Source organism: Dyella marensis (assembly GCF_049532885.1).
GTDB classification, from domain to species: Bacteria; Pseudomonadota; Gammaproteobacteria; order Xanthomonadales; family Rhodanobacteraceae; genus Dyella_D; species Dyella_D marensis.
The window spans coordinates 2848034-2903902 of sequence record NZ_CP064029.1 but is presented as its reverse complement, the minus strand read 5'-3'; the positions used below and the strand labels follow the sequence as shown (position 1 = coordinate 2903902).

The 55869-nt window shown below is 68.3% G+C and carries 51 protein-coding genes (2 of these 51 only partly in view); 32 read left to right on the top strand and 19 right to left on the bottom strand.

Annotated features, from left to right (window positions below; all coding sequences use genetic code 11):
• The 11 genes from smc to ISN75_RS12400 all read left to right on the top strand — a co-directional run.
• Positions 1 to 1682, top strand: the final stretch of a protein-coding gene (gene smc, locus ISN75_RS12450) for a chromosome segregation protein SMC (RefSeq protein WP_168647273.1). Its footprint begins 1828 nt before the window's first position; only the last 1682 of its 3510 coding nucleotides appear in the window; its start codon lies off the left edge, out of view; it ends in the stop codon at positions 1680 to 1682.
• Positions 1683 to 1692: 10 nt separating this feature from the next.
• The gene (gene zipA, locus ISN75_RS12445) at positions 1693 to 2766 is read left to right on the top strand and encodes a cell division protein ZipA (protein WP_343819938.1); all 1074 of its coding nucleotides are present in this window, start codon (positions 1693 to 1695) and stop codon (positions 2764 to 2766) included.
• 329 nt (positions 2767 to 3095) lie between these two features.
• Entirely contained in the window at positions 3096 to 3473 is a 378-nt protein-coding gene (locus ISN75_RS12440; RefSeq protein WP_167256962.1) for an HU family DNA-binding protein, read from the top strand.
• Positions 3474 to 3707: 234 nt separating this feature from the next.
• Positions 3708 to 4469, top strand: coding sequence for a response regulator transcription factor (locus ISN75_RS12435; RefSeq protein ID WP_343819937.1), 762 nt, complete (start codon positions 3708 to 3710; stop codon positions 4467 to 4469).
• 262 nt (positions 4470 to 4731) lie between these two features.
• Positions 4732 to 4938, top strand: a complete 207-nt coding sequence (locus ISN75_RS12430) for a hypothetical protein (RefSeq protein WP_343819936.1) — start codon at positions 4732 to 4734, stop codon at positions 4936 to 4938.
• A 127-nt stretch (positions 4939 to 5065) separates the two neighbouring features.
• Positions 5066 to 6943 (top strand): S8 family serine peptidase, encoded by a 1878-nt coding sequence (locus ISN75_RS12425; RefSeq protein ID WP_343819934.1) that lies wholly within the window; start codon positions 5066 to 5068, stop codon positions 6941 to 6943.
• Positions 6944 to 7214: 271 nt separating this feature from the next.
• Entirely contained in the window at positions 7215 to 8222 is a 1008-nt protein-coding gene (locus tag ISN75_RS12420; RefSeq protein WP_423385066.1) for a sulfate ABC transporter substrate-binding protein, read from the top strand.
• 4 nt (positions 8223 to 8226) lie between these two features.
• Positions 8227 to 9051, top strand: a complete 825-nt coding sequence (gene cysT / locus ISN75_RS12415) for a sulfate ABC transporter permease subunit CysT (protein ID WP_167256966.1) — start codon at positions 8227 to 8229, stop codon at positions 9049 to 9051.
• The gene (gene cysW / locus ISN75_RS12410) at positions 9051 to 9947 is read left to right on the top strand and encodes a sulfate ABC transporter permease subunit CysW (RefSeq protein WP_343819931.1); all 897 of its coding nucleotides are present in this window, start codon (positions 9051 to 9053) and stop codon (positions 9945 to 9947) included. Before cysT ends, cysW begins: the two co-directional genes overlap by 1 nt.
• A complete protein-coding gene (locus ISN75_RS12405; RefSeq protein WP_167256968.1) occupies positions 9944 to 11098 on the top strand; it encodes a sulfate/molybdate ABC transporter ATP-binding protein in 1155 nt (384 codons plus the stop codon). Before cysW ends, ISN75_RS12405 begins: the two co-directional genes overlap by 4 nt.
• Positions 11099 to 11750: 652 nt before the next feature.
• Positions 11751 to 13406, top strand: coding sequence for an MASE1 domain-containing protein (locus ISN75_RS12400; RefSeq protein ID WP_343819929.1), 1656 nt, complete (start codon positions 11751 to 11753; stop codon positions 13404 to 13406).
• Between the two features lie 646 nt (positions 13407 to 14052).
• On the opposite strand, the gene ISN75_RS12395 is transcribed toward ISN75_RS12400, so the two are convergent.
• From ISN75_RS12395 to ISN75_RS12380, 4 genes are all read right to left on the bottom strand, one after another.
• Complete coding sequence (locus tag ISN75_RS12395) at positions 14053 to 14511, bottom strand: hypothetical protein (protein WP_167256970.1); 459 nt, start codon at positions 14509 to 14511, stop codon at positions 14053 to 14055.
• A gap of 399 nt (positions 14512 to 14910) precedes the next feature.
• A complete protein-coding gene (locus ISN75_RS12390; RefSeq protein ID WP_343819927.1) occupies positions 14911 to 15783 on the bottom strand; it encodes a DUF72 domain-containing protein in 873 nt (290 codons plus the stop codon).
• A gap of 12 nt (positions 15784 to 15795) precedes the next feature.
• Complete coding sequence (locus ISN75_RS12385; RefSeq protein WP_167256972.1) at positions 15796 to 15957, bottom strand: hypothetical protein; 162 nt, start codon at positions 15955 to 15957, stop codon at positions 15796 to 15798.
• A 15-nt stretch (positions 15958 to 15972) separates the two neighbouring features.
• Positions 15973 to 17757, bottom strand: a complete 1785-nt coding sequence (locus ISN75_RS12380) for a thiamine pyrophosphate-requiring protein (protein ID WP_168647279.1) — start codon at positions 17755 to 17757, stop codon at positions 15973 to 15975.
• 209 nt (positions 17758 to 17966) lie between these two features.
• On the opposite strand from ISN75_RS12380, the gene ISN75_RS12375 reads away from it, so the two are divergent.
• Positions 17967 to 18809, top strand: coding sequence for an outer membrane beta-barrel protein (locus tag ISN75_RS12375; RefSeq protein ID WP_343819924.1), 843 nt, complete (start codon positions 17967 to 17969; stop codon positions 18807 to 18809).
• A 124-nt stretch (positions 18810 to 18933) separates the two neighbouring features.
• On the opposite strand, the gene ISN75_RS12370 is transcribed toward ISN75_RS12375, so the two are convergent.
• Entirely contained in the window at positions 18934 to 19839 is a 906-nt protein-coding gene (locus ISN75_RS12370) for a Ku protein (protein WP_343819922.1), read from the bottom strand.
• 173 nt (positions 19840 to 20012) lie between these two features.
• On the opposite strand from ISN75_RS12370, the gene ligD reads away from it, so the two are divergent.
• Positions 20013 to 22595 carry a DNA ligase D gene (gene ligD, locus ISN75_RS12365; RefSeq protein ID WP_343819920.1) on the top strand — a complete coding sequence of 861 codons (2583 nt, stop codon included), beginning with the start codon at positions 20013 to 20015 and terminating at the stop codon, positions 22593 to 22595.
• A 122-nt stretch (positions 22596 to 22717) separates the two neighbouring features.
• Here ligD and ISN75_RS12360 read toward each other — a convergent pair whose 3' ends face one another.
• Positions 22718 to 23170, bottom strand: coding sequence for a PA2169 family four-helix-bundle protein (locus tag ISN75_RS12360; protein WP_167256977.1), 453 nt, complete (start codon positions 23168 to 23170; stop codon positions 22718 to 22720).
• Between the two features lie 108 nt (positions 23171 to 23278).
• On the opposite strand from ISN75_RS12360, the gene ISN75_RS12355 reads away from it, so the two are divergent.
• Entirely contained in the window at positions 23279 to 23431 is a 153-nt protein-coding gene (locus ISN75_RS12355) for a DUF3309 family protein (protein ID WP_343820154.1), read from the top strand.
• Positions 23432 to 23697: 266 nt separating this feature from the next.
• On the opposite strand, the gene ISN75_RS12350 is transcribed toward ISN75_RS12355, so the two are convergent.
• Positions 23698 to 25032, bottom strand: a complete 1335-nt coding sequence (locus ISN75_RS12350; protein WP_168647282.1) for a sigma-54-dependent transcriptional regulator — start codon at positions 25030 to 25032, stop codon at positions 23698 to 23700.
• 258 nt (positions 25033 to 25290) lie between these two features.
• Here ISN75_RS12350 and ISN75_RS12345 point away from each other — a divergent pair, with 258 nt between their 5' ends.
• Positions 25291 to 25674: a hypothetical protein gene (locus ISN75_RS12345; protein ID WP_343819917.1), complete on the top strand. Its 384-nt coding sequence runs from the start codon at positions 25291 to 25293 to the stop codon at positions 25672 to 25674.
• 3 nt (positions 25675 to 25677) lie between these two features.
• On the opposite strand, the gene ISN75_RS12340 is transcribed toward ISN75_RS12345, so the two are convergent.
• Positions 25678 to 25992, bottom strand: coding sequence for a BON domain-containing protein (locus ISN75_RS12340; protein ID WP_168647284.1), 315 nt, complete (start codon positions 25990 to 25992; stop codon positions 25678 to 25680).
• A gap of 150 nt (positions 25993 to 26142) precedes the next feature.
• Between ISN75_RS12340 and ISN75_RS12335 the strand changes: the two genes are divergently transcribed.
• The gene (locus ISN75_RS12335) at positions 26143 to 26337 is read left to right on the top strand and encodes a hypothetical protein (protein ID WP_167256982.1); all 195 of its coding nucleotides are present in this window, start codon (positions 26143 to 26145) and stop codon (positions 26335 to 26337) included.
• A gap of 115 nt (positions 26338 to 26452) precedes the next feature.
• Here ISN75_RS12335 and ISN75_RS12330 read toward each other — a convergent pair whose 3' ends face one another.
• From ISN75_RS12330 to ISN75_RS12320, 3 genes are all read right to left on the bottom strand, one after another.
• Complete coding sequence (locus ISN75_RS12330; RefSeq protein ID WP_343819914.1) at positions 26453 to 28387, bottom strand: PAS domain S-box protein; 1935 nt, start codon at positions 28385 to 28387, stop codon at positions 26453 to 26455.
• Between the two features lie 134 nt (positions 28388 to 28521).
• Complete coding sequence (locus ISN75_RS12325) at positions 28522 to 28917, bottom strand: response regulator (protein WP_167256984.1); 396 nt, start codon at positions 28915 to 28917, stop codon at positions 28522 to 28524.
• Between the two features lie 158 nt (positions 28918 to 29075).
• Positions 29076 to 29573: a hypothetical protein gene (locus tag ISN75_RS12320; protein WP_167256985.1), complete on the bottom strand. Its 498-nt coding sequence runs from the start codon at positions 29571 to 29573 to the stop codon at positions 29076 to 29078.
• Between the two features lie 138 nt (positions 29574 to 29711).
• Here ISN75_RS12320 and ISN75_RS12315 point away from each other — a divergent pair, with 138 nt between their 5' ends.
• From ISN75_RS12315 to ISN75_RS12295, 5 genes are all read left to right on the top strand, one after another.
• Positions 29712 to 30842: a DUF3182 family protein gene (locus tag ISN75_RS12315; protein ID WP_168647286.1), complete on the top strand. Its 1131-nt coding sequence runs from the start codon at positions 29712 to 29714 to the stop codon at positions 30840 to 30842.
• Positions 30829 to 31650, top strand: coding sequence for an alpha/beta hydrolase family protein (locus ISN75_RS12310; RefSeq protein ID WP_343819910.1), 822 nt, complete (start codon positions 30829 to 30831; stop codon positions 31648 to 31650). Before ISN75_RS12315 ends, ISN75_RS12310 begins: the two co-directional genes overlap by 14 nt.
• 108 nt (positions 31651 to 31758) lie before the next feature.
• Complete coding sequence (locus tag ISN75_RS12305) at positions 31759 to 32754, top strand: SDR family oxidoreductase (RefSeq protein ID WP_343819908.1); 996 nt, start codon at positions 31759 to 31761, stop codon at positions 32752 to 32754.
• A gap of 22 nt (positions 32755 to 32776) precedes the next feature.
• The gene (locus ISN75_RS12300; protein WP_167256988.1) at positions 32777 to 33244 is read left to right on the top strand and encodes a DUF421 domain-containing protein; all 468 of its coding nucleotides are present in this window, start codon (positions 32777 to 32779) and stop codon (positions 33242 to 33244) included.
• Positions 33241 to 34188 (top strand): cation diffusion facilitator family transporter, encoded by a 948-nt coding sequence (locus ISN75_RS12295; protein WP_343819906.1) that lies wholly within the window; start codon positions 33241 to 33243, stop codon positions 34186 to 34188. The genes ISN75_RS12300 and ISN75_RS12295 overlap by 4 nt, the downstream gene beginning before the upstream one ends.
• A 792-nt stretch (positions 34189 to 34980) precedes the next feature.
• Here the strand turns inward: ISN75_RS12295 and ISN75_RS12290 are convergent.
• Positions 34981 to 36540, bottom strand: coding sequence for an Nramp family divalent metal transporter (locus tag ISN75_RS12290; RefSeq protein WP_423385065.1), 1560 nt, complete (start codon positions 36538 to 36540; stop codon positions 34981 to 34983).
• Between the two features lie 99 nt (positions 36541 to 36639).
• Between ISN75_RS12290 and ISN75_RS12285 the strand changes: the two genes are divergently transcribed.
• The 4 genes from ISN75_RS12285 (at position 36640) to ISN75_RS12270 (ending at position 38545) form a co-directional block, all read left to right on the top strand.
• On the top strand, positions 36640 to 37296 hold the full coding sequence (locus ISN75_RS12285) for a UdgX family uracil-DNA binding protein (protein ID WP_343819904.1): 657 nt from the start codon (positions 36640 to 36642) through the stop codon (positions 37294 to 37296).
• A gap of 163 nt (positions 37297 to 37459) precedes the next feature.
• Entirely contained in the window at positions 37460 to 37861 is a 402-nt protein-coding gene (locus tag ISN75_RS12280) for a CBS domain-containing protein (protein WP_167256346.1), read from the top strand.
• A gap of 70 nt (positions 37862 to 37931) precedes the next feature.
• Entirely contained in the window at positions 37932 to 38174 is a 243-nt protein-coding gene (locus ISN75_RS12275; protein WP_343819901.1) for a hypothetical protein, read from the top strand.
• Positions 38175 to 38206: 32 nt separating this feature from the next.
• On the top strand, positions 38207 to 38545 hold the full coding sequence (locus ISN75_RS12270; protein ID WP_343819899.1) for a hypothetical protein: 339 nt from the start codon (positions 38207 to 38209) through the stop codon (positions 38543 to 38545).
• On the opposite strand, the gene ISN75_RS12265 is transcribed toward ISN75_RS12270, so the two are convergent.
• The 5 genes from ISN75_RS12265 to ISN75_RS12245 form a co-directional block, all read right to left on the bottom strand.
• Positions 38522 to 40930, bottom strand: coding sequence for an ATP-binding cassette domain-containing protein (locus ISN75_RS12265; protein ID WP_168647291.1), 2409 nt, complete (start codon positions 40928 to 40930; stop codon positions 38522 to 38524). The two genes, ISN75_RS12270 and ISN75_RS12265, sit on opposite strands and share 24 nt — an antisense overlap.
• A 200-nt stretch (positions 40931 to 41130) precedes the next feature.
• Positions 41131 to 41541 (bottom strand): VOC family protein, encoded by a 411-nt coding sequence (locus tag ISN75_RS12260; RefSeq protein ID WP_167256377.1) that lies wholly within the window; start codon positions 41539 to 41541, stop codon positions 41131 to 41133.
• 44 nt (positions 41542 to 41585) lie between these two features.
• Entirely contained in the window at positions 41586 to 42059 is a 474-nt protein-coding gene (locus ISN75_RS12255) for a helix-turn-helix transcriptional regulator (protein WP_243868100.1), read from the bottom strand.
• An 8-nt stretch (positions 42060 to 42067) separates the two neighbouring features.
• The gene (locus tag ISN75_RS12250; protein WP_167256335.1) at positions 42068 to 44140 is read right to left on the bottom strand and encodes a hybrid sensor histidine kinase/response regulator; all 2073 of its coding nucleotides are present in this window, start codon (positions 44138 to 44140) and stop codon (positions 42068 to 42070) included.
• Positions 44133 to 45626, bottom strand: a complete 1494-nt coding sequence (locus tag ISN75_RS12245; RefSeq protein WP_423385064.1) for an ATPase domain-containing protein — start codon at positions 45624 to 45626, stop codon at positions 44133 to 44135. The genes ISN75_RS12250 and ISN75_RS12245 overlap by 8 nt, the downstream gene beginning before the upstream one ends.
• Positions 45627 to 46070: 444 nt before the next feature.
• On the opposite strand from ISN75_RS12245, the gene ISN75_RS12240 reads away from it, so the two are divergent.
• Entirely contained in the window at positions 46071 to 46781 is a 711-nt protein-coding gene (locus ISN75_RS12240) for an alpha/beta hydrolase (RefSeq protein WP_167256331.1), read from the top strand.
• Between the two features lie 62 nt (positions 46782 to 46843).
• Here ISN75_RS12240 and ISN75_RS12235 read toward each other — a convergent pair whose 3' ends face one another.
• Entirely contained in the window at positions 46844 to 47902 is a 1059-nt protein-coding gene (locus ISN75_RS12235) for a helix-turn-helix domain-containing protein (RefSeq protein ID WP_167256329.1), read from the bottom strand.
• A gap of 216 nt (positions 47903 to 48118) precedes the next feature.
• Here ISN75_RS12235 and ISN75_RS12230 point away from each other — a divergent pair, with 216 nt between their 5' ends.
• The 3 genes from ISN75_RS12230 (at position 48119) to ISN75_RS12220 (ending at position 53006) form a co-directional block, all read left to right on the top strand.
• Complete coding sequence (locus ISN75_RS12230; RefSeq protein WP_343819895.1) at positions 48119 to 50452, top strand: winged helix-turn-helix domain-containing protein; 2334 nt, start codon at positions 48119 to 48121, stop codon at positions 50450 to 50452.
• A gap of 523 nt (positions 50453 to 50975) precedes the next feature.
• A complete protein-coding gene (locus ISN75_RS12225; RefSeq protein ID WP_343819893.1) occupies positions 50976 to 51746 on the top strand; it encodes a response regulator transcription factor in 771 nt (256 codons plus the stop codon).
• A 564-nt stretch (positions 51747 to 52310) separates the two neighbouring features.
• The gene (locus ISN75_RS12220; RefSeq protein WP_167256323.1) at positions 52311 to 53006 is read left to right on the top strand and encodes a response regulator; all 696 of its coding nucleotides are present in this window, start codon (positions 52311 to 52313) and stop codon (positions 53004 to 53006) included.
• 41 nt (positions 53007 to 53047) lie between these two features.
• On the opposite strand, the gene ISN75_RS12215 is transcribed toward ISN75_RS12220, so the two are convergent.
• Positions 53048 to 53401, bottom strand: coding sequence for a response regulator (locus ISN75_RS12215; protein ID WP_343819891.1), 354 nt, complete (start codon positions 53399 to 53401; stop codon positions 53048 to 53050).
• A 337-nt stretch (positions 53402 to 53738) separates the two neighbouring features.
• Here ISN75_RS12215 and ISN75_RS12210 point away from each other — a divergent pair, with 337 nt between their 5' ends.
• The 3 genes in view from ISN75_RS12210 to ISN75_RS12200 are tightly spaced (at most 27 nt apart) and all read left to right on the top strand, a layout consistent with a single transcriptional unit that may run on beyond the window.
• Positions 53739 to 54905 carry an ATP-binding cassette domain-containing protein gene (locus tag ISN75_RS12210; protein ID WP_167256319.1) on the top strand — a complete coding sequence of 389 codons (1167 nt, stop codon included), beginning with the start codon at positions 53739 to 53741 and terminating at the stop codon, positions 54903 to 54905.
• Between the two features lie 27 nt (positions 54906 to 54932).
• Positions 54933 to 55343, top strand: a complete 411-nt coding sequence (locus tag ISN75_RS12205; protein ID WP_167256317.1) for a hypothetical protein — start codon at positions 54933 to 54935, stop codon at positions 55341 to 55343.
• Between the two features lie 21 nt (positions 55344 to 55364).
• Positions 55365 to 55869 carry the 5' portion of a hypothetical protein gene (locus ISN75_RS12200; RefSeq protein WP_167256315.1) on the top strand. 164 nt of this gene lie beyond the right edge of the window, so the window shows 505 of its 669 coding nt (coding positions 1-505); it begins with the start codon at positions 55365 to 55367; the stop codon falls past the right edge of the window.

Genomic DNA, 55869 nt, shown 5'->3' with positions numbered 1-55869 from the left:
ATCTCGACGAAGCGCACCAGCGCGTGGCCGGCCTTTCCGCGCTGGCGCCGTACCAGTCGGTGATGACGCGCACCGGCGAGTGGCTCGGCCCGGGCTGGGCGCGCGTGCGCCGCGCGCAGGGCAACCAGGTCGGCGTGCTGGCGCGCGAGCGCGAGATGCGCCTGCTGGCCGAGCAGATCGCCACGCTGGAAGCGCGCATCGAAGAAGCCACCGGCGAGCTCGACGACCTGCGCACGCGCAAGTTCGAAGCCGAGCGCGCGCGCGACGACGCTCAGCGCGAGCTGTACAACGCCCATCGCCGCCAGTCCGAACTGGCCGGCCAGCTGCAGAGCCACCGCGGCAAGATGGAAACCGCCCGCGCCCGCGCCGAAAAGGTCAGCGGCGAACTGGGCGAGATCATCGGCCAGCTGGACGAACTGCAGGCGCAGATCCGCGACGCGCGCGCGCGCCTGGACGAATCGGTCAACCACATGGGCGACCTGGAAGACCAGCGCCGCGAGCTGGAAAACGAGCGCCGCGCGCTGCTGGAAGCGCGCGAGGAAGCGCGCATGAATGCGCGCGAGGCCGCCGACCAGGCGCATGCGCTGGCGCTGTCGATGGAATCCAAGCGCTCCGCGCTGGCCTCGCTCGACCAGGCCCTGGCGCGCATGGACACGCAGATCCGCCAGATCGCCTCGCGCCGCGGCGAGATCGCCGAACAGCTGGCCGCCGGCTCCGACCCCATCGCGGAACTGGAAGCGGAGCGCCAGGCCTATCTGGACCAGCGCCTGCTGGTCGACAAGCAGCTGGTGGAAGCGCGCCGCGCGGTGGAAGACTGCGACGCGGAATTCCGCCGCCTGGAGCAGGAGCGCCAGCGCATCGAGCAGGGCCTCAACAGCCTGCGCGAAAGCCTGTCGCAGAAGCGCCTCGCCGCGCAGGCGCTGGAACTGCGCGCCCAGCAATTGGCCGAGGCGATCGCCGCCTCCGGCCTGGAGCTGGAACCGCTGCTGGCGGAGCTGGCCGAAGACGCCGACGCCTCGCAATGGCGCGGCGCGCTCACCGACATCGGCCAGAAGATCCAGCGCCTGGAGCCGGTCAACCTGGCCGCGATCCAGGAGCACGCCGAACAGAGCGAGCGCAAGAATTACCTGGACAACCAGCTGGCGGATCTGACCTCCGCCATGGAAACGCTGGAAGGCGCGATCAAGAAGATCGACCGCGAAACCCGCCAGCGCTTCAAGGAAACCTTCGACCGCGTCAACGCCGGCGTGCAGGAGCTGTTCCCGCGCCTGTTCGGCGGCGGCCACGCGTATCTGGAATTGACCGGCGACGACCTGCTCGATACCGGCGTGGCCATCATGGCCCGTCCGCCGGGCAAGCGCGTCTCCAATATCTCGCTGCTGTCCGGCGGCGAGAAGGCGCTGACCGCCGTGTCGCTGGTGTTCTCCATCTTCGGCCTCAACCCCGCGCCGTTCTGCCTGCTGGACGAGGTGGACGCGCCGCTGGACGAGGCCAACGTGGGCCGCTTCTCCAACATGGTGAAGGAGATGAGCGAGAAGGTGCAGTTCATTTTCGTCAGCCACAACAAGGCCACCATGGAGGCCGCGTCGCAGCTGTGCGGCGTGACCATGCGCGAACCCGGCGTGTCGCGCCTGGTGCAGGTGGACCTGGCCGAAGCGGCCAAACTTGCCGGCGCAGCCTGAGGAACCCGACATGACCATGCAACCCGTGCTCGCCCTGGCCTGGAACCCCGCGGTAGGCGTCCCGCTGCTGATCGTGGGTGCGATCGTGCTGGCCCTGATCTGGCTGTTCGGCCAGCCGAAGAAGGAACAGGGCCGCCGCCGCGCGCCCGCCGCGCAGGGCGGCGAGGAGCGGCGCGAGCCGACCTTCGGCGACGACGTGGACGTGGCCGACGAAGCGCCCGGCTTCAGCGCGCGCGACGACTTCCGCCTCGACCCGCTCGACGAGCCCAAGCCGAAGCAGGGCGAGCTGGACATGGGCCTGCGCGAGGAATTGGAGAAGCTCGGCGCCACGCTGTCCAGCGAACGCGTCGCGCCCGCGCCGGTGAGCGCCAAGCCGATGGGCGCCGCGGCCTCGATCATCGAGGCGCTGCGTGCGCCGCCGGAGCAGTTCCTGGCCGCGCAGGGGCATGTCGACGAGCCGGTGAAGCCCGCGGCCGTCGAGTCCGCACCCTTGGAAACCAGGCCTGTGGAAACCAGGCCCTTGGAAACCAGGCCGCGCGCGCAGGCACCGGTGCCGCCGCCTGCCGCGCCGGCGCCCGCGCCAGCGGCGCCGCGCGTGCCGCCGCGTTCGGAGCTGGGCAAGCGCCCGGCGCAGTTGCCGGTGGAGCGCATCGTCACCTTGTTCGTGGTGGCGCGCGAAGGCGCGGTGTTCCTCGGGCCCGACCTGATCGTGGCGGCCGAGAAGGCCGGCCTCGAATTCGGCGACATGGGCATCTATCACCGCCTGCTCGACGGCAAGCGCGAACACGGTCCGATCTTCAGCGTGGCCAACATGCTGAAGCCCGGCAACTTCGACCTGAGCCGCCTCGACGCGCTGCGCTCGCCGGGCCTGAGCTTCTTCATGACCCTGCCGGCGCCGATCCCCGCGCTCGACGCCTGGGACGCCATGCTGCCCACGGCGCAGCGGCTGGCCGAGCTGCTGGACGGGCAGGTGCTGGACGAAGAGCGCAACGCGCTCGGCCGCCAGCGCATCGCCCACATCCGCGACGAACTGCGCGGCTGGGACCGCGACCACGAAGGCAAGGAAATCATTTTCGGGCGCTGAGCCCTGGCCGATGCCGCGGGACACCGGGCCCGCTCCCAGGTGGCGACGCCACCGCGGAGCGGGCCTTTTCGTATCTGCGGCTGTGCTGCGCCGCCGCCGGCACACGCATCGCCGGCCGCGCCGCCACCCCTGCAAATCAGCTCCGGCGGACAGCGACGGGCGGTCTTTCGCCGGGAAAACGGCGCTCCCGCATGACGCGGTCGCAAAAAACACCATGCCGTAAGACACATTTATGCGTTTGCGTCTTGGCGGCATCGCTCACATGCCATACATTCCACCTGCCGAAAGGCACAGGTTTCAACCAAACCCATCAAAACTACGGGGAATGTATGGCCAAGAAAGCCGCCAAGAAGACCACCGCCAAGGCCGCCGCCAAGCCGGCTGCGCTGAAGCCGATCAAGGACGCTCTGAGCAAGTCCGGCCTGGTCGCCCACCTCGCCGAAACCACCGGTGTGGTGGCCAAGGACGTGCGCGCTGTTCTGGGTGCGCTCGAAGGTGCGGTCGCCGGTTCGGTGCACAAGAAGGGCCACGGCTCGTTCACGCTGCCGGGTCTTCTGAAGATCACCGCGGTCAATGTGCCGGCCAAGCCGAAGCGCAAGGGCATCAACCCCTTCACCAAGGAAGAGCAGTGGTTCGCCGCCAAGCCGGCCACGGTGAAGGTGAAGATCCGTCCGCTCAAGAAGCTGAAGGACGCCGCGGTCGGCTAAGCCGTCTGCTGGTGAAAGACGCGGCAGCGCGAGCTGCCGCGTTTTTTTATGCCTGTGTTCCGGGTCCGGGGGAAGCTGCGCTGGCGAGTAGTGATCGCGTGGCGTCTTGGAGCTTGCCGCCGCGAAATGCCCGAGCTGCTGTTGCGTAGCGCGGCAAGGTTTGGACGTCCATACGCCGGCGCCACCGGCGCGCTGCTATAAAGCCCGCCGCAGCGGATCACGGCAGAGACGCAGATGCAGGCCACTTCTTCCTCGTCGGGCGGGCAGGGTGCATGGCGGGTCGCCGTGCTGGAGGACGATTGCCGCCTGCGCGAGGACGTGCTCGTACCGGGGCTGCTGAGCTTCGGTTTCGAAGCCGTCGGCATCGGCCGCGCGGCGGAACTCTATCGACGCATGCTCGCCGAACGCTTCGACCTGGCGGTGCTGGACCTGGGCCTGCCCGATGAAGACGGCCTCTCGGTGGCGCGGCACCTGCGCCGCTGTTCGCAGATCGGCATCGTGGTGCTCACCGGCCGCACGGCCGAACACGATGAGATCCGCGCGCTTACCGCGGGCGCCGACATCTACCTGCGCAAGCCGGCCGGCATGGCGCTGCTGGCGGCGAGTCTGCATAGCGTGGGCCGGCGCCTGCCGGGTGCGCCGCGACCGGCTTCGCCGGCACCGGCCATCCAAGCGGCGGCACACGCCGCTCCCGCCGGATGGCGCCTGTCGACCGACGACTGGAATCTCGTGGCTCCCACGGGCGAGTCCATCCCGCTGTCCGCTTCCGAGCGCTGCGTTCTGCGCCCGCTGTTCGCCGCCGGCGGCGGGGCGGTGGCGCGGGAGGTGCTGATCGGCGCCTGGCATGGCGAGGACGCCGAGTTCGACCCGCATCGCCTGGAAATGCTCATTTACCGCCTGCGCCGGAAGGCGAGGGCGCTGGGCATGCCGGTGCTGCCGTTGATCACGGTGCGCGGTGGCGGCTATGCCTTCGTCGGGCGCGGCGGGGCAGCGTAGGAGCGGGCCTAAAAGCGCGGTGTCCCATGCAGCCCGCGTGAGTTTCTCTCCTGTTGCGGCGGGTCGTGTTCTGCCGCTCGGATGCGCGTGGCGGCGGGCTTTGCGTGCAGCACTGCGTGAGCAAGAAGCCGTGGCACGCCAGTGCCAGGTGATGTCCGGTTGGGAAGCGTGAGTGATCGCCCGCCCGATCTGCGGAAAGCTGACTCCATCGGCGCGACGCCAACGCCTGCGTCGCCACTTCCCCGCCGTTATGGAGCACCGCATGAAAAGGATGCACAGCAAGGCTCTGCACGATGCCTGGCCGCTTGCCGGTTCGATCTACGGCAAGAGCGACGGCGACCACCCCGCGCGCTTCCGCTTCGGTGCCTCGTGTGCGGCAGCGGAAGGCCTGCTGGCGGAGCACCTGCGGCGAATCCAGTGGAACGCATGGCCTGAGCTTCGGCCGATGAGTGCAGGGCACGCCCCGTAACAGGAGCGCGCCACCCCGTTGGTGGCCCGGCCGCGCGCATGCCACGCGGCGACCGGGAGCCGCAGGTCTTCGCGCGGCCGTGGCCACCTCTCCGAACCTTGTCCGGCTCCTTTCCCGAGGTATTCGCATGAAACGACATCTCATCGGCTTTCCGGTCGTGACCCTCATCGCCGCGATGGCGGCATCGGTTCCCCAGCTCCATGCGCATGGGTTTCATGCCGGCATGGATGCGTCCCGCCAGGCCAGCGCGTCCGATCGCTTCATCGTCACCTACCGGCAAGGCAGCAGCGAAGCCCACGACCAGGGCGCCGCCCTGCAGAACGTGAGCGCGGCGGTGAGCAGAAGCGGATTGGACAAGGCCGTGTTCAAGGATCTGGGCTTGGGCATTCGGCGCTTGTACGCCAGCTACGTGCGCAAACTTGCCGCGGGCGGCGACCTGATCGGCGTATCGCATTCGCTGGACGACGTGCAGGCACGCAAGCTGATGCGCGCGATCGCGGCGGATCCCGCCGTGCTGCATGTCGAGCGCGACGTTCGTCTGCATGCGCTGGGCGGCTCGCGGCTTGCGGCTGAAGTATCGCCGCGTGGAATGTCTTCCCATCATGTTTTCCCCATGGCCCGGTGGAACTACGGCGATCCGCGCGGCGGCGCCAACGTCGAGAAGGCCTGGGAGCTTGCCGACGGCAAGGACGTCGTCGTCGCCGTGCTCGACACAGGCATCACGCGGCACCCCGGACTCGATCTTTCACTGGCCGATGCCGGTTACGACTTCACCAGGGATCCCTTGACCTCCGGCCGCGACGAGTATGGCCGCGCCGCGGGAGGCTGGGATCCGGGCGACTGGAGCAACACGCCCGAATACGAGGACTGCTTCGATGAGCCGGGTGGGGAAGCCAGCACTTGGCAGGGCACGCGGGCGGCCGGCATCGTGGCAGGGCTGGCTGGCGGCCCCACGGGAAACCTGGGCATCGCCTATCGGGCGAAAGTGTTGCCGGTCCGCGTGGCAGGGCATTGCGGTGCGGGTTATCTATCGGACATCACCGATGCCATCGTGTGGGCCGCGGGAGGGCGCGTCCGCGGCGTGCCGGACAACAAGCATCCGGCGCAGGTCATCACCCTGGGCGTCGGCGACCGCTTCGAGGACGGCTGCACGGAAACCTTCAGCCTGAAAAGCGCCATTGCGGAAGCCCGTCTCCGCGGCGCGGTCGTGATCGCTCCCGCCGGCGATTTCGGCGGCGATGTGGACCTGGCGGTTCCAGCGAGCTGTCCGGGTGTCATCGCCGTTGCCGCCAACGGCATCAGGGGTGGGCGCGCCGGCAACTCCAGCTTCGGTTCGGGCGTCGCGCTGGCTGCCCCGGGCGGTGGCGAGGCGGCGGATGGCAGCGCCAAGGATCTGATCTGGTCCTTGTCGAACGAAGGAGCGACGGTGCCGGCCGATCCGGGCTATGGCGGATCCAGCGGTACGGCATTGGCTGCCGCCCATGTGGCAGGTGCCGCTGCGCTGGTGATCGGTGCCGTGAAGCAGGCCGGCCTGCCCGCGCTGGACGCCGAGCAGGTGGGCAAACTGCTGGTCGATACGGCCCGGGCTTTCCCTGTCGCACCGGATCGGCCGATCGGCGCCGGCATTCTGGATGCGTACGCGGCGGTGATGAAAGCCTTGGGCAGCGCGGCCCCGGCCGAGTCCGTCATCCCGCTGGAACGCGGCGTGCTCCATTCGGAACCATCCATCGCCCAGGGCCAGAGCCTGCTCTACGCCATCGCGGTTCCTGCCGGTGCACGCCATCTCCATCTGCGTACGCTGGGCGGGAAGGGGGACGCAACGCTTTATCTGAAATCCGGGCTCGCACCAGCCGTCGATGGCGCGAACGCAGATGCCACCTCGGACCACGCGGGCAATAACGAAGCGATCGCGATAAGCCGGCCGCAGCCGGGCACCTGGTATCTGCGCGTCCGCGCGAAGCAGGCGGCCAGCCATCTGGCGGTACAGGGCAGCTACGCACTTTGAGTATTGCGCCGCGTGCCAGCGGGCCCTGGCTCCCGCCGGGGCTCGTCCGGCCAGGTTTTCGATCTGGATGTCTATATGGCCGAACGTATGAGCTTATGCGCATCGATCATTTCGTTGCCCGCCGAAAACCCGGCAACCTGCCTGTGTCCATCCGGACCAACGGCGCCCTAGCACGCCACTGACGCTCTCTGAATGCTTGGCATGGGACAAAGCCATCAGGGTGAAGCGCGCAGGCGCCCACGCCATCCCCATCCGCCATTGGAGTCCGACCTTGAAACGCCTTGGCCCGACCTTGCTGCTCGCCATCGCCGGCTTTGCTTTCGGCGCCACCGTCCAGGCGCAGGACGTGCGCCTGCTCAACGTCTCCTTCGACCCCACCCGCGAGCTCTACAAGGACGCCGACACCGCCTTCGCCGCCTCCTGGAAGCGCCAGACCGGCAAGGATGTGCGCATCACCACCTCCAACGGCGGCTCCGGCAAGCAGTCGCGCGCGGTGCAGGACGGCCTGGAAGCGGACGTGGTCACCCTGGCCCTGGCCTGGGACATCGACGTGCTGGCCGACCGCGGTCTGCTGGCCAAGGACTGGCAGTCGCGCCTGCCCGAGCACAGCACGCCCTACACCTCGACCGTGGTGTTCCTGGTGCGCAAGGGCAATCCCAAGGGCATCCGCGACTGGCCCGACCTGGTCCGCGACGGCGTGCAGGTGATCACGCCCAATCCCAAGACCTCCGGCGGTGCCCGCTGGAACTTCCTGGCCGCCTGGGGCTGGGCGCAGCGGCAGCCCGGCGGCAATGCGGACAAGGCGCGCGCCTACGTGGCCCAGCTCTACAAGCACGTGCCGGTGCTGGACACCGGCGCGCGCGGCGCCACCAACACCTTCGTCCAGCGCGGCATCGGCGACGTGCTGATTGCCTGGGAGAGCGAGGCGCTGCAGGCCCGGCAGGAGCTGGGCGCGGACAAGTTCGACGTGGTCGTGCCCTCGCTGACCATCCTGGCCGAACCTCCGGTGGCCGTGGTCGACAAGGTGGTCGACAAGCACGGCACCCGCGCGGTGGCCGAGGCCTATCTCAAGTTCCTGTACTCGCCGGAGGGCCAGGCCCTGGTGGCCAGGCATTACTACCGCACGCGCGATGCGGCCGCGGCGGCGAAGTACGGCTCGACCTTTCCGCCGGTGAAGACCTTCACCCTGGCCGAGCAGTTCGGCGACTGGCGCAAGGCGCAGGCCACGTATTTCGCCGACGGCGGCATCTACGACCAGCTCAGCGAAGCGGGGCACTGAGGCCATGAGCCGCCGCGCCCTGCCCGGATTCGGCCTCAGCCTGGGCGTCACCCTGGCCTGGCTGGGCGGGATCGTGCTGCTGCCGCTGACGGCGCTGGCCTGGAAGGCGGCCAGCCTGGGCCCGTCCTTGTGGTGGCAGCACCTGGGCACGCGCCGGGTATTGCTGGCCCTGCAATTGAGTTTCGGCGGAGCGCTGGCGGCGGCCGCGATCGACCTGCTGCTGGGCCTGCTGCTGGCCTGGGTGCTGGTGCGCTACCGCTTCCCGCTGCGCCGCGTATGCGATGCCCTGATCGACCTGCCTTTCGCGCTGCCCACCGCCGTGGCCGGCATCGCGCTTACCGCGTTGTACGCACCCAATGGCTGGATCGGGCACCTGCTGCAGCCGCTGGGCGTGCAGGTGGCCTATACGCGGCTGGGCGTGCTGCTGGCGATGGTCTTCGTCGGTTTGCCGTTCGTGGTGCGCACCCTGCAGCCGGTCATCGAGAGCCTGGAGCGCGAAGTGGAAGAAGCCGCGCTTACCCTCGGCGCCTCGCCCTGGCAGAGCTTCCGCCGCGTGCTGCTGCCGCTGCTTGCGCCCACCTTGCTCACCGGCTTTGCGCTGGCGCTGGCGCGGGCGGTGGGCGAATACGGTTCGGTCATCTACATCTCCGGCAACCTGCCGATGCGCACGGAAATCGTGCCGCTGCTGATCGTGCAGAAGATCGATGCCGGCGACGACACCGCACCGGCCGCGCTGCTGGGCGCGGTGATGCTCGCCGTGTCTTTGCTGGTGCTGCTGGCGGTGAACGGCCTGCAGCGCTGGAGCCGGCGCTGGAGCGTGGTGTCCTGATGGCTGCCGTCGCCGCCCATGCCGTGCATCATCCCGCCAGCCGTTCGCGCAGCGAACGCTGGCGGCACGCCACGCTGATCGCGCTCGCCTTGCTGTGCGTCGGCGGCCTGCTGGTGCTGCCGCTGCTGGCGGTATTCGCCGAGGCCTTCGCCAAGGGCTGGCCGGTGTTCGCCGCTGCCGTGACAGACCCCGATGCGCTGGCCGCGGTGCGCCTGACGCTGACCGTCGCCGCCATCGCGGTGCCGGCGAATACCGTGTTCGGCCTGGCCGCCGCATGGTTGCTGACGCACCACCAGTTCCGCGGCAAGGGGTTGCTGGAGGCCCTGATCGACCTGCCGTTCTCGGTGTCGCCGGTGGTCGCCGGCCTGGTCTGCGTGCTGGTCTACGGCGTGCACGGCTGGTATGGCGGCTGGCTGGAGGCTCACGGCCTGCGCGTGATCTTCGCCTGGCCCGGCCTGGTGCTGGCCACGGTGTTCGTGGCGTTCCCGTTCGTCGCGCGCGAGCTGATCCCGTTGATGCAGGCGCAGGGCAGCGACGAGGAACTGGCGGCCCGTACGCTCGGCGCCGGTGGCTGGCAGATCTTTTTCCGCGTCACCCTGCCCAGAATCCGCTGGGCCCTGCTGTATGGCGTGCTGCTGTGCACCGCGCGCAGCATGGGCGAGTTCGGCGCCGTATCGGTGGTGTCGGGACATCTCCCCGGCCTCACCAATACGCTGCCGCTGCAGGTGGACCAGGTCTACAACGGCGGCAGCGACAGCGCGATCGCTTCGTCCTTCGCGCTGGCTTCGCTGCTGGCCTGCCTGGGACTGGTCACGCTGCTGGCCAAGTGGCTGATGGAATCGCGCCATGGCGGCGAACTGGCGCACTCCCCCCGACGTTCCGAGTCTTCCGCATGAGCCTTTCGATCCGCCAGCTCACCCGCCGCTACGGCGCCTTCGCCGCGCTGGACGATTTCTCGCTCGACATCGCCGAGGGTGAATTCGTTGCGCTGCTGGGGCCGTCCGGTTCCGGCAAGAGCAGCCTGCTGCGCATCCTCGCCGGCCTGGACGATCCGGACCGCGGCGACGTGCTGCGCGATGGCACCGACCTGCTCGCGCTGCCGGCCCAGCGCCGCGATATCGGTCTCGTGTTCCAGCATTACGCACTGTTCCCGCACATGACCGTGGCGGACAACATCGCCTTCGGCCTGCGCGTGCGGCCGCGTGCGCGCAGGCCCTCGCGCCGCGACATCGCCGCGCGCGTGGACGACCTGCTGCGCCGCGTGCAGCTGGAGGAACTGGGCCGCCGCTATCCGGCCCAGCTTTCCGGCGGCCAGCGCCAGCGCGTCGCCCTGGCGCGTGCCCTCGCGGTGGAGCCGTCGCTGCTCCTGCTCGACGAACCCTTCGGTGCGCTCGACGCCCAGGTACGCGGCACGCTGCGCCTGTGGCTGCGCGAGCTGCAGCGTTCGCTCGGCCTCACCACGGTGCTGGTCACGCACGATCAGGACGAGGCGCTGGAACTGGCCGACCGGGTGGTGGTGATGAATCGCGGACGCATCGAACAGGTCGGCACGCCAGGCGAGATCTATCGCGAGCCGGCCACGCCGTTCGTGCACGGCTTCGTCGGCCGCGCCAACCGGCTTCGCGGCCACGTCGAGCGCGACCGCCTGCATCTGGGCGGACACGTATTCCAGGGCGAGTTGCCGGCCGAGCTCGCCGGCCGCGAAGTCGAAGCCTGGCTGCGGCCGGAACATCTGGCGCTCGCCTCCCGCGGCCTGGCCGGATGGAGCGGCCGGCTGCAGCACCTGGACCTGGCTGGCCCGGTGGCCCGTGCCCGGCTGGCGATGCATGGCGAAGGCCTGGTGCTGGAGGCCGAATGGAACGCCGCCGAGGTAGCGGCGCACGCCCTTGCCGTTGGGGACGTGGTGACGGTCCAGCCGCGTGAATTCACCCTGTTCACCGACGCTGCCGCCGGCGCCCGCCGCCACCGCTTCGTGCCGGCGCCCGCCGGCCCGCACACCGATTCGCACCCGATCGACTTCGCCGCCTGGCTGCACCGCAAGGCCTGAGCGGACTGGCACGCTTCCCCGCGAAGCTGCGGCAGGGTGCCGCATAGGGTCGGTTTTGGCCGCATGTCCACCATCGCGGCGGGTGGGCGTTGCCCACCGTGAGGCGCGGCGTCCGTGTTTCCTGAGATTTCTGGGTGAATTCACCAGGAAACGCTGGAAATTTGGCGGCCAGTCTTTCAAGGGGCTTGCATCCGCCCAGGCGGATAGACGTCTTTTCATGACGAATAGGACTGGACTGGAATTATTCCTATGACCAATGGTCTAGCCGTCCGCCATGGCACGCTTCTTTCTTACGTCATCCGCAAGACAGATAACCGATGCACACTGACGTTGACCGCTGGCGCGTGGCAAAATAAGCGTCCGGACGCGGTGGGTTTTACGCAGTAGATACTTCTTAGGGCTCGATCTCTCGCCCAGCTCACGCCACCAATCGAGCGTGAAGCGCATCACACATTTCAAGACTTGCTTCTTTGTTACCGGTCCGACGACGTAACCCGCGGGCTTTTTCGTTCGATCATTGCAGCTTGATGCCCTTGCCGCCGGAGAGCAGGACGCCGGGGAGGCGAGCGGCGCAGGGGTGGCGATCAACGATTGAGCACAGGCGGCCGACGCAAACGGTCGGAGGACGATGGCGACGACGGGGAGGGAGGCTATGCAGGAGGAATCGATCCGGTTCGTATGGTGGCGCCACCTGCTGGTGGCCGTCGGCTATGCCGCCGCGTACGTCTTGCTGCGCAGTGTTTCGGTATCCAACTGGAACCTGCCCGCCAGCCTGCGCCTTGCCGCGCTGCTGCTGGTGCCCATGCGTTACTGGCCCGCGCTGGTGCTCGGCGAGGCGATGCCCGTCGCTTACCAGGCCTGGCTCAGCCACGGCATGTTCGGCTGGGCCTGGGCGAGCTTCGCCGCCTTCCCGCCGATGGCGCTGTGCGCGCCTTTCATGGCCTGGTTCCGCCGCCGCACCATGGTCGTGCAGGCGGATGGGCGCGTCGATATTCCCGCCGTGCTGACCGCGGCTGTGGCCTGCGCCGTGCTCACGGCCGCCGGCAACGTCGCCGCGCTGGCCTCGGTGCACATGCCCGCGGGGCAGCCCGCGCCGGCGATCACTGCGCGCATCGTGTTCGGTTACTTCCTGGGCAATTACCTCGGCGCGCTGACCCTGGCCCCGCTGGCGCTCGCCGTGCGCGGCTGGCTGGCCGGTACGCGTCCGGCTGTGGCCTGGGCATCGCTGCGCCGCAGCGGCCTGCTGCGCGACGGCGCGATGAGCCTGCTGCTGCCGCTCACGGCACTGGCCGGCATCGGCTACGCCAGCGAGAACGCGGATGCCATGCAGGTCTGCCGCATCGCGATGTTCGTGCCGGTGGCCTGGCTCACCCTGCGCCATGGCTGGCGCGGTGCGGCTTTCGGCGGCGCCGCGGCCAGCTGCGCGGTGGCGCTCACCTCCACCATCGTGCGCGATCCTTCGGTGATCCAGGCGCAGGCGATCATCGCCTTCGCCATCTCCACCTTGCTGATGCTCGGCACGCGCCTGGCGCAGACCGCCAGCGGCGAAGCCAGTGCGCAGCGCGAGCGCGTCGACCGCGAATACGGCCTGCTGCTCGCGCAGCAGGGCCTGTACCAGGAAGAGCTGCGCATGAAGCATGCGGCCGAGGCCCTGGAGCAGGTGCGCCAGTCCATGCGCGACATGCAGAACCGCCTGCTCGACCATCTGCGCGACCGCATCCCCGCCAACGAAGAGCGTGCCTATACGCGGCAGGCCGCCTTGGCCCAGCACGAGATGCATCGCCTCACCAATGCGCTGTATCCGCGCGTGTGGCGCGAGCAGGGCGAGACCTCGACGGTGCAGCTGCGCGACGGACCGGTGGCGATGGCCGCGGCCGCGATCGGCGCTACCTACGAATGCGAATTGGTGGGCCAGGATCTCGAGCATCTGGCCTCCGACGTGCACATGACGCTGTACCGCCTGGCCGGCGAATCGCTGGTGTACGCGCTGAGCCGCCAGGCCACGCGCCATGTGGACCTGGTGATCCGCGGCGGCCACAGCCAGGGCATGCGCTGGGTGGTGATGCGCATGGATTGCCATCGCGCGTCGGCCACCGATGGCGGGATGCGCCTGGCGCAGGACCAGTGGAAGAAGGCGATGTCGCTGCTGGGCACCAGCGGGCAGGGGATCGAGACGATCCGCGAGCGTGCGCAGATTTATGGTGGCGATGCGCATGTGCGGGAGAATCCGCTGGGGTTGCGGGTGACGGTGTTGTTGCATGATGCCTTGCGGGGGCGGGTGGATGGGGCGCGGGTGTCCGCACCCTGAGGGTTAGGGCCTGCGGCGGCTTTTTTTCGCCTTGCGAGTGCTGAGTATGTGTCCCTCTCCTCTTCGTGGAGAGGGGCGGGGGGGCTGAGTTCACCGCACCCTCCAATCCTCGTCATTCCGGCGTAGGCCGGACGAGCGCGTAGCGCGAAGAACGCCCGCAGGGCGGCCCCGAAGGGGTGAGCGAAGCGAATCATCCAGTGACGGTATCGCGCGGTTGTCGCGTTGACGTTGGTGAGTCTCGCCTACGGCGAGTGTTTCGTGCCGCTGCCGCGGCCCGACTTACTTTCTCTTGCGTGCCCAAGAGAAAGTAAGCAAAGAGAAGGGCACCCTGCTTGGCGCCCTCAGCAGCGCAGCTGCTGAGGGTCCGTGAGGGCTGGCCGGGCTTTTTGACAGGGCATCCATGCCCTGATCAAAAAGGCGGGGACATCGTGTCCCCGCCCCCTGCGGGGCCTTTTCGTCCAGCCCTCACCGCCGGCGCCAAGGGGCCCGGTAGATCAAGATCAAGATCAAGATCAACTGCGAAAGCACACTGAGCATCGGGCTTCGCCCTCGCTCGGGTTGTGTGCGTTGTGATTGCATTCCTGCACAAAAACATGGGCGCGGGTGTTTTCACCCGCGCCCATAACATTGCTTCAAAACAATTAGCTCAGTTCACGCGCGAACTGCACTCCACCGGATCGCTGCAAGTCGAATCCACCGCCTGCATCGTCATCACGCTGTTCGCCTGCGGGGTCACCTGCACCTTGACGTCGTTGTCCTGGTAGACGATCTCGCCCTGCGTGTTCGCGGGAGCGGGCTGCGGGTCTTGGGGTGTGGCGACGCGGGAGGCGTCGGTGCCGATGGGCAGGACCAGGAAGCTGCCGCCCTGGGCGGCGAAGGCGGCGCGCACATTGCCGTTGAGGTCGTTGATCTGTACGTAGCGAATGCCGTTGCGTTCGAATACATAGACGTGCCAGCGCGGACTCGAACTCACGTCTTGTGCATTCGGCCAGGATTGGCCCAGGCCATTCTGATTGGCTGCGATGGCAGGTGCGCTGACCGCCATTCCCGCCAGCAGCGCGATAGCTGCGAGCGCCTTGAAACCGAAAGTCGGCAGATGCCGCATATGCGTCCCCTCCATTTGCAAACTGTGAATTTTAGAAAGATGCCGTAATAAAGCATCTGATTTCAACCAGCACCACGGCGTGGCACTGTGCTGTGGTTTGCGCTTCCGGGCGGGAAGCTACAAGTGGCAAAATGTGAACTGCGTCAAAAGATTGATCAAAACTTCGCCAAGTTCACGTGAATCCGAGGGCCTGTCGCTATTGAGCTTTGTGAAAAGCGGGAATTAATACTTGGTTCGTTTCGTAACGATTATTCCCATTTCACCTCATAATCATCGATATTTCACCCAGGGAAAATGTACCCCGAAATCCACTCGAATATCCCAGCAATCAAGGCGGCGCGAGAACACGCCCCGCCATTAGAGATAAACGCATTAATCCCCATTCCCCCTTCCTGAAAATCAGCGCTTCATCCGCTTGGCCAAGGCCATCGCATCGAATGGCGCACGCACTTTCTGGTCATTGTCGAAATACACATACACATCGCGCGCGGCGCGCTTCGGCGGTTTGCTGTCGGGCGATGCAAGCCTTGCATGGCGCGGCTGCGCGCCACGCATCCATGCCTGCAACCGCGCGCTCCATGCGCGCAGCGCCGCAGGCGAATAACCGCTGGCGTAAAGCTTCTTGTCGCCATGCAGGCGCAGATACATGAAGCCGGCGGTGACGTCTTCCAGCAGGGGCCAGCGCTTCGCCGTATCGGCTACCACCAGCGCCACGCCATGCCGGCGCAATTGCGCGACAAAGGCCGGGTCGCGGAAGCTCTCGTGCCTGACTTCCATCGCATGGCGCAGGCGCCGCCGCCGATCCGTCTCCCAGGCAGTTTTCGATGCCGGCAGATCCGCATGGCGCCGCGCCAAGGCGGCGGCGCTTTCGGTGTCCTTCGGCAATTGCGCGAGAAACGCTTCCAGCACGCCCTCGTCATAACGCAGGCTCGGCGGCAGCTGCCACAGGATCGGTCCCAGCTTCTCGCGCAGGCACAGCACCCCGGAGGCGAAGAAATTCGCCAGGCCCTGTTCGGCGTTGCGCAGGCGCCGCAGATGCGTCACATAGCGCGGCGCCTTCACCGCGAAGACGAAGCCACGCGGCGTGTCGTCACGCCAGCGCGCATAGCTGGACGGACGCTGCAGGCTGTAGAACGAGCCATTGATCTCGATGCTGGCGAGCTGGCGCGAAGCGTAGGCAAGCTCCTCGCGCTGCGGCAGGTCGTCCGGATAGAACACGCCACGCCATGGCGCATAGCGCCAGCCCGAGATGCCGATGCGCGCCTTGGCCATGCGCGGGCCTCGCTAGCGCACGCCGGTGTCGCGCTTGGCCGCCTTGTCGGTGGCTTTCTCGCCTTCACGGATCTTGCGGTCGCGGTCCTTCTGGCCTTTACGGTCCTGGCGGGCCACGGCGTTGACGTTGCGGTCGCCGCTGCCGTGCGGGCGGTTGGCGGGTGGTTTGGGCATGTGAGGTACCTCGCTTCAATCTTCGGCGCCGAACAGGCCGGCCAGCACCTGGCGCGCCGTCTGGCGCACCACGCCGGCGCGGTCGGTATCGCCGCCGGCCAGGGCGCTCAGGTAGTGGCGGGCCTGCTCCCAGTTCACGTGCGGCGGCAGCGGCGGCACGTCCGGATCGGTCTCGGCCTGGATCACCACCGGGCCGTCCGCCGCGAAGGCGGCACGCCACGCCTCGGCGATCTGCTCGGGGCGATCCACGCACAGGCCGCGAAATCCCAGCAGCTCGCCGTAGCGCGCATAAGGGAACGGTTCGACGTCCTGCGCCGCGTCGAATTTCGGATCGCCGGCCAGCGCGCGCTGTTCCCAGGTCACCTGGTTCAGATCGCGGTTGGACACCACCAGCACCACGAAACGCGGATCGCTCCAGCGCTTGCAGTACTGCTTGACGGTGACCAGTTCGGCATTGCCGTTCATCTGCATCGCGCCGTCGCCGACGATGGCCAGCACCGGCCGGTCCGGCCAGGCCATCTTCGCGGCGATCGCATAAGGCACGCCGCCGCCCATGGTGGCCAGGCCGCCGGAGAGGGAGGCGAGCATGCCATCGCGCAGCTTCACGTCGCGCGCGAACCAGCCGGTGTGCGAACCGCAATCGCCGCAGACGATGACGTTGTCGGGCAAGTGCGCGGACAACTCCCAGAACACGCGTTGCGGGTTGATCGGCGTAGCCGGCGCCATGGCGCGGTCTTCCAGCAGGCGCCACCATTTGCGCACGTTCAATTCGATGCGCTCGCGCCAGTCCGGATTGCGCTTCTCGCGCAGCAATGGCAGCAGGCGGCGGATCGTCGCGGCCGCATCGCCTACCAGGTTCACTTCCGCCGGGTAGCGCAGCGACATGTTGCGCGGCGCGATATCGATCTGCACCGCGCGCGCCTGGCCGTCCGGCGGCAGGAATTCCGAATACGGGAACGTGGTGCCGATCATCAGCAGCGTGTCGCAACCGTTCATCAGCGCCCAGCTCGGCTTGCTGCCGAGCAGGCCGATCGGGCCGGTCACGTAAGGCAGATCGTCCGGCAACACGGTCTTGCCCAGCAATGCCTTGGCCACGCCGGCATCGAGCCGTTCGGCCAGTTCGCGCACTTCCGCCGACGCGTCAAGCGCGCCCGCGCCGACCAGGATGGCGACGCGCTGGCCCGCATTGATCACCGAGGCGGCGCGCTCCATTTCCATGGCCGTCGGTTGCGGATGGGGCAGGGCAAGGCCGACGCCGGAATACACGTTGCCATGCTTGCGCGGCGGACTGGGCACGGCAGGCAGCAGTTGCAGATCGTGCGGCACCACCACCACCGCAACGGCGCGTTCGGCCTGCGCGATGCGGATCGCGCGGTCCAGCACGTGGCGCACCTGCGCTGGCGTGGTGACGGTTTCCACGTAGTTGGCGACGTCCTTGAACAGCGATTGCAGATCCACTTCCTGCTGGTAGTCGCTGCCCAGCGCCGAGCGTGCCTGCTGGCCGACGATGGCCAGCACCGGCATATGGTCCAGCCGCGCGTCGTAAAGGCCATTGAGCAGATGGATGGCGCCTGGCCCTGACGTGGCCAGGCATACGCCGATCTGTCCGGTGAACTTCGCGTGCCCGCAGGCCATGAACGCCGCCATTTCCTCGTGGCGCACACGCACGTAGTCGAAGCGGTCCGCGGCGCGGCCCATCGCGCCCATCAAGCCGTTGATGCCGTCGCCCGGATAACCGAATACGCGCTTGATGCCCCAGTCGCTGAGGCGTTCGAGAATGAAATCGCCGACGGTATGCATGCTGCCGCAGTGTGGGCACGCACGGTTCAAATCCGCGGCACGCGCCCGTGAACGGGCTGTTGCACGCGAAGCATGCGCTGGCGAGCAGCCGCATTCATCGCACGTTATTTGCCATACGCAATGTCGTCGCGCTCTTCACGATCGACCAACATGATGTCGACTTCGTTCTGACTAGATTTCCAGCGCACCTCGACATCAGGAGTCCACGCATGAACGAACGGAACCGGCGCTCGAACCTCCGCGTCGCAGCCAAGCTCTCGGCCGCCGTGCTGCTCGCCTGCGGCAGCGGCGCCGCCGCCGCGCAGCAATCGCCCGCGCTGGATAACGTCAGCGTGTGGCTGGGCGGCTTCTATGCCAACACGGATACGAGAATCAGCGCGAATGACCGCAATAACCTGGTCCGCGGCCATATCAATCTGGAAGACGACCTCGGTTTTCCCGATCACAAGCTCAGCCCGCGCGCACGCGTCGACGTGCTGCTCGGCGAACACCAGGGCTTCTCGTTCGATTACTACACGATCAATCGCGAGGAAACGCGCTATATCGCCCGCGCCATCGATTATCGCGGCGTGACGTATGGCGCTTCGGCCAAGGTCAGCGGCAAATTGAATTTCGATTTCGGCAGCGCCGCATATCACTGGTGGTTCGGCAGCGGCAATGGCGTATTCGGCCTCGGTGTCGGCGCTGCGTACTACGGTGTCAGTACGCGGCTGAGCGGCGAGGCAACCGTGCTCGGGCAGACGGCGCAGGCCACCGCCAAGAGCGACGACAACGCCTGGGCGCCGATGCTGCGGCTGGGCTGGCGCTATGCGATCAACGACCAGTTCCGCGTGTATGTGGATGCCTCGGGCGTGAAGAAGAACGGCGGCAAGCTGGGCGGCCATATCTACAACGGGGCGGTCGGGCTGGAATGGTTTCCCTGGAAGAACGTCGGCGTGGGCGCGGAGTACGGCTACACCAAGATCAAGATCAAGCAGCGCCACAATGCGTATGACGACCAGCTGGATATGAAGGTCAATGGGCCTTCGCTGTTCCTGCGGCTGCGTTTCTGAAACGCTACCCTCGCGCGTAGGTTGGGGTGAGCCAGAGGCGAACCCCAACGCATTGCATCGTGGTCGCATTGTTGGGGTTCGCCTTCGGCTCACCCCAACCTACGCCGTGCGGCGTGGCGTTCTTTCAGCGCCGCCGGTGGCCGGCCCGCTTTGCCGCCTTCTTCGCCGGGGCTTTCTGCTTCGACCTCGCCGCCGCCTTCTTGGCTGGCGCCTTCTTTGCCGCCGGCGTCCGCTTGTTATCCGACAAGCTCTTCTGCAGCAGCGACATGAAGTCCACCACATTGGTCGCCGTTTCCTCGGCCGGCTCTTCCTCCCGTTCCACCGGCGTGACCACGCCCTTGGATTTCATCCGCTTCTCGATGGTCTTCTTCAGCCGGTCGCGGTATTCGTCCTTGTAATCGTCGGCTTTCCACTTCGTACTCATCGCCTCGATCAGCTGCTCGGCCATGTCCATCTCGCGCGCAGAGATGCGGTAATGCGAGGGTGCCTGGTCCGGAATGCTGTACTCGCTGGCGTCGACGATCTCCTGCGGATAGCGCAGCAGCATCAGGTACAGCGCCTTGTCGCGCGGCACCACCTCGCACAGGTATTCGCGCGAGCGGATCACCACCCGCGCGATGCCCACCCGGCCGGTGCGCGCCAGGATCTCGCGCAGCAGTACATAGCCCTTCTCGGATTTTTTCGCCGGCACCAGCACGTAGGGCTTCTCGACATACTCCGGCCCCACGGCATCGGCCTCGACGAAAGCTTCGATCTCCACCATCTCCTTGCTTTCCGAGCGGGCGGCCTGCACGTCCTCCGGCTCCAGCACCACATAGCTGCCTTTCTTGTATTCGAAGGCGCGCACGATGTCTTTCCACGGCACTTCCTCGCCGGTCTCGGTATTGACGCGCTCATAGCGGATCGGCGCGTTGTTGCGTCCGTCCAGCATGCGGAAATGCAGGTCCACGTTGCGCTCCGCGGGCATCAGCGACATCGGGATATTCAACAGGCCGAACGAAAGCGAGCCGTTCCAGATCGGACGAGGCATGGCGAGGCCACCCGGATAGCGGAAGGGGGATCGCAGCAAAGCGTGGCACGGGTAAAGCGGGCGTGACCGCTGCGTGTCCACTGTACCGATGCCGGCTATCAACCTTATGGTCACAGCCGCAGCACTAGGCTGGCCCCACTGCCGGCGCGGCGCCGGCGCCGGCCGGTCCCGCCATGAAACTTCAGGAATATCGACGCAAGCGCAACTTCCGGCACACCGCCGAGCCGCCGCCCACGGCGCGCGCCAAGGCCGGCGGCAGCATCTTCGTGGTGCAGAAGCACGCGGCGCGGCGGCTGCACTACGACTTCCGCCTGGAGATCGACGGTGTGCTGAAGAGCTGGGCGGTGCCGAAGGAACCCAGCTTCGATCCTTCGGTAAAGCGCCTGGCGGTGGAGGTGGAAGACCATCCGCTGGCCTACGCGGATTTCGAAGGCGATATTCCCGAAGGCAACTACGGTGCCGGCCACGTGGATTGCTACGACCGCGGCGTGTGGTCCGCCGAGGGCGATGTCGACCAGCAGCTGCGCAAGGGGCATCTGCATTTCACCTTGCATGGGCAGCGGCTGAAAGGCAGCTGGCATCTGGTGCGCGGGCACCGCAAGGAGCGGCAACCGTCGTGGTTCCTGATCAAGGCGCACGACCGCTATGCGGTCGAGGACGGCGAGGCAGCCGGGCCGGCGGCGAGCGAGAGCGCGAAGAAAGGCATGGCGAAGAAGACAGCGGGCAAGAAAGCGGTACCCGCCGCGGCGAAGCATGCCAAGGCCAGCCGCCAGCGCACCGCCCGGCGCGCCTCGCTCGCCACGCTGGCCAAGCAGGCCGCCGCGCTGCCGGGTGCGCGCAAAGCCGCCATCCAGGCCGAATACTTCGCGCCGGAACTGTGCCGCCTGGTCGAACAGCCACCCCGCGGCGACCAGTGGCTGCACGAAGTGAAATGGGACGGCTACCGCCTGCTCGCCGCCATCGCCGACGGCGAAGTCACCTTGTGGTCGCGCAACCGCATCGCCTGGACCGGCCGCGTGCCGGCCATCGTGCATGCGCTGGAGCTGCTGGGCCTGGACAGCGCGCGCCTGGACGGCGAGCTGATCGCCATCCGCCATGGGCACAGCGACTTCGGCACGCTGCAGCAGGTGCTGTCCGGCGAATCGCGCGCGCCGCTGATGTACGCGATCTTCGACCTGATCCATCTGCAGGGCCACGACCTCAGCCGCGTGCCGCTGCACGAGCGCAAGCAGCTGCTGCAGCGCCTGCTGGCCGCCGCGCCCGATACGCAGCACCAGCTGCTGTTCAGCGCCCACCACACCGGTGGCGGCGAGGGCATGTTGCAGCTGGCCGAAAAATGGAAGGTCGAAGGCATCGTCTCCAAGCTGGCCGACTCGCCCTACCGCGGCGGCCGCGGCGACGACTGGCGCAAGTCCAAGCTGATGCAAAGCGACGAGTTCGCGGTAGTCGGCTACACCCCGGGCAAGGGGACGCGCGAGGGTTTCGGTTCGCTGCTGCTGGGCCGGCCCAATGCCAAGGGCGGCTGGGATTTCGCCGGCCGCGTGGGCACCGGTTTCGGCGCGGAGCAGCTGCGGCAGATAGCCGCGCAACTGCGTCGGCACATACGCAAATCGCCGCCGGTGGAACAGGACACCATCGATCCCCTGCTGCGCCAGGCCACGTGGGTGGCGCCCGCCGTGGTGGTGGAGGTGTATTTTCGCGGCTACGGCAACCACGGCCTGCTGCGCCAGCCCAGCCTCAAGACGGTGCGCCTGGACAAGGACATCGGCGACCTGGGCCAGGGCGAGGGCGAGCGCGAGCGCGAACGCGAACGCGCATCCGCCGCATCGGCCAGGCCATCGAAACGCAGGCGCGGCGCCTCGTCCGCGCAGGAGCCAGCCATGGTGACCATTACCCATCCCGAGCGCGTGATCTATGCCGACCTGGGCATCACCAAGCAGGACGTCGCCGATTACTACCAGTCCGTGATGCCGGTGTTTCTGCCGGGCGTGGCCGGCCGGCCGGTCTCGGTGCTGCGCTGCCCCGAAGGCACCGCGGGCGACTGCTTCTTCCAGAAGCACATGATGAAAGGCCTGCACCACGTGCGCGGCGCGAAGCTGAAAGAACAGCGCGGCGACAGCGCGATCTATCTATGCCCCGACGACGCGGAGGCGGTGATGGAGCTGGTGCAGTTCGGCGTCCTCGAATTCCATCCCTGGGGTGCGCTGGCCAGCGATCCGGAGCACGCCGACGTGATGGTGTTCGACCTCGACCCCGCGCCCGACGTGAAGTGGCCGCGCGTGGTGGCGGCCGCGCGCCTGGTGCGCAAGCTGCTGGGGCAGGTGGGCCTGGCGTCCTTCCTGCGCACCACCGGCGGCAAGGGCCTGCACGTGGTGGTGCCGTTGCGCCCGGCCTGCGCGTGGGCGCAGGTCAAGGGCTTCGCGCATGCGTTTGCCGATGCCCTGGCGCGCGCCTGGCCGGACGAATTCATCGCCCAGGCCAGCAAGAGCCGCCGCGAAGGGCTGATCTTCGTCGACTACCTGCGCAATGCCCGCGGCTCGACCAGCATCGCCTCGTACTCGCTGCGCGCGCGCAAGGGCGCGCCGGTGGCGATGCCGCTGCGCTGGGACGAGCTGGGGAAATTGAAAGGCGGCGATGCGTTCGATATCCGCACGGCCGTGCAGCGGCTGAAGCGGCAGCGCAAGGATCCGTGGGAGGGTTTCGGCGAGATCGAGCAGGGCATCGAGGATATCGATGCAAGCCTGCTGTCGATGTAGGCGATCCCGCGGCGCAGGTCGGGGTGAGCGCAGCGAACCCGAACGCGGTGTTCCGGTGCCGGGCACGTTGGGGCTCGCCTTTGGCTCACCCCAACCTACGCCATGCGTAGCGGGTGCCGTGCTTACGAATGCAGCATGTGCTTCATCCGGCTCATCTGATCGTGCCCGCTGCGCACCGAGATATTCGCGTCGGCGATGATGGCCTTCGTATCCTGCGTCACCTCGCCATCCTCCAGCGCGTGCTCGAACTTGTGCTTGATGTGGTCCTCGCCGCGTTCGACCTCGTCGATCACCGCCGCGTCGCTCTTGCTCAGGCTGTTGCGTAGATTGGTGAATACCCGATGCGCCGAGGCCAGCACGGTGCCGCTGTCCTCCGGCTTGCCGCCGAGGAAGGCCACGCGCTGCTGCAGCTTGCCCACCACCTGTTCGCGCTCGGCCGCGCGGTCGCGGAACAGGCTGGCCAACTGCGAGCTCTTGGCGTCCTTGGACGCTTCGGCGTAGCCGTCGGCGCTGTCGAGCGTGGTGGCGATGAGGTCGTTGAGAACCTTGACGTCGTGCTGGTTGGTGGCAGTCATGGATAGTCTCCGCTAAGGGGGGATGAATGTCCGGTGGCGGACAGCGCCGCATGGCACGGTTGCTGCTGCGTTCAAGCTGCCACCGAAGACAGGAGAAACGTCATGTCGCTGTCGATGATCCTCTTGATCGTGCTCGTTCTGTTGCTGATCGGTGCCGTGCCGGCCTGGCCCTACAGCCGTGCCTGGGGTTACGGGCCCAGCGGCGGACTCGGCGTACTGCTGATCATCGTGATCGTGCTGCTCCTGACGGGCGTGCTGTGAACCCTCACGCCTCGCCGATGCGGCGGCAGTGCCGCCGCATCGGGTATCGCAACATCCATGCCAGCGTTCGCCAGCGCGTCATTGGCGCCAGGGCGGCGCGCGGCCGCGCGGATGGCTGCGCGCTGCTGGTAGTAAGTGCAAGCGAAGGAAGAAATTACACGCCGGCTCTCGCGCCGGCCGGGCAGGCTGACACGGCGTGGCGACGCGCTGTCGACCATGCGTTCACCGGCGGGAACAGGGAGGCTCGTCATGGCCTGGTGCCGCACCTAGGGCTTGTGTGCCAGCTCGTCGTCGGTCGACGCGTAGCGGGCGAGCTTGTTGTAGATGGTCTTGAGGCTGATGCCCAGCACGTCGGCGGTGCGCGCCTTGTCGTAGTTGAAGTACTCCAGCGTGCCGAGCAGCGCGCGCTTTTCCATTTCCTCCAGCGACATGCCCACGTGCATGTCGAAGCGGGTGCGGTCGCGCAGCGGCGCGTCCATCGCCTGCAGCGACGCGGGTATGTCGATCGAATCTTCCGCCAGCACGAAGGCGCGCTGGATCACGTGGCGAAGTTCGCGCACATTGCCGGGCCAATGGTGCGCCAGCAGCCGCGTCATGGCGTCGGCGGAAAACTGCTTGTTGGTGCCATAGCGCTCGTTGAGCCGCTCCAGCAGGTGCGCCGCGACATAGGGAATGTCGTCCGGATGCTCGCGCAGCGCCGGCATGCGGATGGGAAAATCCATCAGCCGGTAGTACAGGTCCTGGCGCAGCAGGCCCTGGTCGACCGCCTCCGCCGGCACGCGGTTGCAGGCCGCCACCACGCGCACGTCCACCGGCTGGCTCTTGTTCGAGCCGACGCGGGTGACGCGCCGTTCCTCCAGCACGCGCAGCAGATGCGTCTGCAGCGCCAGCGGCATCTCGGTGAATTCGTCCAGGAACAAGGTGCCGCCCTCGGCCTGTTCGAAATAGCCGGCATGGTCGCGCACCGCTCCGGTAAAGCTGCCGCGCTCGTGGCCGAACATCTCGCTGGGCAGCAGCTCCGGCGCCACCGCGCCGCAGTTCACCGCCACGAAGCGGCCTTTGCGCCCGCTCAGTTCATGCACGGCGCGCGCGGCCAGTTCCTTGCCGGTGCCGCTCTCGCCGTGGATCAGTACGGTTATGTCCATCGGTGCCACGCGCTCGATCTTCTCGAACACCGCGCGCATCGCGCGGCTATGCCCGATCAGCGCGCCGCAGTGCGTCTGCTGGCCTTCGCCGGCCTGGCGCAGGGCGGCGCTGGCACGTGCTCGATCCAGCAGTTCCTCGAGCTTGTCGCCGCGGATCGGCTTGACCAGGTAGTCCGCCGCGGGCAGCCGCACCGTGCGGATTGCCGTGTCCACCGTGGGGAAGCCGGTAAGCACGATGGCCTGGCCATGGCGCGACAGTGCGATGCGTTCGAGCAGGTCCAGGCCATTGCCGTCGGGCAGGGAGACATCGATCAGAGCCAGGTCGTAGGTATGCGCCGTGGCCGCATCGCTCGCCGCGGCGAAACTGGCGGCGGAGATCACCTTGCAACCCTTGAGTTTCGCGTGGGCCGTCGTCGCCTGCAGGCATCCGGGATCGTCGTCGACCAGCAAGATCATGGGTGCAATGGATGTCATGGAGTTCTCAAGCGGGCGTGAGCCGGCGAGGCGCGCCGCCGTGCGGCCGGGCGTCGCCGGAATGCCGCGGAAACCGGGGCGTTCCGCGGAAGAGGTGTGTCGTGCGCTATCGATGGTGCATGGGCTCGGGTGCACACCTCGTCTAAATCGCGTGGACAGGCCGACACAGCATCCGTGATCCGATGGCACACCGTTTGCTGCACAGGAAGCGGTGCGTTTGCCGCGCGCGCAGGAGAGGCGATGTCGGAATTACCCGTAGTGATGCTGGTGCCCGATGCGCGCGGCGAGGTGGAACGCGCGGCGCAACGCCTGCGCGAGGCCGGCTTGCGCAACCCCATGGTGCATCTGCGCAGCCTCGACGATCTCGCGCCATGGCGCAGGCAGCATCCGTGGGAGATCGCCTTCCTGATCGTCCCCGCTGAGGCCTGCAGCGAATACCTGGCCGGCGATGCGGCGCGTCCGTTGCCGGCCTATCCGGTCTTCGCGCTGCACAGCATCGGCGGCCGGCTGATGGCTTCGGTGTGGTCGTCGCCGGGTGCGGGCGCCGCCTCGCCGGTGCCGTTCGACGCGCGCGGCGTGGTGCGCTCCCTGCACAAGCTGGGCCTGCGCTGGCTGGTGCTCTGAGCGTCAGAACGGCGGCGTGTCCTCGCTCTCCACCTTCAGCCGGTTCTCCACTTCGTGCACGCCGCGTGCGCTTTCGGCGATCGCTTCCGCATCGCGCCGTGTCTGGCGCGAGGGCACCATGCCGGCCAGCAGCACGCGGCCATCGCGCACGCTGACGTCGATCTCGCTGGCATCCACGTCGGCATCGCCGGCGAGGCGTTCGCAGATGGTGTGGAGGATGTCTTCGTCGTCCGGCTGCGCGCGGCGCGGCCCCTGTTCGCCCGCATGGCCGGCCGGATCGCCGGGTTCGTCGCGCGGACCGCGTTGCGATGGTTTCATGGCGTTCTCCCGATGGCCTGTGCCGCATCGGCACGCATACGCCATGCCAATGCCGGCGCGCCCGCCGCGTTCACGTGGCGGCGCGCCCGATTGCATGCCTGTTTCACGCGTGCCGCTTCATCCTGCGGCCGCCTGCGGAGGAACCTCGCCATGAACGATCGTGACCGCAAAGACACGCGCCACCCGATGGACTCGCCCGAGACGGCGCCGGAAACCGAAGCCGAACGCGCGGCGCGCAAGCGCAAGGAAAGCGAGAACCAGGACCACTCCCTGGAGGAGACCTTCCCGGCCAGCGATCCGGTGTCGCCGTTCGTGCCGGCGAAGGCGCCGAAGGACGACGACTAGCTGGCGTGCGCCGGCGTTGCATTCCTTCGTCATGCCGGACTGCCCGGGCGTCGCATCCCTTAAGTCATGCCGGCCTGCGCCGGCATGACGGGAGATGCCGGCCAAGCGCCTGGCTTCAATCGACCCCGGCCAGCGTGTAGATCTTGCTGAGCAAGGCGCCCATATCGAACGGCTTGGTCAGCATGTCCATGCCTTCCCGCAGCGGCGGCCCCTGCTGCAGCCCCCACGAATCCGCATAGCCGGTAGTGAACAGCACGCGCAGGCCCTGCCGGTGCGGCGGTGCCTTGTCGATCATCATGCGGCCGTTGATGCCGGGCAGGCCGATGTCGGCGATGGCCAGGTCCAGCGGCTGCGGCGAACGCAGGATCTCCAGCCCGCGGTAGCCGTTGTCCGCCTCGATCACCGCGAAGCCCATCTCGCGCAGGCGCAGCGCCACCGGTTCGCGCACGGCCGGTTCGTCCTCCACCAGCAGGATGGTCGGCTGGCCTTCGAGCTTGCGCGGCCGCGGCGGCTCCGGCACGGCGACGCTCTCGGTGGCCTGGCCGGTGGGCAGGTAAAGCGTCACCGTGGTACCGCGGCCCGGTTCGCTGCGTATGCGCACGCTGCCGCCGGACTGCACCGCGAAGCCGTACACCATCGACAGCCCAAGGCCGGTGCCATGGTCCTTGGGCTTGGTGGTGAAGAACGGATCCATCGCGCGCTTGAGCGTGGCCTCGTCCATACCGCAGCCGTTGTCGCTGATCGCGATGGCCACGTAGCGGCCGCGGGCCAGATGCGGCACCTGCGGCGGGCTGCCGGCGTTGTCGAGCTGGCCGATGGTGATGGCGAGCAGGCCGCCGTCGCGCATGGCGTCGCGCGCATTGATCGCCAGGTTGAGCAGGGAGCTTTCGAAATGATGCGGGTCGCACAGCACCAGGCAGGGTTCGCGCGGGAAATCCAGGCGCAGCGTGATCGACTCGCCGATGGTCTGGCGCAGCAGCTGCTCCATGCCCAGGATCGATTCGCGCACGTCCACCGAGCGCGTCACCAGCGGCTGGCGCCGCGCGAACGCCAGCAGGCGGTGGGTGAGGGTGGCGGCGCGGTCGGCGGCGCTGTGCGCGTTGTCGATAAAGCGCACGGTGTCCGGCAGCACGCCCTGGCCCGCGCGCAGCCTGGCCACTTCCAGCGAGCCGATGATCCCCTGCAGCAGATTGTTGAAGTCGTGCGCGATGCCGCTGGTCAGCTGGCCCAGCGCCTCGATCTTCTGCGCCTGGAACAGCTGTGCGCGCGCCTCTTCCAGATGCCGCTCGCTGTCGCGGCGCTCGCTCACGTCGCGGATCACCAGGGCGAAGCCGAGCAGCCGGTTGGACTGGTCGTGCACCGCGTCGACGATCACGCAGGCCTCGAAGCGGCTGCCGTCGCTGCGCATCTGCAGGCATTCGGCGGCGGCCTTGCCTTCGGCGCGCGCTTCGTCCAGCAGCCGCCGCGGCAGGCCGGTTTCGACGTCCTCCGGCGCGAAGAACGTGGCGTAGTGGCGGCCGACCACGTCCTCGGCCTGGAAACCGTTCACCCGCCGCACGCCGCGGTTCCATTCGGTGACCAGGCCTTCCACGTTGAGCATGCAGATCGCGCAGTCCGACACGCTGTTGACGAACAGGCGGAAGCGCCGTTCGCTCTCGCGCAGTTTTTCCTCGGCCATGCGCCGGTCGGTCATGTCGCGCAGCATCTTGGCGTAGCCGATCAGTTCGCCGTGTTCGTCGCGGATCGCGTCCAGCGCCACATAGGCCCAGAAGCGGTGGCCGTTCTTGCGCACGCGCCAGGCTTCCTCCGCATGGCGGCCAACGCGCGCGGCAATGGCCAGCGCATATTCCTCGCGGTGGGCGCGGCGTTCGGCGGCCGGGTAGAACATGGCGGCGGACTGGCCGATCACCTCGTCCGGCCGGTAGCCCAGGATGCGTTCGGCGCCCTTGTTCCAGCTGACGATGCGGCCGTGCGCGTCCAGCATGTAGATCGCGTAGTCGACGATCGAATGCACGAGCAGTTCGTAGGAAAGCGGGGTGGCGGTCGGCACGGGAAGCTCCGTGGACTGGCCAGGTTCGGAATGGCCCGCCGGTGCCAGTCCAAGCTCGCCGGAGGCCGGTTCGCCGCCGGCGCCGTGGCCCGTGGGCGGCCTTGTCGCATCGAGCTGCCGGCGGTCCGTCCCGGTCACGAGGCCTGCGCGTGCCAATGCGAAGCGTCACCGGCGGCGCGGCCGCAGGCCTCGTCGATCGCCGACAGCAGCTGGCGGCGCCCGTAGGGCTTGGGCAGGAAGGTGGCATGCGGATGCGACCAGCCGCTGAACGGGTCCATGTCGCCGGACACCACCACCATCGCCGCGCGCGAGCCTTGCGCGCGCAGCTTGTCCACCAGCGCGGTACCGCTCATGCCATTGCCCAGGTTCACGTCGGTGAACACGATGTCGATGTCGTCGCGCGACAGCGCCACGCGAAAGCCTTCTTCCGCATTGCGCGCATGCAGTACCTGGTAGCCCGAGGAAATCAGCAGGACGCTGGTGACTTCCAGGATTTCGGGCTCGTCTTCGATAACCAGGATGGTGGACATGGCGGGTATCGCATGCAGCGGATGGGGCTTGGGGACTGTAGCGGCACGCGCAGTCATGGCGACGTGACGGCAGCGTGCATGGCTTGCCGGACCGCGCAGCGCCGCGCGGCCTGATCCATGCAAAGAACGCAGCCGGCCGGCAATATTTTCAGTGCGCGTCAGCTCAGCACCGCCGGCGTATCGAATGGCAATTGCCGTGCGCCGATCTCCGCCAGCCGCGGCGCCGCCCGCGCCAGCGCCTCGCCGCTGCCGTCGAGTACCAGCAGGATGCGGCCCTGCGCGATCTCGTCCTCGAACTTGCGCCGCACCGGATCGGGCACCGACGAGCCGGCCAGCGCGCTGGCCCAGGCGCCCATGCTGGCGCCGATCAGGGTCATCGCGCCGACGCCCGCGAGGGTGAGGCCGATCGGAGCGATGCTCACCGCCACCACGCCGGCCAGCAGGCCCGCCGCGCCGCCGCCGACCACGCCGCGCACGGCGGCGGGGTAGAAGTCGTTGTCGACCACCTTGCGCTGGTCGGGAATCGCTTCGAGCTCGATATCGTCGCGTGCGATCAGCGAGATGTCGTCGAAGGCGATGCCGGACTCGCGTGCGATCTTCATGCCGCGCTTGACCATGTCCATGCCGTCGGTACTGAAGACGTGTCTGGTTTTCATATCGGCCTCGTCTGTCTGCGTGGGGAAAGCGGTGCCGCGCGTTCACGTGCCTTGCGCGCCGCGGCGGGAACACTGCGGGCATGGCGGACGGGCCGGATCCCGTTCCCTTGCTCACCAGCGCCGGAGGAACCCGTGTCCATGGCTGAGAGCTCCCCGCATTCCCGCGATGCAAGACGCGTGCTCGTCTACGCGCCGATGGGCCAGGCGCCCGGCGGACACGAGCTGGCCACCCACCTGTGGGTCGCCGAACGGCTGGCCGGCCTGCTCGGCATGAGCTACGGCGGCATCGGCCGCGACACCGAACGCCGGCCGCAGGGCGAGCGCTACGTGGTGCCCTACCGCACCTTGAATGCGCGCGAGGCGCGGCGTTTCGGCATCGCCGGTCCGGCCGACCTGTTCGGCGGCGTGGTGAACGAGGATTTCGTCGGCACCAAGCTGATCACGCATGGCCTGGTGCATCCCGGCAGCGTCGCGCCGCCGGGATGGTCGGAACGCTTCGCCGAGCGCATCGCCGACGTGGTGCTGCCGGGCTATTCGGTGTTCACCGCCAGCGACCTGCGCATCGCCGCCGCGCAGTTGCTGCGCGATGGCAGCGTGCGCATCAAGTCGCCATGGGACATGGGCGGCCTGGGCCAGCGCGTGGTGTCCACGGCCGCGGAGCTGGAGCCGCTGATCGAAGCGGCCGGGCCGGGTCCGTGGCTGGACGGCGGCTACGTGGTGGAACGCAATCTGCAGGACGTGGCCACCATGAGCGTGGGGCAGGTGGTGCTGGAAGGCATCCGCGCCAGCTATGTCGGCCGCCAGCGGCTCACCCGCAACCACGACGGCCTGTGGGTCTACGGCGGCACCGACCTGCTGTGCGTGCCGGGCGGCCTCGAAGCGCTGCGCCAGCTGCCGCTCACCGGCGACCAGCGCCTGGCGGTGGAGCAGGCGCGCTGCTATCACGACGAGGCGCTGCAGTGTTTTCCGGCCATCTACGCCTCGCGCGCCAACTACGACGTGGCGCAGGGCCGCGATGCCGCCGGCCGCTGGTACTCGGGCGTGCTGGAGCAGTCCTGGCGCATCGGCGGCGCCAGCGCGGCCGAGGTGGAGGCGGTGGGCGCGCTGCAGGCCTATCCCTCGCGCCGCACGGTCTGGGCCGCCACCCGCGAGAGCTACGACCCGCGCGAGCCGGTGCCGCCGGACGCCAAGATCGTCTACCACGGCGACGACGCGCAGGCCGGCTTCCTGATCAAGTACGTGAGGACCAAGCGCAGTGCCGGTACGTGACGACGTCATCCATATCAGCATGCGCGGCCGCGAACTGGCCGGCACGCTGATCTCGCCCGCGCCGCGCATGCCGGCGGTGCTGATGGTGCACGGCTGGGGCGGCAGCCAGCGCCAGTACCGCGCCAATGCGCACAAGGTGGCGGCGCTGGGCTGCGTCTGCCTGACCTTCGACCTCACCGGCCACGTCGCCACCGCCAGCCAGCGCGATACGGTGTCGCGCGAGGAAAACCTGCACGACATGCTGGCCGCGTACGACTTCCTCGCCGCGCATCCGCTGGTCGAGCACGATTGCATCGCGGTGGTGGGCAGCAGCTATGGCGGCTATCTCGCGGCGCTGCTCACCGAGCGCCGCCCGGTGCGCTGGCTGGGCCTGCGCGCGCCGGCCATCTACCGCGACGAGGACTGGGGTGTGCCCAAGCGCCTGCTCGCGCGCGTGCAGAAGCTGGCCGACTACCGGCGCGAACCGCTCGCCGCGGAGGACAACCGCGCCCTGCGTGCCTGCTCGCGTTTCACCGGCGACGTACTGATCGTGGAATCCGAGCACGACGAGATCGTGCCGTCGCCGGTGCTGGCCAGTTACCGCAAGGCCTGCGCACAAACGCATTCGCTCACCTATCGCGTGATCTGCGGCGCCGACCACAGCCTGGGCGACGAGGCCTCGCGCGAAGCCTACAGCTCGATCCTGGTGCACTGGCTGGAAGAAATGCTGCTGGGCGCGCGCGGACAGGTGCGCGCCGCTTCGCCGAACGTGCGCGGCGGCGACAAGCAGGAAACGCCGCTGCGCCGCGCGAAACAGGGCCACGGCTAAACGCTCACGCCATCACCAAGTCGATTTGACAGCGGATTCATAGCGGCGAACCGACCATCGAACGCGCAAGCATGCCTTCCCACCGCTTCCGCGCGAGGACTCCTCACGATGGCCACCCGCACCCGCACCCGCTCCAAGGCGACCACCGCCGCCAATCGCCAGCGCGCCGTCCAGCGCGGCATCGACGAAAAAGACCAGGCCAAGGCCGGCGCCGCGAACAAGCCGGCCAAACCCAAGCAGGCCGGCGCGCGCAAGCAGCCGGAAATCCCCTTGCCGGAACAGCACCAGGCGAAGCCGGGCAAGGAACACCAGCTGCGGCCGCGCCCTCGCTTCGAGGCACCCGATTACAAGGGCAGCGACAAGCTCAAGGGGATGGCCGCCCTGATCACCGGCGGCGACTCGGGCATCGGCCGCGCCGTCGCCGTGCTGTTCGCGCGCGAAGGCGCCGACGTCGGCATTGTCTATCTCGAATCCAGCGACGACGCGGAGGAAACCCGCCGCCATGTGGAGGAAGAGGGCGGCCGCTGCCTGCTGATCCAGGGCGACGTGGTCGATCCGGATTTCTGCCGGCAGGCGGTGGACGAAACCGTGGAGGCATTCGGCCGCCTCGACGTGCTGGTCAACAACGCCGCTTTCCAGGAACACGCCGACAGCCTGCAGGACATCACCGAAGAACATATGGATCTGACCTTCCGCACCAATCTGTACGGTTATTTCCATATGGCGCGCGCGGCGCTGCCGCATATGAAAGCCGGTGCCAGCATCATCAATACCGGCTCGGAAACCGGCCTGTTCGGCAATCCCAGGCTGCTCGACTACTCCGCCACCAAGGGTGCGATCCACGCGTTCACCCGCTCGCTGTCGGCCAACCTGGCGAAGCAGGGCATCCGCGTGAATGCGGTGGCGCCGGGGCCGGTGTGGACGCCGCTCAATCCGGCGGACCAGCCGGCGAAAAGCGTGGCGAAGTTCGGTTCGTCCAATCCCATGGGCCGCCCCGCGCAACCGGAGGAAGTGGCCCCCGCCTATGTGTTTCTCGCGGCGCCGAGCTGCGCCAGCTATATCTCCGGCGCGATCCTGCCGGTGATGGGAGGCCCCACCGGCTGAGCGGGAGGAGGGCAGGCAGCGCATGAGCATCACCGACCTCACCATGCCCTGGTACATGTTCGTGATCCGGGGCGCCGTCGCCTATATCGGCCTGCTGGCGCTGCTGCGGCTGGCCGGCAAGCGTACGTTCGGCGAGCTGTCGGCATTCGACATCGTGGTGCTGATCCTGGTGGGCGGCACTTTGCGCACGGCGATCGTGGGCGACGACAACTCCTTGCTGGGTGCGTTCATCGGCGTGGCCACCATCCTGGCGCTGGACCGCATCATCGCTTTCTTCGCCGCGCGCATGTCCGCGCTCAACCGGCTGGTGGAAGGCGAACCCGCCGTGCTGGCGCGCTATGGCCTGGTCGACCGCGAGGCGCTGCGGCGCAACAACGTGCCGATGGCGATGTTCGAGCGCGCCATGCGCGCGCAGGGCGTGCGCAGCGTCGGCGACGTGGTGGAGGCGCGGCTGGAGCCGAACGGCAAGATCACCATCGTGCATCGATGAATACCGCGCCGACAGCGCCGGCGCGCGGACATCCCAGCCGCCGCGTCATCCTGGCGGCCCTGCTGGGCAACGGCGCCATCGCCGCCACCAAGGCCGTGGCCGCGTTCGTCACCGGCAGCTCGGCGATGTGGAGCGAGGCGGTGCATTCGGTGGTGGACACCGGCAACCAGTTCCTGCTGCTGCACGGCATGCGCCGCGCGGCGCGGCCGGCGACGCCGCGGCATCCGTTCGGGCACGGACTGGAGCTGTATTTCTGGGCCTTCATGGTGGCGATCCTGATTTTCGGCCTGGGGGCCGGCGTGTCGATCTACCAGGGCATCGACAAGATCCGCCAGCCGCATCCCATGCAGCACGTGTGGGCCAATTACGCCGTGCTGCTGGCCGCGGCCGTGTTCGAGGGCAGCGTATGGCTGCTGGCCTTGCGCACCTTCCGCCGGCAGACGCGCCGCGCGCCGCTGCTGAGCGCGGTGCGCGCCAGCAAGGATCCCACGGTGTTCACCGTGCTGTTCGAGGACACCGCCGCGCTGCTGGGCATCCTGGTGGCGCTGGCCGGCGTCACCGCTTCGACGGTGCTGCATCAGCCCCTGTACGACGGGCTGGCCTCGGTGGTGATCGGCTTGATCCTGGCGGCGACCGCTCTGCTGCTGGCGAACGAGTGCCGCAGCCTGCTGGTGGGGGAGGCGGTGCGCCCCGAGGTGGCGGACGATGTGCGGCGGCTGGTGCTGGCGCAGGCGGAGGTGAGCGGGGTCAACGAGTTGCTGACGATGCATTTCGCGCCGCGGGAGGTGTTGCTGAATATCAGTGTTTCGTTTGTGCCGTCGTTGTCGGCGGGGGTGATTCAGGATGCGGTGAACCGCATGGAGAGGGAGATCAAGAGGATGCATCCGGAGATCCGGAGGGTGTTTATTGAGGCCCAGTCTGGGCCTCGGAAGGGGGGAGGTTAGCTCGTCATCCCGGCGTAGGCCGGGATCCAGTTTCTGTGTCGCCTGGTTTTTGCGTTACCGCGGACTGGCCGCTTATGCAGCGGGCATTCCGGACGCCTGCCGGCGCCCGGGTCACTTTCTCTTTGCTGGCCCAAAGAGAAAGTAACCAAAGAGAAATGGCCTCAAGTCAAAGGCTCGCGACGCGACTAGAAGGAGCAGTGGGCGGCTGCGGTAGTCTGATTAACCTGGGTCTACAAGAAACGGCAGTGCGTTTACGTAGCGGGTGCTTCAACGTGCCGTGGCCGAGAGGACTTTCAAGGACTGAGGCCAGCTTTTGCTCTTCGTTCCTGCACACCTCACGACATCACCCCTCTCCCCTCCGGGGAGAGGGCAGGGTGAGGGGCCGGGCGGAGCGCAACGCTAAATCTTGCCGTGGCGTAGGTTGGGGTGAGCCGCAGGCGAACCCCAACACCCGCACCTTCACGCGCCTCGCCACGTTGGGGTTCGCCTGCGGCTCACCCCAACCTACGCCGACGTCGCGGGGTGTAACGCCGCGCTCCGCCCGAACCCTCATCCGCCTGCCGCAACCTTCTCCCGGAGGGAGAAGGATTCGACCTGAGAATCTGAGGTAAAACGCACCGCTCAAGCTGGCCTCAGTTCTTGAACATCCTCTCGGCGACGGCACGTTGAAGCACGCGTTACGTAAACGCACTGCTGTTTCGTGTAGACCCAGGTTAATCAGGTTACCGCAGCCGTCCACTGCTCCTTCTAGTCGCGTCGCGAGCAGTGGCTCTCAGGCCATTCTCTCTTTGGTTACTTTCTCTTTGGGCCAGCAAAGAGAAAGTGACCCGGGCGCCGGCAGGCGTCCGAAATGCCCGCTGCATAAGCGGCCAAGTCGCGGTAACGCAAAAACCAGGCGATACCGCAAAAAAGATCCCGACCTACGCCGAGATGACAAACAATCGCGTCAGCGCAAAAAAATGCCCCACCAAAGGGAATCAACCAACCTGCCCCGGCAGCGTCACAAACATCACCACATCCGCCACCCCCATCACCGCGGTGGCCACCCACCCACCCCACCTCACCCAAGGCGCCACCACATGCGCCCCCCATCACCCGGCGGTCCCCCGCCAGCAACACAATCACCGCCATCAGCGGCACCGCCGCCACCCCATTGATCACCGCGCTCCAGAACAGCGCCTTCATCGGATCGATCGGCGTCAGCGTAAGCGCCGTACCCAGCAGCACCGACGCCACCAGCAAGGCATAGAACACCCGCGCCTCGCGGGGCTTCTTCTCCAGTCCGCAGGGGCGCTCCCACGCATCCGCCAGAAAGAACGCGGTCGAGCCTGCCAGCACCGGAACCGCCAGCAAACCCGTGCCGAAAATGCCGGCGGCAAACAAGGCGAACGCCAACGGACCGGCCACGGGGCGCAAGGCGGCGGCTGCATCCACCGAAGTCTGGATCTCGGTCTTGCCATGCGCATGCAGCACCACCGCCGCGGTCAGCATGATGCAGAACGCCACCGTGTTGGAGTAGAGCATGCCCACCACGGTATCGATGCGGATGCGCCGCCGCGCCTGCGGCGCCTGCTCGGGGGCCTGGTCGAGCGGATCGCGTTCGGGATCGTGGCGCAGCTCTTCCACTTCCTGCGCGGCCTGCCAGTAGAACAGGTAGGGACTGATGGTGGTGCCGAGGATGGCCACGATGGTCACCGCGTAATCCGCCTTCCATTGGATCTGCGGAATCACCAGCGCGGTCAGTGCTTCTTTCCATGGCACGTGCACCACGAACAAGGTGCCGACATAGGCGAACAGGCTGAAGGTCAGCACTTTCAGGTAGGGCGAATAGCGCGAGAAGGGAACGAAGACCTGCAGCCCCAGCGAGAGCAGGGCGGCCAATGTGCTGTACAGCAGCCGCGGCCCGCCGGCCAGCAGCTGCACCGACGCGCCCATCGCGGCGATATCGGCGCCGAGGTTGATCACGTTGGCGATCGCCACCCACACCGCCAGCGTGCGCACCAGCCAGGGCGGAAAGCGGCAGGCCATATTGCGCGCCAGGCCCTTGCCGGTGGTGCGACCGATCATGGCGCTGGCGGCCTGGATCGCCACCATCAGCGGGATCGACAGCAGCACCGACCACAAGGTGCCGACGCCGTACTTCGCGCCGGCCTGCGAGTACGTGGCGATGCCGCTGGGATCGTCGTCGGCGGCGCCGGTGATCAGGCCGGCGCTCAGGCGCTTGAGCCAGGACGTGCGCGGCTGCGCTTGCGCCGGATTTCGGGCGCGATCGGAAGGCGGCTGTTTGCTCGAGGACATGCGGCTGCGTGGTGGCAAGTGATGCCGCAGCATCGGCCGCGCGCTTTCACGCATGCGTGAATTCCGCCGTGGGGTTGCGTGAGCACCGCATGCTCCGGTTCGTTGACACGCAGTGCATCGGCTTTTCAGCTGCGATCGGTTAATCCGTGCCGCATGCCGCGTTCGACCGAACCCGCCACCGTCCTGCCGCTGGCCAGGCCGCCAGAGCATATTCCGGCCGGCGCGCTCGCCACGGTGCGGCGCAAGGCGAAGCGATGCCACGACTGTCCGTTGTGGATGCACGCCACCCAGACCGTCTTCGGCATGGGGCCGGCGCATGCGCAGGTGATGCTGATCGGCGAGCAGCCCGGCGCGCAGGAGGATCTGCAGGGCGAGCCTTTCGTCGGCCCCGCCGGCCGCGTGCTGGACAAGGCGCTGGCGCAGGCGGGGTTGAGCCGCGAAGCGATCTATCTCACCAACACCGTCAAGCATTTCAAGTTCGAGCCGCGCGGCAAGGCGCGCCTGCACAAGCGCGCCAATGCGGCCGAGCAGGCCGCCTGCCGCCAGTGGCTGGCGGCGGAACTGCTGAAGGTGAAACCGCGGCTGCTCGTGGCGATGGGCGCGATGGCGGCACAGGCGCTGTTCGGCGCGCGCTTCCGCATCACGCGGCAGCGCGGGCAATGGCTGCCGCTGGCCGCGGGCGCGCAGGGCATCGCCACCTGGCATCCTTCCTACGTGCTGCGCGCGCGCGACGACGAATCGCGCGAACGCATCTATGCCGAGCTGGCGCATGACCTGCGCCTGGTCGCCGCCCGCCTTGCCGCGGGATGAACGAAGCCGCGGCTGTGGAAGAGCCTGTTGACCCTCTGCACGCATCGCTTTCAATCGCCGGTACGCACCATGCAGGCGTGCGGATCGCAGCGTGTGCTCCGCCTGAGCGCAGCGCAATGCGCCACGGAGGATGGGAGAAAACGCAATGAAGGCAAGAGACATCATGACCCCGCAGCCGCGCTGCTGCTCCGCCGACGACACGCTCGAACACGCGGCGCGGATCATGCTGGAAGAGGACGTCGGCGAAGTGCCGGTGATCGATGCGCAGCGCCATCTGGCCGGCGTCATCACCGATCGCGACATCGTGGTGCGCTGCGTCGCCAACGGCGAGCGCACGGACCAGTCGCGGGTAGGGCAGTGCATGACCGCCCCGGCCAGGACCTTGCAGCAGGATGCCACGCTGGAAGAGGTTGCCAACCTGATGAAGGGCGAGCGCATCCGGCGCGTGCCGATCACCGACGGCGACGGCGAAATCTGCGGCATCGTGGCCCTGGCCGACCTGGAGCGCACCGATGCGCGCTCGCTCAAGGCCGAGGTGTCCGAGCGCGTCGCCACGCCCCATTGAGCGCAGCGCCGCGTGCATGGCGCGCCGGCGCGCGCACCGCTTTCCATTCCACGACGACACGAGGCATCCCATGAAACGCTTCAGCGCATACGCGACCACCGTTCTCAGCATCGCCTTGCTCGCCGCGGCCGGCTGTTCCGGCCGCAACGACAGTACCGACTCCAATGCGGGCGGCACCACGCCGTCCTCGTCCGCCAGCGCGCCGGCCGCCACGCCGCCGCCGCCCGCCATGTCGCCGACCAGCTCCACGCTTCCGCCGGCCTCCAACGCTTCCTCGCCGGCGCCGGCGCCGGCCAGCACAGCCGCGCATTGACCTGAAGCAGGAGGCGCGGCGGGACTCATGACATGACCTGCCTTTTCGCTGTACTCGATTCCGACATCCATGTTTCCCGCCGCGCCTGCGCCGGGCTGCACGCGCCTTCGACGTTCTCCTGGACCGGCATCGCCGGCCCGGGCGACGTGCCCGCACCCACGCCCGACCCGGTGAAGCCGCCGGGTCCGCCTGCGCCGGATCCCACGCCGCTGCCCGATTCGCCGGAGATTCCGCCACTGCCCGAACCGCATACGCCGCCGGTCACCGATCCGGACGTTCCGGCCCCGGTGATCGACCCGGTGCCGCCGCCGGATCAGCGGCCGCGGGCATGGTTCGGCATCGGCGCCCTAGGCAGTCGCGCGCGTTTTTGACTTGCCGCCCTTGCGTGCGGCGGAGGCCCCGACGTAGTCGGCCAGATGCTGGCCGGTGAGCGTGGCGCGCGTATCGACCAGCTGCGCCGGCGTGCCTTCGAACACCACGCGTCCGCCGTCGTGGCCGGCGCCGGGGCCTAAGTCGATGATCCAGTCCGCATGCGCCATCACCGCCTGGTGGTGCTCGATCACCAGCACCGACTTGCCGGCATCGACCAGGCGGTCGAGCAGCGCGAGCAATTGATCCACGTCGGCCAGATGCAGGCCGCTGGTGGGTTCGTCCAATACGTAGATGCCGCCTTTTTCGCCCATGTGCGTGGCCAGCTTCAGCCGCTGGCGCTCGCCGCCGGAGAGCGTGGTGAGCGGTTGGCCGATGCCCAGATAGCCCAGGCCCACATCGGCGAGGCGTTCGAGCACCGCATGCGCGGCCGGCACGCGGGTCTTGCCGGCGCCGAAGAATGCCAGCGCCTCGTCCACCGGCATCGCCAGCACCTGGCTGATGTCCTTGCCGCCGAACGTGTACTTCAGCACCTCCGCCTGGAAGCGCCTGCCTTCGCATTCCTCGCAGATGCTGGCGACGCCGGCCATCATCGCCAGGTCCGCATACACCACGCCGGCGCCGTTGCAGGTGGGGCAGGCGCCTTCGGAGTTGGCGCTGAACAAGGCGGGCTTCACCTGGTTGGCTTTCGCGAACGCATTGCGGATGGCGTCGAGCATGCCGGTATAGGTGGCCGGATTGCTGCGGCGCGAGCCGCGCACCGGCGCCTGGTCGATCGCCACCACGCCGTCCTGGTTCGCCACCGAGCCGTGGATCAGCGAGCTCTTGCCGGAACCCGCCACGCCGGTAAGCACGGTGAGTACGCCGAGCGGAATATCGACGTTGACGTTCTTCAGATTGTGCGTCTTCGCGCCGCGCACCTTCAGCGTGCCGGTGGGCTTGCGCACCGACGGCTTCAGCGCGGCGCGGTCGTCCAGATGCCGGCCGGTAAGCGTGCCGCTGGCGCGCAGTGCCTCGACGCTGCCTTCGAACACCACCTTGCCGCCGGCGGAGCCGGCGCCGGGACCCAGGTCGATCACGTGGTCGGCGATGGCGATCACCTCCGGCTTGTGCTCCACCACCAGCACCGTATTGCCCTTGTCGCGCAGCTGCAGCAGCAACTCGTTCATGCGCTGGATGTCGTGCGGATGCAGGCCGATGGTCGGCTCGTCGAATACATAGGTGACGTCGGTGAGCGCCGAACCCAGGTGCCGGATCATCCTGGTGCGCTGCGCCTCGCCGCCCGAGAGCGTGCCGGCCGGGCGCTCCAGCGAGAGATAGCCCAGGCCGATCTCCACGAAGGAGTCCAGCGTATGCAGCAGCTTGGCCAGCAGGGGCGCCACCGAAGGCTCCTTCAGGCTGCGCACCCACACGGCCAGGTCGCTGATCTGCATCGCGCAGGCGTCGGCAATATGGAGCTTGCCGATCTTGGACGAGCGCGCGCCTTCGCTCAGCCGCGTGCCGTTGCAGTCGGGGCAGGTGCTGAAGGTGACCACGCGTTCGACGAAGGCGCGCACGTGCGGCTGCATGGCGTCGACGTCCTTGGCCAGCATGGATTTCTGCAGCTTCGGGATCAGCCCCTCGTAGGTGAGGTTGATGCCGTCGACCTTGATCCTGGTCGGCTCCTTGTAGAGCAGGTCGTGCAGTTCCTTCTTGCTGAACTTGCGGATCGGCTTGTCCGGATCGAAGAAGCCGCAGCCGCTGAAGATGCGGCCGAACCAGCCGTCCATGCTGTAGCCGGGAATCTTCAGCGCGCCTTCGTTGAGCGACTTGGCGTCGTCGTACATCTGCGCCAGGTCGAAGTCCGTCACCGCGCCGCGGCCTTCGCAGCGCGGGCACATGCCGCCGGTGCGGTTGAAGGTTTCCTTCACCGTTTTCGTCTTCGCACCGCGCTCGACGGTGATCGCGCCGGCCGCCTTCACCGTGGGCACGTTGAAGGCGAACGCGCTGGGCGGACCGATATGCGGCTTGCCCAGGCGGCTGAACAAGATGCGCAGCATGGCGTTGGCATCGGTGGCGGTGCCGACGGTGGAGCGCGGGTCGGCGCCCATGCGTTCCTGGTCGATCACGATGGCCGTGGTCAGGCCTTCGAGCACGTCCACGTCCGGGCGCGCCAGCGTGGGCATGAAGCCCTGCACGAAGGCGCTGTAGGTCTCGTTGATCAGCCGCTGCGATTCGGCGGCGATGGTGCCGAACACCAGCGAGCTCTTGCCGGAGCCGGAGACGCCCGTGAAGACGGTGAGCCGCCGCTTGGGGATGGCGACGCTGACGTCCTTGAGGTTGTTGACGCGGGCGCCGTGGACGCGGATGAGGTCGTGGGGGGAGGCGGGTGGCTTGGCCTTGCTCATCGTTGGTCCTCTATCTATCGAGGCGTAGGTTGGGGTGAGCCGCAGGCGACTGCGAAGGCAGGATGCCGTAGCGAACATCCGCATAGCGGATGGCCCGAAGGGCGGGCTGCTGATGCAGCCCGTAACCCCAACAGGCCCTGCATCGCGCTGCCACGTTGGGGTTCGCTGCGCTCACCCCAACCTACGCCGTAGCTTGTTGTTCAGCGCAGCTGCTGGATCCGCAGCATGTTCCCCGCCGGATCGCGCACCGCGCAATCGCGCACCCCATACGGCTGGTCCGTCGGCTCCTGCACGATGTCCGCATCCCGCGCCTGCAGCTTCTCGAACGCGCCGGCCAGGTCGTGCGTGGCCAGCAGCAGGATGCCGAAGGTGCCCTTGGCCATCATCTCGGCGATGGTGCGGCGCTCCTCGTCGGTGATGCCGGGACTGGCTTCCGGCGGGTACAGCACGATATTGACGGCGGGCTGGCCGGCGGGGCCGACGGTGATCCAGCGCTTGCCGCCGTAGCCGACGTCGTTGCGCACTTCGAAGCCCAGTGTGTCGCGGTAGAAGGCCAGCGCGGCGTCGGGGTCGTTCTGGGGCAGGAAGCTGGAGTGGATGCGGATGTCCATGGCGAAGCTCTCAGGTGGGTTGGCGTGGGGTCGGTCCACGGCGCTCAATCTATCTGGGGCCCGGTTTCCGCCGCTTCTCGATTCCTGATCGGTCGCGTGACCTGCCGCGCCACGCAGGAGGGCAGGCCGCTGGTGATCTGGGCCTGCTGCTTGCGGTAGGCGCCGGGCGACATGCCCACCAGCTCGGTGAAGCGCGTGCTGAAGGTGCCCAGCGAGGCGCAGCCCACTTCGAGGCAGACCTCGGTTACGGCAAGGTCGCCGCGGCGCAGCAGCGACATGGCGCGTTCAATGCGGCGCGTCATCAGATACGAGTACGGCGATTCGCCATAGGCGAGGCGGAACTGCCGGCTGAGATGCCCGGCCGACATGCCGATGTCGCTGGCCAGCGCTTCGACGTTGAGCGGCCGGGCGTACTCGCGGTCGATGCGGTCGCGTACGCGGCGCAGGCGCGCCAGGTCGCGCAGGTGAGTGGAAGATGCGGGCTTGTCGCTCATCGCGCGGATCGTGTCACGCGCCATGCGGCGGCTCAAGTGAGGCTTGCGCGCCCCGTGGCGCCGACCAGCGCATCCATCACCGCCTGGCTGAATGCATCCAGCGCGAACGGCTTGGCGATCATCGCCATGTTCGGCCCCAGGAACTCCGACTTCACCGCCGCATTCTCCGCATAGCCGGTCATGAACAGCACCGGCGTGGCCGGGTGCCGCTGGCGGAACAGCTCGGCAAGCTGGCGCCCGTTCATGCCGGGCAGGCCCACGTCGGTGACCAGCAGGTCGACGTGGCCGAGCGAGGCGAGCTGCGTCATCGCATCGTTCGCATCGCATGCGGTCACCACCACGTAGCCCAGTTCCTCGAGCAGGAAATTGACCAGCAGCCGCACCTGCTCGTCGTCCTCCACCACCAGGATCAGCTGCCCTTCGCCCTTGGACGCTTCCACCGCCTGGTGCTGCGCGGCGGCCACGGCGGTGCTGGGCGCGACCGGCAGGTAGAGCGAGATGGTGGTGCCGCCGCCGGGCGAGGACTGCAGGTCGACGAAGCCCTTCGACTGCTGCACGAAGCCATAGATCATCGACAGGCCAAGGCCGGTGCCCTGGCCGATCGGCTTGGTGGTGAAGAACGGCTCGAACACCCGCTCCTTCACGGCCGGCTCCATGCCGACGCCGTCGTCGGCCACTTCCACCACCACGTAGCCGCCGGCATGGGCCTCGCTGCCGTTGTGCGGGAACGGTATGGACGCGGCGCCGCGCGTGGCGATCCGCAGTCGCCCGCCATCGGGCATGGCGTCGCGGGCATTGATGCACAGGTTGAGCAGGGCGCTTTCCAGCTGGTTGGCATCCACCAGGGCCTTGTCCAGCGCGCCGGACAGCTCGATCGCGATGCGGATGCGTTCGCCCAGGGTTTGCGTGAGCAGCATATGCATGGACTGGATCAGCGCATTGACGTCCACCGGATTCGGATCCAGCGACTGCCGCCGCGAGAACGCCAGCAGGCGCTGGGTCAGCGCGGCGGCGCGGCGCGCGGATTCCGTCGCCGCGCGCACCACCTTGGCGGTGCGTTCGTCGTGCGCGCGCAGGGTGACGATGTCCAGCGCGCCGATGATGCTGGTGAGCATATTGTTGAAGTCGTGCGCGATGCCGCCGGTGAGCTGGCCCACGGCTTCCATCTTCTGCGCCTGGCGCAGCGCGGCCTCGCTTTCCGAGCGCGCCTGCATTTCCTGGCGCAGCGCGGCGGTGCGTTCCTCCACGCGTTTCTCCAGCCGTGCCGCGGCCTGGCTGATCGATTCCAGCGCGTCCTTGCGCTCGGTGATGTCGGTGGCGAACAGATGCATGCCGTCGATGCGGCCATCGTCGAGCCGGCGCGGCAGGTAGCGGACTTCCGCCTCGCGCCGCCGGCCGTCGGGATGCGGCCAGGCCAGGTCGATCAGTCCGGGCTTGCCGGCCAGTGCGTTGCGGACCGCCTCGGCATGCGCGGCCCAGCACGCCGGCCCGAACACTTCCTCGAAGGTCTGGCCCGGCATGCCGGCGGGGTCGATGCCGAACCAGTCCTGGTGCGCGCGGTTGGCGAAGCGGTAGCGCAGCTCCGGGTCGATCAGCGCGATCAGCACCGGCAGCGCGTCGGCGATGCGCCGCAGTTCCGCCTCGCTGTCGGCCAAGGCCTTGCGGCTGGCGGCCAGGTCGTCCATGCGGTCGCGGATCTCGAACTGCTTCTGCCGCGCGCGCATGGCGGCTTCCACCGCGCTGAGCAGGGAGGCCGCGCCGATCGGGCGCTCCAGCTCGATCAGGTTCAGCACGGTGCGCGGCAGCGGCGAGGTGTGCGCATCGCGCGAGGGCCGCGCGGACTGCAGCACCACGAACGGAATATCCGACCAGGCCGGCTGCGCGGCGAGCGCGCGCTGGATCGCTTCGGTGCCGTGCTCCAGCGCCTCCTGGGTGAGCAGGATCACGCCGGTGCGCTGGTCGATCGCATCGGCCAGCGCGCGCTGGTCCGGATACAGCGCGGTCTGGTAGCCATGCCTGGCCAGCACGTCGGCGAGGTTTTCGCCATCGCGCTGCCAGGGCGCCACGATCTGCACCCGATCGCCGCGCGGCGCCGCCTCAGGCATCCCGGCTTTCCAGCAGCGGGCGGCCTTCGCCGATGAACTCGGGCGTACCTGTCAGCACGCCGCGGAAGTTGGCCAGCGGCTCGCCGACGCGCAGGCCCCGGCCGTCGATGAAGAGCTCGCGGATGGTGTCCTCGTGCTTGCCGCTGCGGTTCTTGATCACCGAGATGGCCTTGCGGATGCGTCCCTTCGCTTCGAAAAAGCGCAGCAGGATCACCGTGTCCGCGATATAGGACACATTGAGCTGGCCGGTATCCAGGCTTCCCACCAGGCCGAACAGCGGGTTGATCAGGAAGGTGGTCACGCCGGACTGATTGAGGAAGGCCAGCAGCTCGTGCATCTGCAGCAGCAGGTGCTTCTCCTGCGGCATGGCCGAGAGATAGCCGTTGAGACTGTCGATCACCACCATCTTGCATTGCTGTTCCCGCACCGCGCGGAACACCCGCCAGGTGAATTCGCCGGGCGACATTTCCGCGGGGTCGACCTGGACGACGTCGAGCAGGCCTTGCTCGATGTAGCGGGAGAGCGGGATGCCCATCGTTTCCGCGCGGCCGAGCAGGGTGCTGATGCGCTCGTCGAATTCATAGACCTGGCAATGCTCGCCGCGCGCGCAGGCGGCGCCGACGTACTGCAGGGCCAGCGTGGTCTTGCCGGTGCCGGCGGGGCCGGTGAGCAGGGTACTGGTGCCGCGCAGGAAACCGCCGCCGGTAAGCGCATCCAGCTGCGGCACGCCGCTGAGGGTGGCCTCGTTATCGAAGGGCACGTGATGCCCGGCGGCGACCAGCCGCGGATACACCTGCACGCCGCCGGTATGGATGCTCAGGTCGTGGTAGCCGGCGATGAAGGACTGTCCGCGCAGCTTCTGCACCTGCAGGCGCCGCCGCGCCGCGCCGAACTCCAGCGCGAAGCGTTCCAGCGAGATCACGCCGTGGCTGATGCTGTGCAGATGCGTGTCGCGGTCGCGGCCTTCGCTGGTGAGGTCGTCGATGAACAGCACCGTGGTGTTGAGCGGCGAGAAGAACTGCTTGAGTGCCAGCACCTGGCGGCGGTAGCGCAGCGGGTCCTGCGCGAGCAGGCGCAGTTCGGACAGGCTGTCGAAGACCACGCGCACGGGTTCGATCCGCGCCACTTCCTGCCGGATCAGGCGGACGGTTTCGCCCAGCTCCACTTCCCAGGAATGGAACACCGACTGGTTGCGTCCCTCGCCGAGCACTTCTTCCACCGACGACAGTTCGAACAGGTCGATGCCATGCAGATCCCAGCCATGCGAAGCGGCGACCTCGACGAGCTCTTCGGCGGTTTCCGACAAGGTGATGTAGAGGCAGCGCTCGCCCGACTTGACGCCTTCGAGCAGGAACTGCAGCGAGAGCGTGGTCTTGCCGGAACCCGGCTGTCCTTCGAGCAGATAGAGATGGCCGGTCGGAAGTCCACCCTGCAGCACGGCATCGAGGCCGGGCACGCCGAAACGACAGCGGGAAGAGACGGGCATAAGCTCATCCAGTGGTGCGGGGGGCCTATTCTTGGGAAGCAGCCGAAGAAATCCGTGGGGACACCGTGAAAGCTGCGTAGACATTTACCGCGAATGGCGCGGCTGCGCCGATACGGCGCGACGCACGGCTGGCCTCCCATGACGCGGCGCCGGCCCCAAATCACCTGGGTTTGCGGCCGCGGATACGGATACTGAAGCCATTCCGTGACCGGCCGCACGCATGCATTGCGTGTATCCGCACGGTTCGATGCGATGTCCCGCACGCTTCGGTTGGCAGGCTTTCGAGCTCGCTGCTGCGATCATCGCTACCCATGCGCCTTCCCGTGTTGCTGTTGCCGGGATACCAGGCGCGCCGTCGTCTCCGAGCATGTTCTTCTGGCCGCCATGTCACGTCATACCTCTCTGCTTGCACGGGAACGGATCCCGCCGCTTCGTGACCAGGGATTGGAATGGATCGACGATCCCCGTTTCGCGTTTCCCTTCCTGCTGCGCAAGGGCGGCTACGGCTATGTCGCGTCGCTGCTCGTGCTGCTGCACGAGGCGGGCGGCAGCGAAACGCAGTTCGCCGCGGTGGCCGAAGGTGTCGCCGAAGGCGTGGCGGTGGTGATGCCGCGCGCCTGCGTGCCCTTGCGGCGCGGCGCGTTCGCGTGGGATATGGCGGCGCTCGATGCGGGCGACCAGGCGATGAGCCCGGCGTTCCGTGCCAGCCTCGAGGGCATGCTCGGTTTCGTCGGCATGCTGCAGGCGTGGCTGGGCGTGGATGCCTCGCGCACCGCGGTCGCGGGTTTCGGCCAGGGCGGCCTGCTGGCGGCGTCGATGGCGCTGGATGCGAGTCGGCCCGCGCATGGGCTGGGCTTGCTGGGCGGGCGCCTGCCGGCGCCGGGCGAGCTGCTGGAGATGGGGGCGGAACAGGGGCATCTGCACGTGTTCGTCGGGCATGGCGTGCTGGACGAGCAGATACCGCTGGAGCACGCGGAGCACACCGTGGTGCAGCTGTCGCGCCATGGCGCCGCCTGCCGGCAGCGGCGCTATCTGGCCAAGCACGAATTGACGCCGCAGATGCGCGGCGACTTCAGGGCGTGGTTCAACGAGTCGTGGCTGGACCGCACCGTGCTGGCTTCGCCGCTCAAGGGCGGTACGCGCCTGTTCGGTTGATGCGCTGAGTTTTTTGGGCCGCGCCGCGCACCGCCATCGGCGTTGCGCAGCGCGGCTTTTTTTTACGCCGCTGCGCGGAAAACCTGGCGCAGCGGCGTGACCTTGGACACCTGTTCCGCCCGGTAGCTGCCGGGCGCCTTGCCGGTCCAGCGGCGGAAGGCGCGGGCGAAGTTGGCCTGGTCGGTGTAGCCGACCAGGCTGGCGATGTCTTCCAGGCGCAGCGAGGGATTGCTCATCGCGCGCAGGGCTTCGCGCTTGCGCACTTCGTCGACCAGGGTGCGGTAGCTCCAGCCTTCTTCCTGCAGCCGGCGCTTCAAGGTGCGGGTGGAGACGCACAGCGCCTTGGCGGCGGCTTCGATCGGGAAGCTCAGGTCCAGGCGGCGCTCCAGCAGGTGCTCGACGCGGCCCGCCCAGTCGCCGGGGCGGCGCACGCGCGCGTGTTCCTGCTCGCACTGCTGCAGCAGCACGTCCAGCACGCCCGCATGCGCGCTGGCGATCGGCGCCGCCAGGCTGGCGCTGGACACGATCAGGCGCACCTGGCCCGGATCGCCGGCCAGGGCCGGCATGGGATGGTGGCGCGTGGCGGCCACCGCGCGGCTCAGCGCACGCGCCGGCAGGTACAGCGCCATCGCCTGCGGCGGCAGCCCGGCCAGCTGCTCGCACAGACCCAGGGTGAAGCCGACGAAGCGGTCCAGCGCGAACGAGCGGCCGGGCAGCAGGGGGTAGAGGTCGCGGACGGTGAATTCGACGCCGCCCGGCACCACCGCCTGGCGCAGTTCGAAACCGCCGGCCAGGGTGGGGGCGAAGCGCGCCCACAGCTTCAGCGCCTCGCCCAGGGTCGGGCAGCTCAGCAGGGCGAAGCCGAGCACGCCGTGTTCGGCGACCCGGCAGGCGCGGCCGGCCAGGTGGCCGAGTTCCGGTACGCCCAGGCTTTCTACCCGGGTGCACCACTGGTCATCCAGGCGGAGGGCGACGCTGCCTTCGCTCCCGGCCTGGGCCAGCGGCCGGTCGAGTTCGTCGAAGGCATGCGTGACCGGTCCGCCGTGGGCGACCAGCAGGCGGCGCAGGGTGAAGGTATGGGCGGCAGGTACGACCAGGCGGTCGGGCGGCATCGGTGACATCGCGGTCTCCAGCTCTCCGCGGGCTGCGGAGCGATGAGACGCAAGTCTCGATTTCTACGCCGGATTGGCATTCGCGAGGGATGAACGAAGCATGCGTTTTCGATGTGCAGGGGGTTCTATATAAAGGAGTAGCGCCCCCGGGCCTGCTCCGAGGGGCTGCGCGGCGGACTTTTGCCACAGCCCACCGAAAGCGCCCCGGCCGTATCATGCGCGCCCATGCAGAAACCCGTTTATGTCATCGGCCGGTTCCGCCTGGATCCGCTGGCCCGCGAGCTGCGGCGGGACGGCGAGCTGGTCACCCTCCCGGCCAGCGCCTTCGATTGCCTGGTCTACCTGGTCGAGCACCGGCAGCGGCCGGTTGGCAAGGACGAGCTGATCGCGGCCGTCTGGGGCCGCACCGAAGTCAGCGACAACCTGCTGGCGCAGCACATCGTGCGCTTGCGCCGGCTGTGGGAAGGCGATGTCTCGTGCATCCGCACGGTGCCGCGGGTGGGTTACCACTGGGTGGCCGAGACCGCCGTCGAGACGGTCGAGCCGGACGCTCCCATGCACGAACGCGGCGAGGCCGAACACACCGCGGCCGCGGAGGACGCCGCCGTCGCGGACCTGCCCGCGCCGCCGCGCCGGCGCCGATCCGCCTGGATCGCCGGCCTGGCCCTCGCCGCCTGCGCGCTGCTTGCCGCCGGCTGGTGGTGGTGGCATGCGCGCGGGCCGGCGCCGGCCTCATCCGCGTCCGCGCCGGCGGCGCTGGTGGTGGTGCTGCCGGCCAAGGTGCAGGCGGAAGGCGAGTGGGGCTGGCTGCGTTACGGCGTCATGGACATCGTCGCCAATCACGTGCGCGCGGCGGGCCTGCGCACGGTGCCCAGCGAAACCGTGGTGGCCCTGTCCCGGGATGGCGCTTTCGGCGACGAGGACGAGGGCAAGCGCCCGTTCGACGCCACCTGGCAGGTGGCGCCCGAAGTCAAGTTCCTCGATGGCCGCTGGAGCATTCATCTTGGCCTGCGCTCGGCGCAAGGGCATGCCGACGCCATTGACGTGATCGCCAAGGACGTACTCGCCGCGGCCAAGCAGGCCTCCGACGCGCTGGTGCGGCGCCTGGGCGTGCCCGGCGTGGTCGCCGCGCAGTCGCCGACGCCGCTGGACGACTGGCTGTCCAAGGTGGCCGCGGCGCGGCTGGAAAACCAGATCGACCAGGCGCAGAAGGTGCTCGACGGGGTGCCCGAGGCCTGGCGCGACGATCCGAAGATCGAATACGCCCGCGCCGTTCTCGAATGCGACCGCGGCGAACGCGATGCCTGCGAGAAACGCCTGCGCGAGCTGCTGGCGCGGCTGGACCAGGAGCACAGCAAGGACCTGGCGCTGCGCGGGCGCGCGCAGCTCACCCTGGCCATGCGCTATGCCGGCGCGGAGCAGCTGGACCGGGCGGCGCCCCTGCTGGACGGGGCGATCCAGCTGCTGGAGCAGGCCAAGGCCAGCGACGAGCTGGCCAATGCCTACCTCAACCGCGCCTGGCTGGCGCAGTCGCAGGACAAGCTCGACCTGGCCATGACCTACCTGGGCAAGGGCCGCGCGACATACACCCTCACCGGCAATGTGTTCGGCATGGCGCGCGCCGATTTCGACATGGGCCTGATCGCCGCCAAGCAGGGCCAGCTCGACAGCGCCATGGTTTTCCTGCAGCGCGCCTACGACCAGGATGCGCGCTATGGCGCGCGCACCATGCTGCCGGCCGAGCTGGACGGCATGGCCAGCGTGGCCAAGCAGCAACTGAAGTACCGCGACGAGCTGGCCATCACCGATCGCTTCTGGCCGCTGAGCGCCGACCTGGTCGACGTGCACATGCGCCGCGAGCTCACCTTCGTGCGCGCCATCGCGCTGGCCGACAACGGCCGCATGCTGGAAGCCTCCTCGCTGGCGCATCAGCTGCTGCGCGAGATCGATCCGCGCGAAGACGCCATGCTCGCCGCCGAAGTGCCGGCCTTGCTGGCGCAGATGGCCTGGGAGATGGGCGACGACGCCGAGGCGGTGCGCCAGGCCAGGCAGGCCATGGCGCAGCAGGATGGCCTGGACCAGCAGGACCGCTCCGCCGCCTGGCTGGTGCAGGTGCGCGCGCTGGCGCGCGGCGGCCATGCCGACGAGGCCGCGAAGGAAGCCGAGCGCTTCGCGGCCTGGGCCGGGAAGCAGCCGCCCGGCGACGGCGACTGGCCGCCGCTGTATGCGGACCTGGCGCAGGCGGAGCTGGTGGCCGCGAAAGATGCACCGCGCGGCCTGGTTCTGCTGGAAGGCCTGCTGGCGCGTGCGCGCAAGGAGGGTGTGCCGGCCTTGATCGTCGACGTCGGCAGCTCGTATGCCGCGGCCTTGCTCAAGGCCGGGCAGGCGGACCAGGCGCTGACCGTCAGCGGCACGCTGTCGGCCTGGGCGCAGGACGACGTGCGCGTGGTGGCGCTGGAGGCGCGCATCTACCAGGCGCTGGGCCACGACGATGCGCGCGACAAGGCGCTGCAGCGCGCCCGGCTGCTGGCCGGCGAACGTCCGCTGCCATCGCACTGAAACGCTGACCGGCAATTGGCCCGTGCTGACATGGCCGGGCCGGCACCCCGGCACTAGCCTGTATCCACCTCGCACTGGCCCCACCTCCGGGTATCCACTCCCACCGGAGACAGCCGTGGAGGAAGCGGCGCCAACAGGGCGCGCAACGGTCTGCCGGCGCCGCGTTTTCCATAAACCGTTCTATCCGCCCGGGGAGGATGCTCCGGTCCGGACCGCCGCCCAGCCCTCGCCCCCGGGGACTTCGATGACGGTCGGGTTGCGGGTAATGACGGAGCCTCCCTAGGCTGTGGGCAGTGCAATGAAACCTCCGACTCATTGGCTGTACCGTTCGAACCGGCGACCTACCATCGCCGGTTTTTTTTTTGCGCGGCGCACCGTCGCGCCTGACTGCCGCCACCGCTGTTGGACGCATCGCTTTTGCGAAATCGCACAGCGCCTCTTATGTTTTTCCCTGGATCGATTGAAGGGCATCTTGCCCCCTGACTAGTCTCGCGCCGGGCGCAGCCAGGGCCGGATACCGGCTGTGTCCGACGACATCGATGCGGCATGGATGCGGCCATGCCTGGGGGTAGCGCGGTTGATCGAAGACAAGGGCGGCAAGACGCCCATCGGCGTGGTCGTCGCCGACCATGACGCACGCTTGCGTGAGGAAGAACTGCTGCCCGGCCTGGCCGCCCACGGCTTCGAGCCGGTCGGCGTCGGTTCCGCGGCCGCGCTGTACCGCTCGCTGGTCGGCGACCGCTACGACCTGGTCGTGCTGGGCGCGAACCTGCCCGACGAGAACGGCCTGGCCGTGGCCCGCCATCTGCGCCGCCACTCCTCGCTGGGCATCGCCATGCTGCTGGAGCTGCCGCCGCCGCGCGGCCACCAGGAAGCGCTGCAGGCCGGCGCGGACGTGTGCTTCGCCAAGCCGGTGGAAACCGAAACCCTGGCCATCTCGCTGCGGAATCTCGCCGCGCGCGTGGGCGGCGTGGCGGCGCGCGCGCGCAGCGGGATCGACTGGTCGTTGAAGGCCGACGGCTGGCAACTGGCGGCACCCGGGCGGCGCGCGCTGGCCTTGTCGATGCCGGAACGGATCATCCTCAAGCGCCTGTTCGCCATGCGCCAGGCGCCGGTGCCGCGCGTCGCGCTGCTGGCGGATCTGCTCGCCGCGCTGGACGAGTTCGATCCGGCCAGCCTGGAGCGCGTGGTGCACCGCCTGCGCCGGCGCGTGCTGCAGCGGACCGGCTTGCCGCTGCCGCTCGAAGCGATCCGCGGCAGCGGCTACATGCTGGTGCTGGAGGATGCGGATTAGCGCGAGGCATCGGCGCGATCACGGCGTGTTCACTACGCGCCGCACGCATCGCGCGTGATGCCAAGCACAGCTTGGAGCGCATGCGCCGCGCAGGCATGGGTGCGCGGGCGCCGGAACGAGAGGCTGGGAAATAAAGCGATATTTGGTGGAATTGTCCAAATATTTTCCTTCCGTTAGCTTGCCCCGCATGGACGCGGAACATGCGAAAGCGGCCTGCATCCATGCAACCTGTCTGTCGTCGTGTGACCTGAGGAGGGCTTCCGACGAATAGGCGCGCGCGCTCCCGGATGGAGCGTGGCGGCAAGGGGTGTTACCGGGGGAATGGCAGGGGCGCGTTGCGTTCCGCGCCGCTCCTCCATGTCCCAACGGAGGAGCCCGCCCGGCGCTGGCTTTTCCATGCGCATCGGCGGACATCACTCATGAATCTATTCGCAAGCAGGACCCGTCCTATCGTCGCGGCGACCATCGACGAAGCCGCCGCATCCGCCGCGGCGCATCGTGGGCGCGCCCTCCCGGCGCCGATGCGCTGATGCTTCCGTTCGACGCGCCGCAGTGAAACGCCAGGTGGCCATTGTCACGGGAGATGCCGGCTTGTACGGCGGGCCGGCGCTCGCGCGGTTGCAGGAAGCGGGCTTCGCCGCCACGCCGATGGCGTCGGCGACGGATCTGTACCGCGCCTGGGTCGGCCAGCTGTTCGACATGGTGGTGGTGGACGTGATGCTGCCCGACGAACACGGCGTGTCGGTGGTGCGGCATCTGCGCAGCATGTCGCGCGCCGGCATCGTGCTGTTGACCGGCGCCGGCCCGAAAGAGGGGCCGCTGGATGGCCTGCACGCGGGCGCCGACATGTGCCTGCCCAAGCCGGTCGACGGCGAACTGCTCGCGGCCGCGCTGACCCGGCTGGCCGAACGGCTGGATCCGGAGCCGGTGCCGCTGGCGCAGTCCTGGCAGTTCGGCGCCGACGACTGGCAGCTGTGGGCGCCCAATGGCCGCGTCGCGCCGCTGTCCTTCGTCGAGCGGCTGGTGCTGCGCCAGCTGGCCGCGTCGCCGGACGTGCCGGTCAGCAGGGAACATCTGCTGCGCGTGCTGGAGACCGCCGCGCACGAACCGCGCACCGCGCGGCTGGACCTGCTGGTGCACCGCCTGCGGCGCAAGGTGGAACAGCGCACCGGTTTCGAACTGCCGCTGACCTATATGCGCGGCATCGGCTACCTGCTGGACCTGGAGAAGGCCGCGCCGCGCCAGGCATCGAAGTTCTGATCGCGCTGGGGGGGGCTAGCGCGCGGTGCTGGCGCGCGGTGCTAGCGCGCGGCGCCGAGCAGCGCCTTCATCCAGCCGAGCAGATCGTCCATGGCGAATGGTTTGGCCAGGAATGCGCTGTCCGGCACGCCCTGCGCCTGCCATTGGGCGCCGGCGTGCCCCGACATATAGATCACCGGCAACTGCCCGCGCAGTACGCGCGCCTGGCGTGCAAGGCCCCAGCCGTCGAGGCCGGGCAGGCCGATATCGGTAAGCAGCAGGCTGACGTCCGGGCGCGCGCGAAGCACCGCGAGGCCTTCCTCGGCGCAGGCGGCGAGCAGCACTTCGTGGCCGTGGCGCTCGATCAGGAAGCGCAGCGAGTCGCGCAGTTCGGCGCGGTCTTCGACCACGAGCATGGTGGTGGCCCCGGTATCGAGGCGAGGATTGAGAGACATGCGCTGAGGGAGAGCGTTTCGGCGGGGATGCCGGAACCTAGCGGTGCGTGCCGGCATGTTCCAGGTGCGGATGAGCCAAGCTGGCGATGGGCGGGGCCAGCGTTTCAGCCGCGCTCTCCACGGGGACTACCTTCGGGTCGCCGGAGCAAGAAGGATCGACACCCGTACGCTGTCGAGAATCCGGGCCTCAACTGACCGCGCACCTGTCCCGCCCGGACATGTCCACGCGCAGCCCTCGCTCACACCATATGCCCACGCCGCGCCGACGCCCCATGTTCGGTAGCGCAGGGGGTAAGGCATGCTGGCGCTACACGACATCGAAATCATGCGCGGTGTGCAGTGCGTGCTGCGGCAAGTGTCGCTGGACGTGCCGCGGCCCGGCGCGCTGTTCCTGGTGGGCGGCGGCGGCAGCGGCAAGTCCTCGCTGCTCGGCGCGCTCGCCGCGCGCGGCGAGCTTGCGCTGCTGGGCATGGCCACGTGGTGCGGGCAGCCGCTGGCGGCGGCCTTGCCATCCATCGCCTGGCTGGGCCAGCGCGATCTGCTGGAAGGGGGAGTACCGCCCGGAAGCCATGCGCTGCATGCATGGCTGCGCGAGATCCGGCGCGAGAAGGAAGCCGATGCGGAAACTCCGGTTTCCGCATGGCCGCGCGCGCTGCGCCGCTATCTGGCGGTGATGGCCGCGCTGGCCGCGCCGGCCGACCTGTATCTGCTCGACGAGCCCACGGCCGGCCTCGACCGGGCCATGGTCCGGGTCGTGCGCGACCGCATGGCGGCCGTCGCCGCGCGTGCCTGCGTGGTGGTCGCCACGCACAACCGGCTGGACTGCCTGCACGTCGGCGGCGCCACTGCGCTGCTGGCTGGCGGCACCCTGCAGGAATGCTCGCCGACACATGCGTTCTTCCGCGAGCCAGGCACGCCGGCCGGCCGCATCTACGTCGACACCGGCAACTGCAACCTGCCCGCATCCGCGCGCCAGCTGCGGCCGGAGGTCGGCGTGTGGTGGCTGATTCCCGGCCTGCTGTGCGGCATGAGCCGCCCCGGCATCACCTCGAATATCGAAGCGCAGTTCCGCTACCTGGCCGGCGAAGGCGTGCGCCTGCTGGTGTGCGCGGAAGAACGCTGCGTGTACCCGCTGGAAAGCCTGCGCAAGCACGCGCTGGAGCTGCACCACTTCGCCATCCGCGACCTGGCGCCGCCCAGCCTGCACCAGGCCGTGCGCATCTGCCGCCTGGTCGAAGACGCCATGCGCGCGGGCGACGGCGTGGCCGTGCATTGCCGCGGCGGCCTGGGCCGCACCGGCACCGTGCTGGCCGCCGTGCTGGTGTGGCTGGGCGACGGCGCGGAAGAGGCCATCGTGAAAGTGCGCGCGGCGCGCCCGATGGCGATCCAGACCAAGGCGCAGGCCGATTTCGTGCGCGACTTCGCGCACGCGGTCCGGCAGCTGCAACCCAGCGGTATGTCCTGATTTTCCAACCCACATAGAGAGAAACCGATGTCTCTGGATAAAGCACTGTCGGCGGCGCAGACCGACGTTCCCGAATGCGTGGCGGTCGGCTACGTGGACATGAGCAGCGGCTTCCTGCTCGGCGTGAAGACGGTCGATTCGCACCCGGGCGAGATCCTCGACCTGGTGGCGGCGGCTACCGGCGACCTGTTCCAGGGCAAGAACGTGACCGAGATCGAGCGCCTGTTCGACCAGTCGCGCGGCATCACCAATCGCGCGGCCGGCGCGCACTACTTCAACGAGATCGTGGTGTTCAGCACCAACCTGATCCACGTGTTCATCCGCTCGAAGAAGAATCCCAGCCACGTGGCCGTGTTCGTCGCGCGCATCGGCGCCAATATCGGCATGGTGCTGACGCGCTCGCGGCTGAGCATGGTGGCGCTGGAGGCTTCGATCTAAAGCGGCGCGGCGGTACTGGCCATGCGCCGACAAGACGACAGCGTCCGCGCATTGCGGATCGCATGCCCCAACTTCAGTGCGGAGGAGCTCGGCGCGCTGCGGTCGATCATCGGCCTGCTCAAGCCATACCTGAAGCATGCCTGGGTGGTGGACGCCGCGGTGATGGAAGCCGTGGCGCCCACCGATCTGTGCCTGATCAACATGGACCACCCGGGTGCGCCCAGGGTGCCGCCGGGCCATGCGCGGGTGATCGGCTGCTCGTCGCGGCCGCGCAACCATCCGCACGGCACGCTGCACCGGCCGCTGCGTCCGCCGGAGATCCTGGCCTTGCTCAGCGAGGCGGGCAGCCGCGTGCTGGGCGAGCGCCAGTACGCGGACGCCACGCCGTCGCTGGAGTGGTCGTACCGGCTGGCGGCCTGGCCGCGCGACCTGGACGAGTGGCCCAAATCCTGGTGGCGCGTGATGGCGTGCATCTCAGCCGAGGCGCTGCCGCTGCCGCGCATCGCCGAACGCACCGAGCTGCCTT

What these genes read in the sequence shown, in the direction of transcription:
- zipA (WP_343819938.1), top strand. Translation starts at nt 1,693, where the DNA reads ATGACCATGCAACCCGTGCTCGCCCTGGCCTGGAACCCCGCGGTAGGC.
- ISN75_RS12440 (WP_167256962.1), top strand. Translation starts at nt 3,096, where the DNA reads ATGGCCAAGAAAGCCGCCAAGAAGACCACCGCCAAGGCCGCCGCCAAG.
- ISN75_RS12435 (WP_343819937.1), top strand. Translation starts at nt 3,708, where the DNA reads ATGCAGGCCACTTCTTCCTCGTCGGGCGGGCAGGGTGCATGGCGGGTC.
- ISN75_RS12430 (WP_343819936.1), top strand. Translation starts at nt 4,732, where the DNA reads ATGAAAAGGATGCACAGCAAGGCTCTGCACGATGCCTGGCCGCTTGCC.
- ISN75_RS12425 (WP_343819934.1), top strand. Translation starts at nt 5,066, where the DNA reads ATGAAACGACATCTCATCGGCTTTCCGGTCGTGACCCTCATCGCCGCG.
- cysT (WP_167256966.1), top strand. Translation starts at nt 8,227, where the DNA reads ATGAGCCGCCGCGCCCTGCCCGGATTCGGCCTCAGCCTGGGCGTCACC.
- cysW (WP_343819931.1), top strand. Translation starts at nt 9,051, where the DNA reads ATGGCTGCCGTCGCCGCCCATGCCGTGCATCATCCCGCCAGCCGTTCG.
- ISN75_RS12405 (WP_167256968.1), top strand. Translation starts at nt 9,944, where the DNA reads ATGAGCCTTTCGATCCGCCAGCTCACCCGCCGCTACGGCGCCTTCGCC.
- ISN75_RS12400 (WP_343819929.1), top strand. Translation starts at nt 11,751, where the DNA reads ATGCAGGAGGAATCGATCCGGTTCGTATGGTGGCGCCACCTGCTGGTG.
- ISN75_RS12395 (WP_167256970.1), bottom strand. Translation starts at nt 14,511, where the DNA reads ATGCGGCATCTGCCGACTTTCGGTTTCAAGGCGCTCGCAGCTATCGCG.
- ISN75_RS12390 (WP_343819927.1), bottom strand. Translation starts at nt 15,783, where the DNA reads ATGGCCAAGGCGCGCATCGGCATCTCGGGCTGGCGCTATGCGCCATGG.
- ISN75_RS12385 (WP_167256972.1), bottom strand. Translation starts at nt 15,957, where the DNA reads ATGCCCAAACCACCCGCCAACCGCCCGCACGGCAGCGGCGACCGCAAC.
- ISN75_RS12380 (WP_168647279.1), bottom strand. Translation starts at nt 17,757, where the DNA reads ATGCATACCGTCGGCGATTTCATTCTCGAACGCCTCAGCGACTGGGGC.
- ISN75_RS12375 (WP_343819924.1), top strand. Translation starts at nt 17,967, where the DNA reads ATGAACGAACGGAACCGGCGCTCGAACCTCCGCGTCGCAGCCAAGCTC.
- ISN75_RS12370 (WP_343819922.1), bottom strand. Translation starts at nt 19,839, where the DNA reads ATGCCTCGTCCGATCTGGAACGGCTCGCTTTCGTTCGGCCTGTTGAAT.
- ligD (WP_343819920.1), top strand. Translation starts at nt 20,013, where the DNA reads ATGAAACTTCAGGAATATCGACGCAAGCGCAACTTCCGGCACACCGCC.
- ISN75_RS12360 (WP_167256977.1), bottom strand. Translation starts at nt 23,170, where the DNA reads ATGACTGCCACCAACCAGCACGACGTCAAGGTTCTCAACGACCTCATC.
- ISN75_RS12350 (WP_168647282.1), bottom strand. Translation starts at nt 25,032, where the DNA reads ATGATCTTGCTGGTCGACGACGATCCCGGATGCCTGCAGGCGACGACG.
- ISN75_RS12345 (WP_343819917.1), top strand. Translation starts at nt 25,291, where the DNA reads ATGTCGGAATTACCCGTAGTGATGCTGGTGCCCGATGCGCGCGGCGAG.
- ISN75_RS12340 (WP_168647284.1), bottom strand. Translation starts at nt 25,992, where the DNA reads ATGAAACCATCGCAACGCGGTCCGCGCGACGAACCCGGCGATCCGGCC.
- ISN75_RS12335 (WP_167256982.1), top strand. Translation starts at nt 26,143, where the DNA reads ATGAACGATCGTGACCGCAAAGACACGCGCCACCCGATGGACTCGCCC.
- ISN75_RS12325 (WP_167256984.1), bottom strand. Translation starts at nt 28,917, where the DNA reads ATGTCCACCATCCTGGTTATCGAAGACGAGCCCGAAATCCTGGAAGTC.
- ISN75_RS12320 (WP_167256985.1), bottom strand. Translation starts at nt 29,573, where the DNA reads ATGAAAACCAGACACGTCTTCAGTACCGACGGCATGGACATGGTCAAG.
- ISN75_RS12315 (WP_168647286.1), top strand. Translation starts at nt 29,712, where the DNA reads ATGGCTGAGAGCTCCCCGCATTCCCGCGATGCAAGACGCGTGCTCGTC.
- ISN75_RS12305 (WP_343819908.1), top strand. Translation starts at nt 31,759, where the DNA reads ATGGCCACCCGCACCCGCACCCGCTCCAAGGCGACCACCGCCGCCAAT.
- ISN75_RS12300 (WP_167256988.1), top strand. Translation starts at nt 32,777, where the DNA reads ATGAGCATCACCGACCTCACCATGCCCTGGTACATGTTCGTGATCCGG.
- ISN75_RS12295 (WP_343819906.1), top strand. Translation starts at nt 33,241, where the DNA reads ATGAATACCGCGCCGACAGCGCCGGCGCGCGGACATCCCAGCCGCCGC.
- ISN75_RS12290 (WP_423385065.1), bottom strand. Translation starts at nt 36,540, where the DNA reads ATGCGTGAAAGCGCGCGGCCGATGCTGCGGCATCACTTGCCACCACGC.
- ISN75_RS12285 (WP_343819904.1), top strand. Translation starts at nt 36,640, where the DNA reads ATGCCGCGTTCGACCGAACCCGCCACCGTCCTGCCGCTGGCCAGGCCG.
- ISN75_RS12280 (WP_167256346.1), top strand. Translation starts at nt 37,460, where the DNA reads ATGACCCCGCAGCCGCGCTGCTGCTCCGCCGACGACACGCTCGAACAC.
- ISN75_RS12275 (WP_343819901.1), top strand. Translation starts at nt 37,932, where the DNA reads ATGAAACGCTTCAGCGCATACGCGACCACCGTTCTCAGCATCGCCTTG.
- ISN75_RS12270 (WP_343819899.1), top strand. Translation starts at nt 38,207, where the DNA reads ATGACCTGCCTTTTCGCTGTACTCGATTCCGACATCCATGTTTCCCGC.
- ISN75_RS12265 (WP_168647291.1), bottom strand. Translation starts at nt 40,930, where the DNA reads ATGAGCAAGGCCAAGCCACCCGCCTCCCCCCACGACCTCATCCGCGTC.
- ISN75_RS12260 (WP_167256377.1), bottom strand. Translation starts at nt 41,541, where the DNA reads ATGGACATCCGCATCCACTCCAGCTTCCTGCCCCAGAACGACCCCGAC.
- ISN75_RS12255 (WP_243868100.1), bottom strand. Translation starts at nt 42,059, where the DNA reads ATGGCGCGTGACACGATCCGCGCGATGAGCGACAAGCCCGCATCTTCC.
- ISN75_RS12250 (WP_167256335.1), bottom strand. Translation starts at nt 44,140, where the DNA reads ATGCCTGAGGCGGCGCCGCGCGGCGATCGGGTGCAGATCGTGGCGCCC.
- ISN75_RS12245 (WP_423385064.1), bottom strand. Translation starts at nt 45,626, where the DNA reads ATGCCCGTCTCTTCCCGCTGTCGTTTCGGCGTGCCCGGCCTCGATGCC.
- ISN75_RS12235 (WP_167256329.1), bottom strand. Translation starts at nt 47,902, where the DNA reads ATGTCACCGATGCCGCCCGACCGCCTGGTCGTACCTGCCGCCCATACC.
- ISN75_RS12230 (WP_343819895.1), top strand. Translation starts at nt 48,119, where the DNA reads ATGCAGAAACCCGTTTATGTCATCGGCCGGTTCCGCCTGGATCCGCTG.
- ISN75_RS12215 (WP_343819891.1), bottom strand. Translation starts at nt 53,401, where the DNA reads ATGCTCGTGGTCGAAGACCGCGCCGAACTGCGCGACTCGCTGCGCTTC.
- ISN75_RS12210 (WP_167256319.1), top strand. Translation starts at nt 53,739, where the DNA reads ATGCTGGCGCTACACGACATCGAAATCATGCGCGGTGTGCAGTGCGTG.
- ISN75_RS12205 (WP_167256317.1), top strand. Translation starts at nt 54,933, where the DNA reads ATGTCTCTGGATAAAGCACTGTCGGCGGCGCAGACCGACGTTCCCGAA.